Annotated in this window: 35 protein-coding genes and 2 pseudogenes; 18 read left to right on the top strand and 19 right to left on the bottom strand. The window is 40.9% G+C overall.

Annotated features, from left to right (window positions below; genetic code table 11):
* The first annotated feature begins 397 nt into the window (after positions 1 to 397).
* From psbD to LC586_RS27230, 6 genes are all read left to right on the top strand, one after another.
* Complete coding sequence (gene psbD / locus LC586_RS27255; protein ID WP_100900373.1) at positions 398 to 1,453, top strand: photosystem II D2 protein (photosystem q(a) protein); 1,056 nt, start codon at positions 398 to 400, stop codon at positions 1,451 to 1,453.
* Between the two features lie 785 nt (positions 1,454 to 2,238).
* Positions 2,239 to 2,520, top strand: coding sequence for a 4a-hydroxytetrahydrobiopterin dehydratase (locus tag LC586_RS27250; RefSeq protein WP_229488354.1), 282 nt, complete (start codon positions 2,239 to 2,241; stop codon positions 2,518 to 2,520).
* Positions 2,521 to 3,147: 627 nt separating this feature from the next.
* Positions 3,148 to 4,881 (top strand): iron uptake porin, encoded by a 1,734-nt coding sequence (locus LC586_RS27245; RefSeq protein WP_229488353.1) that lies wholly within the window; start codon positions 3,148 to 3,150, stop codon positions 4,879 to 4,881.
* A gap of 954 nt (positions 4,882 to 5,835) precedes the next feature.
* A complete protein-coding gene (gene cysK / locus LC586_RS27240) occupies positions 5,836 to 6,798 on the top strand; it encodes a cysteine synthase A (RefSeq protein WP_229488352.1) in 963 nt (320 codons plus the stop codon).
* Between the two features lie 15 nt (positions 6,799 to 6,813).
* A complete protein-coding gene (locus tag LC586_RS27235; RefSeq protein ID WP_229488351.1) occupies positions 6,814 to 7,515 on the top strand; it encodes a J domain-containing protein in 702 nt (233 codons plus the stop codon).
* Between the two features lie 219 nt (positions 7,516 to 7,734).
* Positions 7,735 to 8,607, top strand: a complete 873-nt coding sequence (locus LC586_RS27230) for a 6-carboxytetrahydropterin synthase (RefSeq protein ID WP_229488350.1) — start codon at positions 7,735 to 7,737, stop codon at positions 8,605 to 8,607.
* A 233-nt stretch (positions 8,608 to 8,840) separates the two neighbouring features.
* Here the strand turns inward: LC586_RS27230 and LC586_RS27225 are convergent, their stop codons facing one another.
* Genes LC586_RS27225 through LC586_RS27215 form a run of 3 tightly spaced genes read right to left on the bottom strand, consistent with a single transcriptional unit; the run spans position 8,841 to position 11,360 of the window.
* Entirely contained in the window at positions 8,841 to 9,398 is a 558-nt protein-coding gene (locus LC586_RS27225; protein WP_229488349.1) for a Uma2 family endonuclease, read from the bottom strand.
* 32 nt (positions 9,399 to 9,430) lie between these two features.
* Complete coding sequence (locus LC586_RS27220) at positions 9,431 to 10,447, bottom strand: PrsW family intramembrane metalloprotease (protein ID WP_229488348.1); 1,017 nt, start codon at positions 10,445 to 10,447, stop codon at positions 9,431 to 9,433.
* Positions 10,440 to 11,360: a class I SAM-dependent methyltransferase gene (locus LC586_RS27215; protein ID WP_229488347.1), complete on the bottom strand. Its 921-nt coding sequence runs from the start codon at positions 11,358 to 11,360 to the stop codon at positions 10,440 to 10,442. Before LC586_RS27215 ends, LC586_RS27220 begins: the two co-directional genes overlap by 8 nt.
* Positions 11,361 to 11,462: 102 nt before the next feature.
* On the opposite strand from LC586_RS27215, the gene LC586_RS27210 reads away from it, so the two are divergent.
* Entirely contained in the window at positions 11,463 to 11,606 is a 144-nt protein-coding gene (locus LC586_RS27210) for a histidine kinase (protein ID WP_229488346.1), read from the top strand.
* On the opposite strand, the gene LC586_RS27205 is transcribed toward LC586_RS27210, so the two are convergent.
* Positions 11,577 to 13,256: a DUF3352 domain-containing protein gene (locus LC586_RS27205; protein WP_229488345.1), complete on the bottom strand. Its 1,680-nt coding sequence runs from the start codon at positions 13,254 to 13,256 to the stop codon at positions 11,577 to 11,579. The genes LC586_RS27210 and LC586_RS27205 overlap by 30 nt on opposite strands.
* A gap of 655 nt (positions 13,257 to 13,911) precedes the next feature.
* On the opposite strand from LC586_RS27205, the gene LC586_RS27200 reads away from it, so the two are divergent.
* From LC586_RS27200 to LC586_RS27185, 4 genes are all read left to right on the top strand, one after another.
* A complete protein-coding gene (locus LC586_RS27200) occupies positions 13,912 to 16,593 on the top strand; it encodes a M1 family metallopeptidase (RefSeq protein ID WP_229488344.1) in 2,682 nt (893 codons plus the stop codon).
* Between the two features lie 882 nt (positions 16,594 to 17,475).
* Positions 17,476 to 19,200, top strand: coding sequence for an ABC1 kinase family protein (locus tag LC586_RS27195; protein ID WP_229488343.1), 1,725 nt, complete (start codon positions 17,476 to 17,478; stop codon positions 19,198 to 19,200).
* A 33-nt stretch (positions 19,201 to 19,233) separates the two neighbouring features.
* Positions 19,234 to 19,608 carry a hypothetical protein gene (locus LC586_RS27190; RefSeq protein WP_229488342.1) on the top strand — a complete coding sequence of 125 codons (375 nt, stop codon included), beginning with the start codon at positions 19,234 to 19,236 and terminating at the stop codon, positions 19,606 to 19,608.
* Between the two features lie 433 nt (positions 19,609 to 20,041).
* The gene (locus LC586_RS27185) at positions 20,042 to 20,935 is read left to right on the top strand and encodes a hypothetical protein (protein ID WP_229488341.1); all 894 of its coding nucleotides are present in this window, start codon (positions 20,042 to 20,044) and stop codon (positions 20,933 to 20,935) included.
* 77 nt (positions 20,936 to 21,012) lie between these two features.
* Here the strand turns inward: LC586_RS27185 and LC586_RS27180 are convergent, their stop codons facing one another.
* The 8 genes from LC586_RS27180 to LC586_RS27145 form a co-directional block, all read right to left on the bottom strand.
* Positions 21,013 to 22,050: an Npun_R2821/Npun_R2822 family protein gene (locus LC586_RS27180; RefSeq protein ID WP_229488340.1), complete on the bottom strand. Its 1,038-nt coding sequence runs from the start codon at positions 22,048 to 22,050 to the stop codon at positions 21,013 to 21,015.
* 16 nt (positions 22,051 to 22,066) lie between these two features.
* Positions 22,067 to 22,957, bottom strand: coding sequence for an Npun_R2821/Npun_R2822 family protein (locus LC586_RS27175; protein ID WP_229488339.1), 891 nt, complete (start codon positions 22,955 to 22,957; stop codon positions 22,067 to 22,069).
* Positions 22,958 to 22,960: 3 nt separating this feature from the next.
* Positions 22,961 to 23,938, bottom strand: a complete 978-nt coding sequence (locus LC586_RS27170) for an Npun_R2821/Npun_R2822 family protein (RefSeq protein ID WP_229488338.1) — start codon at positions 23,936 to 23,938, stop codon at positions 22,961 to 22,963.
* Between the two features lie 3 nt (positions 23,939 to 23,941).
* Positions 23,942 to 24,895: a glycosyltransferase family 10 domain-containing protein gene (locus LC586_RS27165; protein WP_438822936.1), complete on the bottom strand. Its 954-nt coding sequence runs from the start codon at positions 24,893 to 24,895 to the stop codon at positions 23,942 to 23,944.
* A 58-nt stretch (positions 24,896 to 24,953) separates the two neighbouring features.
* Entirely contained in the window at positions 24,954 to 26,177 is a 1,224-nt protein-coding gene (locus LC586_RS27160) for a glycosyltransferase family 4 protein (RefSeq protein ID WP_438822935.1), read from the bottom strand.
* Positions 26,170 to 28,491 (bottom strand): ABC transporter ATP-binding protein, encoded by a 2,322-nt coding sequence (locus LC586_RS27155; protein ID WP_229488336.1) that lies wholly within the window; start codon positions 28,489 to 28,491, stop codon positions 26,170 to 26,172. The genes LC586_RS27160 and LC586_RS27155 overlap by 8 nt, the downstream gene beginning before the upstream one ends.
* 229 nt (positions 28,492 to 28,720) lie before the next feature.
* A complete protein-coding gene (locus LC586_RS27150; RefSeq protein WP_229488335.1) occupies positions 28,721 to 29,887 on the bottom strand; it encodes a glycosyltransferase family 4 protein in 1,167 nt (388 codons plus the stop codon).
* 29 nt (positions 29,888 to 29,916) lie between these two features.
* Complete coding sequence (locus LC586_RS27145) at positions 29,917 to 30,759, bottom strand: putative nucleotide-diphospho-sugar transferase (protein WP_229488334.1); 843 nt, start codon at positions 30,757 to 30,759, stop codon at positions 29,917 to 29,919.
* Positions 30,760 to 31,163: 404 nt separating this feature from the next.
* Between LC586_RS27145 and gloB the strand changes: the two genes are divergently transcribed.
* From gloB to LC586_RS27130, 3 genes are all read left to right on the top strand, one after another.
* Positions 31,164 to 31,937 carry a hydroxyacylglutathione hydrolase gene (gloB, locus tag LC586_RS27140; RefSeq protein ID WP_229488333.1) on the top strand — a complete coding sequence of 258 codons (774 nt, stop codon included), beginning with the start codon at positions 31,164 to 31,166 and terminating at the stop codon, positions 31,935 to 31,937.
* Between the two features lie 289 nt (positions 31,938 to 32,226).
* The gene (gene rplI, locus LC586_RS27135) at positions 32,227 to 32,685 is read left to right on the top strand and encodes a 50S ribosomal protein L9 (protein ID WP_229488332.1); all 459 of its coding nucleotides are present in this window, start codon (positions 32,227 to 32,229) and stop codon (positions 32,683 to 32,685) included.
* A gap of 159 nt (positions 32,686 to 32,844) precedes the next feature.
* Positions 32,845 to 35,508 carry a replicative DNA helicase gene (locus LC586_RS27130; protein WP_229488331.1) on the top strand — a complete coding sequence of 888 codons (2,664 nt, stop codon included), beginning with the start codon at positions 32,845 to 32,847 and terminating at the stop codon, positions 35,506 to 35,508.
* Positions 35,509 to 35,575: 67 nt separating this feature from the next.
* On the opposite strand, the gene LC586_RS27125 is transcribed toward LC586_RS27130, so the two are convergent.
* Complete coding sequence (locus tag LC586_RS27125; protein ID WP_229488330.1) at positions 35,576 to 36,097, bottom strand: FKBP-type peptidyl-prolyl cis-trans isomerase; 522 nt, start codon at positions 36,095 to 36,097, stop codon at positions 35,576 to 35,578.
* Between the two features lie 78 nt (positions 36,098 to 36,175).
* A complete protein-coding gene (locus LC586_RS27120) occupies positions 36,176 to 36,499 on the bottom strand; it encodes a phasin family protein (protein WP_109011445.1) in 324 nt (107 codons plus the stop codon).
* Between the two features lie 135 nt (positions 36,500 to 36,634).
* On the opposite strand from LC586_RS27120, the gene LC586_RS41215 reads away from it, so the two are divergent.
* Complete coding sequence (locus LC586_RS41215) at positions 36,635 to 36,823, top strand: TIGR03792 family protein (protein WP_309143405.1); 189 nt, start codon at positions 36,635 to 36,637, stop codon at positions 36,821 to 36,823.
* 487 nt (positions 36,824 to 37,310) lie between these two features.
* Here LC586_RS41215 and LC586_RS27110 read toward each other — a convergent pair whose 3' ends face one another.
* The gene (locus LC586_RS27110; protein ID WP_229488329.1) at positions 37,311 to 37,721 is read right to left on the bottom strand and encodes a 2TM domain-containing protein; all 411 of its coding nucleotides are present in this window, start codon (positions 37,719 to 37,721) and stop codon (positions 37,311 to 37,313) included.
* A gap of 540 nt (positions 37,722 to 38,261) precedes the next feature.
* On the opposite strand from LC586_RS27110, the gene LC586_RS27105 reads away from it, so the two are divergent.
* Entirely contained in the window at positions 38,262 to 38,663 is a 402-nt protein-coding gene (locus LC586_RS27105; protein ID WP_229488328.1) for a fasciclin domain-containing protein, read from the top strand.
* A gap of 170 nt (positions 38,664 to 38,833) precedes the next feature.
* Here LC586_RS27105 and sfsA read toward each other — a convergent pair whose 3' ends face one another.
* Positions 38,834 to 39,559 carry a DNA/RNA nuclease SfsA gene (gene sfsA, locus LC586_RS27100; protein WP_229488327.1) on the bottom strand — a complete coding sequence of 242 codons (726 nt, stop codon included), beginning with the start codon at positions 39,557 to 39,559 and terminating at the stop codon, positions 38,834 to 38,836.
* A gap of 243 nt (positions 39,560 to 39,802) precedes the next feature.
* Between sfsA and LC586_RS27095 the strand changes: the two genes are divergently transcribed.
* The gene (locus tag LC586_RS27095) at positions 39,803 to 40,471 is read left to right on the top strand and encodes a 2OG-Fe dioxygenase family protein (protein WP_229488326.1); all 669 of its coding nucleotides are present in this window, start codon (positions 39,803 to 39,805) and stop codon (positions 40,469 to 40,471) included.
* Between the two features lie 2 nt (positions 40,472 to 40,473).
* Here LC586_RS27095 and LC586_RS27090 read toward each other — a convergent pair.
* Both LC586_RS27090 and LC586_RS27085 read right to left on the bottom strand, forming a co-directional pair.
* Positions 40,474 to 40,729: pseudogene (locus LC586_RS27090) on the bottom strand (DUF711 family protein); the annotation flags it as partial.
* 195 nt (positions 40,730 to 40,924) lie between these two features.
* A pseudogene (locus LC586_RS27085) lies at positions 40,925 to 41,017 on the bottom strand (DUF711 family protein); the annotation flags it as partial.
* Positions 41,018 to 41,122: 105 nt separating this feature from the next.
* Here LC586_RS27085 and LC586_RS27080 point away from each other — a divergent pair.
* Positions 41,123 to 42,391, top strand: coding sequence for a tetratricopeptide repeat protein (locus LC586_RS27080; RefSeq protein ID WP_229488325.1), 1,269 nt, complete (start codon positions 41,123 to 41,125; stop codon positions 42,389 to 42,391).
* Positions 42,392 to 42,515: 124 nt separating this feature from the next.
* Here the strand turns inward: LC586_RS27080 and LC586_RS27075 are convergent, their stop codons facing one another.
* Complete coding sequence (locus LC586_RS27075; RefSeq protein WP_229488324.1) at positions 42,516 to 42,740, bottom strand: PEP-CTERM sorting domain-containing protein; 225 nt, start codon at positions 42,738 to 42,740, stop codon at positions 42,516 to 42,518.
* Positions 42,741 to 42,954 lie beyond the last annotated feature (214 nt).

Below are 42,954 nucleotides of genomic sequence, written 5' to 3'. Positions count from 1 at the left end.
GGGCATTGGGCATTGGGCATTGGGCATTGGGCATTGGGCATTGGGCATTGGGCATTGGGCATTGGGCATTGGGCATTGGGCATTGGGCATTGGGCATTGGGCATTGGGCATTGGGCATTGGGCATTGGTTATTTCTCTTCATCTCCCTTATCTCCCTTATCTCCCTCATCTCCCCACTCCCCATTCCCCACTCCCCACCTCATCTGAATCAAAAATAAATTTTTATTACAAAACCCCTAGAAAAATTAGCGATTAACACCTAATATGATTAAAGGTGTGTAAAAAATTGTAAACTAGGTTAACAACCCGGTTAACTTTCTGCTTATGGAAGGCTTTTATATAGCCATCTATAATACAGATACAACCTGTACTTATAAACATTTGGAGATTTGCTCTAATGACCATCGCAGTTGGACGCGCCCCTAGTAGAGGGTGGTTTGACGTTTTAGACGACTGGCTCAAGCGCGATCGCTTCGTATTCGTAGGTTGGTCAGGGATATTATTGTTCCCCTGCGCCTTCCTAGCACTAGGCGGTTGGCTGACCGGTACCACCTTCGTCACCTCTTGGTATACCCACGGGTTAGCCTCCTCCTACCTAGAAGGCTGTAACTTCCTAACAGTGGCAGTATCCACCCCCGCCGACAGCATGGGACATTCCCTATTGCTGTTGTGGGGGCCAGAAGCCCAAGGCAACCTCACCCGTTGGTTCCAATTGGGTGGCTTGTGGCCATTCGTGGCCCTGCACGGAGCCTTCGGTTTAATTGGCTTCATGTTGCGGCAATTTGAAATTGCCCGTCTAGTAGGTATCCGTCCTTACAACGCCCTCGCCTTCTCAGCTCCGATTGCGGTATTCGTCAGTGTATTCCTGATGTACCCCTTGGGACAATCGTCGTGGTTCTTTGCACCCAGCTTTGGTGTGGCTGCTATTTTCCGGTTTCTACTATTCCTGCAAGGGTTCCACAACTGGACACTCAACCCCTTCCACATGATGGGTGTTGCGGGTGTATTGGGTGGCGCTCTATTGTGCGCCATTCACGGAGCCACAGTCGAAAATACCTTGTTTGAAGACGGTGATGGTGCTAACACCTTCCGCGCCTTCAATCCAACCCAGTCGGAAGAAACCTACTCAATGGTGACGGCAAACCGTTTCTGGTCACAGATTTTCGGTATTGCCTTCTCAAACAAACGCTGGTTGCACTTCTTCATGTTGTTCGTGCCAGTTACAGGCTTGTGGATGAGTGCCGTCGGCATCGTCGGTTTAGCACTCAACCTGCGGGCTTATGATTTCGTCTCCCAAGAATTACGGGCGGCGGAAGACCCGGAGTTTGAAACCTTCTATACCAAAAACATTTTGCTGAATGAGGGTATCCGCGCTTGGATGGCTCCTCAAGATCAACCCCACGAACAATTTGTATTCCCTGAGGAAGTTCTACCTCGCGGTAACGCTCTCTAATATTGAAAGCCGACCATGACTTAAATCAGGGTTGTAGTTGCCAAAAATTGACACCAACCAGATTAAATAATCTCTTTGGCATAAGCTAATAAAGTGTCAATATTCCCCATTCTCCAGTCATCTCCCGCCTTTCGGTGGGGGATTTTTTTATTTTTTATATATCGTTAATATCTCTAAATTTATGTGTTATCTTAGATGAAGGTTATAAACCCGGAGCAAATGCTCTGCCCTTTTGAGACTAAGACCGCTTAGGCAACAAGGAGGTGATGCCCATGATAGAAAGTAGTAAATGCATGGGTCATCAGGTTGCAGTTAGCCGGCTGTGTGCCGGGGCTGTTCTCTAAAAGTTAGCCTTAGTTATCTTTGAGATACTAAGTTAGCTCAACTAGCTAGGCAAGCTCGGAGTTCCTTCCGGCAGTCTGGTTGCAACCTGAAGACCCGCTAGACCGCTCTGAGATAGATTATCTGATCTAACTCAGAGCGGATAGTTTTTTGTAGGTAACTTTGGTTTTATTAATGGTTGCTTTTGAAAACTTAGATGGCGATGCGTGCGGCGGCAAAGGCAACGTATTTAACTTTGATTAAAAATAAAAATATCTTGCATCAAACCTTGGGTTCTGACCAGATGTGAGCAATAGCGTCTATTTATTAAGTCTGATTTAAATATACACACATGCATTATGCTCTAGTTGATCCTCCCATTCTTTCTCTATGGAGAATAAAGGGGATTTTATCTAATGAAATATATAATGTGGCCCAAATAATGCAACTAGGAATTTTTTGAGATGGCACAACTACTCACTGAGGCGCAAATTCAAGAAAGTGCAAAGGTTCTGTCAGGTTGGACTGTTGAAGGCTCCAAGTTGCAAATTACCCGCACATTCAAGGATTTTATCCAAGCAATTGAGTTTGTCAATAAGCTGGTGGAGCCTGCTGAGTCGGCAGGACATCATCCAGATATAGAGATTTCCTACAACAAAGTGACGATTACACTCACAACACATGATGCAGGTGGGCTGACGCAGGCTGACTTTGATTTAGCGCAGGCAATTTCCCAAATTAACTAAGTGATTTCTTCTGACATCTTGCACTAGGGAACTGGAAGTCACCGTAAGGGGAGACGCAGCGCGTAGCAAGCTTTAAGACTACAACTAGGGGTTTCGCTTTGGAGTGCGCGGTTTTTGAAACCCTTGATTCATAAGCTGGTGTTTGCGATCGCAATAGCAGATAAACTACTCTGCATGAAAGCTTTGCCTACATTTGTGTAGCTGAGTCAATGTGGTTTAATTGGTGTGCGAATTTTAGTAGGGCTAAGTGCAATAAGGGATTTTTACTGACAATTTGCTAGGTGTCTAAGCTTTGAGCAATTTAGCCTGCGTAGGGAGCGAATGCCCTAAAGCCTACTCCTTACTTAAATATTTAGATAATTACGTGTGACAGTTATTAAGGCGATCGCTCCAATATTGCCATCTAGATCAGATGTTTTATAATGTTATGATATAAAGATATGTTTTTGCATAAGTTAATCACATAAGTTTTTAACCCTAAGTTAATCGTTTATTAGCTTTGCAAAAACTAAAATTGTAGTAGTGGCAACTATGCCTCATGCACAGGTTTCAATGAGATGTCGCATTTTTGAGAATTAGGTGCAACGAAACCAATTATCTAAACAAGGTGTGAGGAGTAAAGAGAAGATGTCTAGTATATTGTGGAAATCCTTAGTGGTTAGCCCAGCAGTTTTGGGAGCAACATTGTTAGTTTCGGCAACAGCGATTGCGGCTCCAAACACAACCACTGAAGTATCACCAGCCCCACAACCAGGTGTAACTGAAGTTGCCCAACAGCCAGAAATGTTGGCTCAAACAACCATTGATCAAGTTAATCGCTACAGCAACGAAGGCAACCAAAATAACTCTCAGTCTCAAGTAACATCGGTTTCTCAGTTTTCCGACGTACAACCCACTGACTGGGCATTCCAAGCATTGCAATCCTTGGTTGAGCGCTATGGTTGTATTGCAGGTTACCCAAATGCTACTTATCGCGGTAACCGTGCTTTAACCCGTTACGAATTTGCTGCTGGTTTGAACGCCTGTTTGGATCGAGTTAACGAATTGATTGCCACAGCAACAGCTGACTTGGTGACCAAACAAGATTTAGCTACCTTACAACGGTTACAAGAAGAATTTTCCGCAGAATTGGCAACCCTACGCGGTCGCGTAGATTCCTTAGAAGCGCGGACTGCTGAATTGGAAGCTAATCAGTTTTCCACTACTACCAAACTAGTCGGTGAAGCTATTTTTGCTGTTAGTGATGCCTTTGGCGATAACACTGGTGATGCTAATAATACTGTCTTCCAAAACAGAGTCCGTTTAGACTTACAAACCAGCTTCACTGGTAGAGACGTTTTGCACACCCGTCTCGCAGCCGGGAATGCACAAGCCTTTTCACTAATAGATAATGGTGGTGGTGTTATCGACACTGCTGAAGGCACACAAACATTTCAAGTCGGTAATGGCGAAGGTGGCAACAGTGTCAGCATAGATCGTTTGACCTATGAAGCTCCCATAGGCCCAGCCCAAGTTTACCTTGCGGCAAGTGGGGGACGACACAGCCATTATGCTGCTGTTAACAACCCTTACTTTTTCGACCAAACTGACGGTGGTAATGGTGCTTTGTCTGCCTTTGCTTCTGAAAGTCCCATCTATCGTATTGGTGGTGGCGCAGGTATAGCGCTTAATCTACCCCTTGGCAGAGGTGGCGGTATCCTGGGAAATAGTTCAATAACTGCGGGTTACTTGGCGTCCCAAGCTAATAATCCTGGTCTGAGTCAAGGTCTGACCAACGGCGACTATGCAGCTCTTGGACAGTTGAATTTTAGTGTTGGCGATCGCTTGGCCTTAGCTGCTACTTACGTTCACGGATACAGTGCAGGCGGTGCTTTATTCGACTCGGGTGAGGCATCAGACGTCAACACTGCTTTGGGAACAACAAGACCTTTTGCAGTAGGTACTGAACAATCTAACGCTTTACTAGGTGCAGCTTCCAGCAACTCCTACGGTGTGTCGGCTGCCTTTAGACCGAGCGACAAGCTATCAGTTAGTGGCTTCGTCTCTTACCACGATGTCACAGGCTTTGGTATAGGTGATGATTATGAAGCTTGGTCATACGGTGCTGGAGTTGCTTTAGCTGATTTTGGTAAACAGGGTAACGTTTTAGGTATTTTTGCTGGTGCACAGCCCTATTCCTTTAACCGGACAGGTGTTACTGCTGGTAATGATATACCCTATCACTTTGAAGGCTTCTACAAGTATCGCGTGTCAGATAACATCTCTGTAACCCCTGGTGTAATCTGGTTGACCTCTCCTGGTCAAAGCAACGATAACGACGATGCAATTATCGGTACGCTCAGAACAACTTTCACCTTCTAGAGTATTGACTCTTCACCGACAATTTTGAACTCTATTGTTCCCCGCCATCAGGTGGGGCTTTTTGTTTTCGGTAGCAACAACAAATAAACACCAGTAGTTAACCGAAGTATACTAGAAAAGTTAGGAGTTGTGACAATACGGTTCGGTTAGCTTGTTTACCCTGCGAAGATCCCCCCAACCCCCCGATAAATTGGGGGGCTAGTTTCCTCCTTTACCCCCAATTTATCGGGGGTCGCCACAGGCGGGGGGATCTTATCCGAATCGTATTGGGAGTTGTGAGTTATAAGTTATGACGGTTTTTATACAGCACTTTGCAAGTAAATGAAGTACACCCGTCTCCAACTCTCCTCAATATATCGCGGAGGGTGTGCGAGTGCTTGGGTGGGGTATTTTTGTACCTCACAAACTTGAAATATGCTGTATGAATAGACCACAGTAAGGTGGGCATTATATGCATACCCTACCAGCGACGAACTTCTAATCATTACGAAAGTTAAGGATAATTGTAGGTTGGGTTGAACTTTAGTGTTACCCAACAAATGCCCGAAAATGTTGGGTTTCGTTCCTCAAACGCCACATGCTTCAAGTCGGGAAACCCGCCCAACGCAGTGGCTCCCCAACCTACGCAAATTTATTTTTCTGGCTTAACCCAAGCGTATTGGTTTGGAAACCCGCTTATCCTACGGGAACAGCAAAGCTGAACAGGATTGGACTCAATATGGTTCAGTTAAGGCTAAAACTCTTAATTTTTTAACAAACCGCAAAGGCACGCATACTCCTACAAAGAAGCAAGCAAGCTACGCATAGCGTCTGTCTGCGACACGCTGTTCGCGTTCGTAGAGAAGGACGCAAAGAGAAGGAATAAATGCTTAACTGAACTGTATTGGGACTGGACTTACCGATGACTATTGACTAATGACAAATGACTTTTGACTAATAACTAAGGGCTAAATTATGCAAATTGCTCGTAACATTACAGAACTGGTTGGTCGTACACCCCTAGTGCAGTTGAACCGCATTCCCCAAACAGAAGGATGTGTTGCAAAAATTGTGGTGAAACTGGAAAGTATGAACCCATCGGCATCAGTCAAAGATCGAATTGGGGTGAGTATGATTAACGCCGCCGAAGAAGAGGGGCTGATTACTCCTGGGAAGACAGTATTGGTAGAACCCACCTCTGGAAACACAGGAATTGCCTTAGCAATGGCAGCAGCGGCTAAGGGTTATCGGTTAATTTTGACAATGCCAGAGACAATGAGTGCGGAGCGACGGGCAATGTTGCGGGCCTATGGAGCAGAACTGGAACTAACGCCAGGGATGGAAGGCATGAGTGGGGCAATTGGGCGGGCGCAACAAATGGTTAATACTACGCCAAATACTTATATGTTGCAGCAGTTCCGCAATCCAGCCAATGCAAAAGTGCATCGGGAAACTACAGCTCTTGAAATCTGGGAAGATACCGATGGACAAGTAGATATGATCGTAGCAGGGGTGGGCACAGGTGGTACGATCACTGGTGTAGCAGAAGTGATTAAAGCACGCAAGCCTAGTTTTAAGGCGATCGCTGTTGAACCATCCAATAGCCCAGTTTTATCTGGGGGACACCCCGGGCCACACAAAATCCAAGGAATTGGGGCTGGGTTCATTCCCCAAGTTCTCAAGATAAAATTAATTGATGAAGTGATTACCGTCACCGATGAAGAAGCGATCGCTTATAGTCGGCGTTTGGCAAAAGAAGAAGGGCTACTATCTGGCATTTCCAGTGGAGCAGCTTTATGTGCAGCAATTCGCGTTGCCCAACGTCAAGAAAATGAGGGACGTTTAATTGTGATGATTCAGCCCAGTTTTGGTGAGAGATATTTGAGTACACCGTTGTTCCAAGACCTGGAAACAAGGTTAGCCGCTAGCATCAGCTAACGATAAATTGAATTAATGGTCAATTCTAAGCACGTTTCTAACCATTACGAAACTCTCAAAGTTAGTCCAAGTGCAAGCCTTGCGGAGATTAAGCAAGCTTATCGCCGCTTGGTTAAGTTATTTCATCCTGACAGCAATCAGGAAACAGCCGATCAAGAGCAGATAATCCGCATCAATGCAGCTTATGAAGTCTTAGGCGACAACCAAAATCGCCGCGATTATGACCAACAACTGCAAGATGACTCTCAAAAATTAAATAGCGATCGCCAACAGCGTACAGCATCAGCACAAAAGCATTACCAGACAACACGAAAAACTGGACGCGATGTTGACGAGCAAGTTGAGGAATGGCTACGCAAAGTTTACCAACCAGTAAATCGCTTGCTTTGTACCATTCTTTATTCGTTAGAAGAACAAATGGAGCAATTAGCTGCTGATCCCTTTGATGATGAGTTGTTAGATGAATTTCAAGAATATTTAAAAGCCTGTCGAGATGACCTCAAGCAGGCACAAATTACTTTTCGCTCTCTACCGAATCCGCCTAGTTTAGCAAGAACAGCCGCTCACCTTTACTACAGCCTCGATCAAGTAGCAGATGGACTCGATGAATTAGGTTATTTTCCTTTGAACTACGATGAGCGTTATTTACACACAGGTCATGAACTATTCCGCATAGCTACGAGGTTACACTGTGAGGCACAAGCATCTGTTACATAGTCATTGGAAATTGGGCATTGGGCATGGGGCATGGGGCATGGGGCATGGGTCAATTTCGCTGCATGTCAAAGGACTAATGACTAATGACTAATGACTAATGACTAATGACTAATGACTAATGACTAATGACTAATGACTAATGACACATAACTTAAGAATTAGTTTATGCTGGAAGCAGAGAAAGATTAAGAAATTTTAAATTCTGCTCATAGTGTACTCATGCAATGTATTGTTAATCGCCGCGCCCAGTTTTCGGCAAGTCATCGTTATTGGTTGCCAGAACTGAGTGAAGCTGAGAATATTGAGAAATTTGCTGCTTGCTCTAGATTTCCGGGACACGGACATAACTATGTCTTATTTATCTCCCTAGCCGGGGAATTGGATGAATATGGCATGGTGCTGAACTTGTCTGATGTGAAACACGTAATTAAACGGGAAGTTACTAGTCAATTGGACTTCTCTTATCTCAACGATGTGTGGGCAGAATTTCAACAAACTCTACCCACAACTGAGAATATTGCACGGATTATCTGGCAGAGGCTAGCACCTCATTTGCCTCTAGTGCGTGTGCAGTTATTTGAACATCCTGAACTTTGGGCAGATTATATGGGAAACGCAATGGAAGCCTACCTCACGATTAGTACTCACTTTAGCGCCGCCCATCGGCTAGCTCATCCTAACCTCAGTAACGAAGAAAACACTGAGATTTATGGTAAGTGCGCTCGTCCCCACGGTCACGGACACAACTATCATTTAGAAGTCACTGTGAAAGGGGAAATTGACCCACGCACTGGGATGATTGTTGATTTAGGTGCTTTGAATCAAGTGGTAGAAGATTATGTGGTTGAGCCATTCGATCACACCTTTTTAAACAAAGACATTTCTTACTTTGCTGAAGTTGTGCCCACTGCTGAGAATATCGCACTTTACATTAGTAATTTACTGCGATCGCCTATTCAGGAATTGGGAGCTAAACTTTACAAAGTGAAACTTATTGAAAGTCCCAATAACTCCTGCGAAATCTACTGTACTGAGTCTGAATCAAATTCAGTCAGCGCAGCCGTGAATCAGCCAGTGTTGGCAGGCGTTTAGGTAATTGAAAATTGAGGCATAGGGCATTTTTAATAATTCGTAATTCGTAATGACGCTCGCGGACTCGCTAACGCTGCGCTAACGTAATTCATAATTATTAAAATTAGTCCTTTCAAAGTGACTCGTAAAATCTATTTTATTCTGTCTGTCTCTCTGCGGTTTAAAAGTAATTTATTTAACCGCAGAGGCGCATAGAACACAGAGTAAAAAAGATGGTAGGAAAGAATCCAAGGCTAAACAAGTTTACTAACTAAGCAGTTGAAACCAGGTAGCAAAGGACTTGTTAACTCATCTTGACTAAATAAAGTAGCTGCTAACTTTAATGCAGCCTGTTCACGTCGATAAATCTCAACTTTCTTTTGTATAGAATCGCAAATCCAATATTCTTGAACCCCTTGTACCGAGTACAGCTTTAGCTTTGTTTCCTTGTCGCGTTTCTCGTTTTTTTCGCCGGGTGATAAAACCTCTACTACTAACTCCGGTGCGCCTGTGAGGTGTCCAGCTTCATCTAGCAAGTTTTTTAAGCGTTCATGACTTGCCCATACCACATCAGGGATCACATTGTCAGAATCTGAGAAAATAATTCCAGGTGCGATCGCAGTCTGACCTAAACCAGTTTCATCTGACCAAATCTTAAGAACTGTAACAATATTGCCACAACTTGATTGATGATCCCAACTAGGTGATTTGGTCACAAATAGTTCTCCATCAATAATCTCATAGCGATTTCTGCGATCGCCAGCAAATAGTTCTAAGTCAGCAGTCGTCCAACGCACTGGAGTTGTTTGCATAGAAACCCCCTAGCATTTTTCTAAATCATATTTTAAAAATACCGACGACGAGCAGAATGTCGCAAATAGCGATAAATGCCCCAGGCTAAAACTCCGAAAAAGAGATTTAGGAAAAAGCGACTAATTATAAACCACAAAATATCAGGATCAAAAAGCTTCGACGGACTCAAGGGACTAAGAATCCTGGCTAAGAGAAACAGCCCAAAAATAGCATTTCCACCCAGCACGAGGGCAAACAGCACTAAACTCCTCTGCCAGTAACGGTGTTGGGGTGTATGGCCTGAGATTAGGGTAATGGCGGGTTTGCCTTGCACTTTTCGCAGTAATTGTTCTAGTCGCCAAAACATCCACAAGAGAAACGGGAATAAACCATAACTCAGGAAACTTAAAGGTAGTGAGTAACGCCAAGCACTAGATAAAACATTAACTAAGGCATGACAAATTACAGAATTTAGCCAAGCCCTAAAAATGAACTTTTTGTCTCGATTTAACCGAGTGTTGGAGGAAATATAGATTCCTAAGGCATATCCCCAAGGTGCAGAGAACATGGCGTGGACTGGCATACCGATAGTACGGTCTAGAATTGATGCTGTATCGTGGAAAAGGTAAATCCAATTCTCTTCGGCAGTGAATCCAAGGGCAACGGCTATGGTGAAGAGGAAAACGGTAGATGCAAATAATCGATACTTGCGTTGCAAATAGTAGGTTGGGACAACAACCGCTACAAACTTGCAGCCTTCTTCAATTGGGCCTACTTCCACAAGCTGCCGCAACGCTATACCAGGAAGCGTAGACGCGTTGGCAAAGCCTCTTGTAGAGAAGCAGGTTGTCGGCAGACATCGCTTGATCTGCTGCCAGTCTACAATCCAATTAGCTACAGTTTCAAAAACCCATTCGAGGCTAAGGGCTAAGATACCAGATATTGCGCCGATGATAAAGAACATCAGCAACTTTAACAGAGGTGGGGCAAATGGCACCCGACAGTAGTAGTAGCCTAGCAGCAGCAAAGGTGGTATTGCTGCCCAGAGTAGTAGAGAGAAATCAACCACTCACCTGAGCGATCGCTGTGCGGTGACGGTGGGTATTGTTAGTGATTGTGGGAGTTTGGAAACCCGCCTCAACAATAGCTTGCTCAATGTTCAAAGCGAAATATTCATCTAAATACGGTTCAGTACTTTTGAGCAACGTCAAAATGTAAGCTGGCATTTTCTGGTAAACTTCAGATTTTGGATTCATGTCCATGATTGCCAAGTAGCCACCTGGACGCAGCAAGCGCCGCATTTGGGCTAAAATCTGTCGGGTTGCTGACTGGGGTAATTCGTGGCACATCAGGAAAATGGAAACTAAATCAAATGAGGCATCAGGTAGCCCGGTAGATTCCGCTTGGGCATGAAGCCAGTTAATTTTAGCTTGACGTTGCCCAGCGCGGTAATTGGCAACTGCTAAAAAGTAAGGAGATAAGTCTAAGCCTGTAATTTGAGCATGGGGATAAATTTCTTGTAGGGCAAAGGTACTCAAACCCACACCACAGGCCAAATCTAGGATGTCTTGGGGTTGATTGGGGATTTGCACTTTGAGGATATCGTGGTAACTTTGGCGCAGTTTAGCATCTCCTTCTGCTCCAGCATCTTGCCAAATTCCGGCATGGACAGTACGGGCAGCAACTTCTAGCTCACAAGCTGCTTTCCAACTTAGGTTTCCACCTTCATAGGCATGGAATGACCGCAAATAGTATTCTGGGTAGGAAAGCTGAGGATTTTCTACTTGAGCTAGATCAGCCTTCCAATCACGCGCCTGTAGTGTTTCGACTTCTTGCGTCCAAGGCACGCCAATTCTTTCGGCACGTTTAATCATCATTTGTCTAGCTTGATGCTTGGCTAAGTTGGCTAACGGCTGGATTGCCAGTATGCCATTCACCAAGCGGGAAGCTAAACCAGGATTAGTGTTTACAGCAGCAGTCATAAATCAGTTTGCATTTAAAAGCCTTTTCTACTTATGACATACTTGTTGGACACCAGTCTAGAAGCAATTTGAATTGTGGGAGTGGGGAGTGGGGAGTAGGGAGTGGAGGGAGATGAGGGAGATGAGAGAGATGAGGGAGAAATAACTCATGCCCAATGCCCAATGCCCAATACCCAATGCCCAATACCCAATGCCCAATGCCCAATGCCCAATGCCCTATTTTGCAGTATTTGGCTTGAGAGCTAACAACATCTCCAATTCACTGGTAGATTTATCAGGGCTAGTAGCGGTAAAAGCTAGACCGCGAATGGAACCCAGCATGGTGATAGTGTTGGCGTCAGATGAGATTAAACTCTTGATTAAGGGCACAGTTTGAGTTTTGTCCATATCTAAATAGAAATAGCCGCCGTTGGGCTTTTGCAAAGAACCAGTGACGGCTTTGAAGGTATCGCTATTGTCGAGAGATGGATTATTGCGATCGCCGATCGCTTCAGCAACTGGGCCACCAAGAGCCACAAATACAGTGTCTTGATCGAGCCAACCATGTGACAATAAAGCTCCCTGTCTGGGGATTTGCCATTCCGTTACGTCTTTCCCACCGATATTTGTATTGGCGACGTTGATTTGTTGTGTTTTGGCAAGGGTATCCAATTTTGTCAAGGTGGCTTCGGCAGTTTTGCGATCGCTAGTATCAAATACTAAAGCACCTCCAAAACCAACATTTGTTAACACCCCTTGATTAGATGGAATCGCACCAAAGGCAAATTCCCCATTCATCCAGCCAAAAATATCTTTATCCAGGTCAATATTGACAAATTTCAGTTGTCCTCGCACCTGTTCAAGACCTTGCTTCATTTCTGGATAATTTTTTGACTCTTCTACTAGTGTTTCCCAGCCACGGCTGATACCATTTCCGCTAATCAGGGCAAAAGTACCAGTGGGAAATTGCCCAACTATATTTCCCGGACTTGATTGATACTGAAATTTATTTAGTTGCGGATCTAAATTGGCGATCGCTTTTACCCGCACTCCCCCATTATCAACACCAACGCCCGCCATCACTGATTTTATCTGCTTGAGTTGCGCCAGAGCTTGTGGAGGTAACTGCTTTACCTGCGGGTTTCCGGCTGCTAATTGCTGTACCATCCCTGCATAGTCTGGTATATAAATTTGGGCGAGGCTGTTTTTGACATCCACTCCTTTAAGAATGCTGCTAGCACCTTCTTTACTGGCAAAAGAAGACTGTCCCTTAAACGTGTCTATTGCTTTTTCTACAGCTTGCTTTTTCGGGGCTAATACCAAGTGATTATTATTTAAAACTACGCTATACGTCGGCTTGCCATTTTCTGTAGTTTCAATAATTTTTTGACCTTGATAGTCAGATTCCTGGAATTTAACTCCTTTTTGTGACTTCAATTTGTTAGCAAAATTCAACGCACTGAGTTTGTCCTTGATTCCTACCACTATCAGGATATTCGGTTCCTGCTGTAAATTTGTTGTTATATTAGGTGTCCCAGAGGGCACGTTTAATTGCGCTGGTTTCACAGGATTTGGTGGTAGTACAGCAATCATGACACCACCAGCCCAAGGCTTTATGTCTTTTTCATAAGAAACGTTACCGTCACTGAACATTTGCTTATTGAAATCTTCCAGATTTTTTGCCACTAATTTTTGTGCTTCTGGAGTGCCAAATTGTTGTAGCTTTGCCCAGGCTTGAGGGTCAGTAGTAATATAAGTTGCCATCAATGCTGTTGAAGGTACTACTTTAGCGCTGCCTATAGCGTCTGAGCTACCTCCTGATGGGGCTTTAAAATACGTATAAGCCGCTATACTTCCTGCAATAACTACAGCAGCACCAACAGCAGGAATGAGAAACTTGGATTTACTTTCAGGCATTTTGTTATCCTCTTTTGCTCAGATTGTCACCGAGATTTATACAAGTGTCACTGTAGAGTTTTCGGATTTATTAATAATTTCCGCTCATTGATCGGTATTTACTGATAAAATTAGTAGTCCTATAAGCTAGCAGTGTAAAATAAATACTCTAAAAAATACTTCCACGAGATGAGGAGCGAATCGGCAAATGATATGCTGTTCATTTCAAACAAAATAGCCTCCTCAACAGAGGCAAGCTATCCTAAGTTATAGGACTCCTGTCTGATTTGTCAGCAAAATTTCAGATAAAACCCTGATTAACGGGCTTTTCAGTCTCAGTATGTTTTCAAAAATCAAATCGGAGTCCTATATAAGAATAATTAGGAGTGTTTGTACTTAATAAAAATTTATCGAGGTGCAAGAGACTCTTGACTCGATGACAAAAAAGTGCAAAACATCAGTAAAAGTAAATGCGGGAGGGATATGGAAAAAAGTCCAAGGATCGGCAGCCGACCTTCGGAAATTCGGGTGAGATTAATAATCCCCCAATCCCAAAAGGGAATTCTCACCTCCATAATGCCCTGTTCATTTGGGAAATATATTTAGACACCGCTATTTTGCTTAACTACGTCCAGCCAAGCCAGACTTTTCAGGATTACAAGGTCAGTAAGGATCAATGTCGAAGTCTTATTTTGATACAGATAATAACGTACACAAACCTTTTGAGTTACCGGGAGCAAGACCACACTACAACCCCGATCGCCCCGGACAGGTAGAGCATATTTTTCTCGATCTCAGCTTGGATATCCCAAAGCTTTGCTATCAGGGCAGTTGTAGCATTCGCCTCTTACCAATCCGTAATGGCATTGACCGTTTGACTTTGGATGCTGTCAACCTGAATATCGAGTCTGTGCAGGTGGACGAGGTGCCACAAAATTTTGACTACGATGGGGAACAGCTTTCCATCCAACTTGCTGAGGTGACCCAAATTGGTAAACGCTTGCTGATTGCGATCGCCTACTCGGTGGCAAAACCGCAGCGTGGTCTTTACTTTATTCAACCAGACAAGCACTACCCAAACAAGCCAACTCAAGTTTGGACTCAAGGAGAAGACGAAGACTCTCGCTTTTGGTTCCCCTGCTTTGACTATCCAGGACAATTGTCTACCTCAGAAATTCGCGTTCGTGTCCCCAACCCTCTCGTGGCGATTTCCAACGGCGAATTGATTAACACCACAGAAGATGGTGATTACAAAATCTACCATTGGTCACAGCAACAAGTTCATCCTACCTACTTGATGACTTTGGCAATAGGTGACTTTGCCGAAATTCAGGATGAGTGGAACGGTAAACCAGTTACCTACTACGTAGAAAAGGGACGGGAGGAAGATGCTAAACGCAGCATGGGCAAAACTCCCCGCATGATCGAATTTTTGAGCCAAAAGTATGGCTATCCATATCCTTTCCCGAAATACGCTCAGGTTTGCGTCGATGACTTCATCTTTGGCGGGATGGAAAACACCTCCACAACACTGTTAACAGATAGATGCTTGCTAGATGAACGTGCCGCTTTAGATAACCGCAATACCGAAAGTTTAGTCGTCCACGAACTCGCGCACCAGTGGTTTGGTGATTTGGTGGTGATTAAGCATTGGTCTCATGCTTGGATTAAGGAAGGGATGGCTTCTTATTCTGAGGTGATGTGGACAGAACAGGAATATAGTCTAGAAGAAGCAGCTTACTATCGTTTATTAGAAGCTCGTCGTTACTTAAGTGAAGATAGCAGCCGTTATCGTCGCCCGATGGTAACACATGTTTACCGAGAAGCTATTGAGCTTTACGATCGCCACATTTACGAAAAAGGGTCTTGTGTTTATCACATGATTCGGGCCCAATTAGGAGATGAATTGTTTTGGGAGGCTATCCAAACATTTGTTCAAGATAATGCCCACAAAACCGTAGAAACAGTAGACTTACTCAGGGCGATTGAAAAGGCTACCGGACATAATCTTTTATTCCTCTTTGACCAATATGTTTTTCGTGGTGGTCATCCCGATTTTAAAGTAGCTTACTCTTGGGATGGGGATGCTAATTTGGCAAAAATCACGGTAACTCAAACCCAAGCTGCTGAAGGTAAAAATGGCAGTAAGGATTTGTTTGATTTAAAAATACCTATTGGTTTTGGCTATACCCAACAGGAAGAAGGGAGGAATGAGGAGTTAGGAGTAGAGACGCGATTAATCGCGTCTGTACAGGAGTTAGGAGTTAAAAAGAATTCCAAACTCATAATTAATAACTCACAACTCAAAACTTTTGTAGTGCGGGTAAATGAGCGTGAACAAAGCTTCTACTTCCCCCTAGAAAATAAGCCCCAATTTATCAGCTTTGATGTTGGGAATAATTATCTGAAAACAGTAACTTTGGAGTATCCAATATCAGAGTTAAAAGCACAGTTAGAATTTGATCCCGATCCGATTTCACGTATTTACGCAGCAGCAGCTTTGGCGAAAAAAGGTGGATTAGAAGCAACAAAAGCATTATCTACATCGCTAAAAAATGACCCATTGTGGGGTGTGCGTGTGGAAGCGGCGAAACAACTAGCGCAAATCAATTTAGACCAAGCCTTTGATGGCTTAGTTATTGGGTTAAAAGATAAAAATGCTTACGTGCGACGAGCTGTAGTGGAAGCACTTGCTGAAATTAAAACTGCTGAAAGCTATAAAGCTGTCAGAGGGGTAGTGCAAAAGGGCGATCCTAGCTACTACGTGGAAGCAGCAGCTTCTCGTGTGATCGGGGCGATTGCATCTGCAAACTTGGAAGAAAAACCCAAGGAAGACAAGATATTAAAGCTGCTGAAATCCGTTTTAGAAGAGAAGGCGGGTTGGAATGAAGTAGTACGGAGTGGTGCAGTTGCCGGTTTAGCTGAATTCAAAACCTCGGAAGCAGCTTTAAATTTGCTAATCGAATACACCAAACTCGGTGTACCACAACCCCTACGTTTAGCCACAATTCGCGCTTTAGGAAAGATTTCTGTAGGTCAAAGTCCGGTTAATTTGGAACGAATTTTAGAAAAATTAACAGAACTAGCCAAAGAAACCTTCTTTTTAACGCAAGTGTCGGTAGCAGCAGCATTAGGACAAATGGAAACACCCAAAGCAGTGGGGATTTTGCGATCGCTAGTTGAACAAACAGCCGATGGGCGTGTACGTCGCTATGCTGAAGAAGAAATTTCTAAGGTGCAAAAGAATATTGGTTCAGAAAAAACCTTACGTCAATTGCGTGAGGATTTTGACCAACTCAAACAACAAAATCAGGAATTGAGAAGCCGTCTAGAAAACTTGGAGGCAAAATCTAAATAGCAGTACACAATCATTAGAAGTAGCTAATTGGTAATTGGTAAGTGTGGCAAAATCACTACCAATTACCAAATTTATAGCACTTATAAATAATAATTCTGTTATGAGTCGCGGGTTGATTCTTCCACCTAACTATACAATTCTAGGACTAGTACAGCACGGCGGAAATAAACCATTGTCGTTACCCACATTTTTGTAACAGTCAAAGTGTCGCGCTCATCCGATATCCCACCCAGAACTTAAGTTCTGGGCTGATAGCTAAAGTCCACTCAAGTGGACTGAAATTTTCCCTTTTATATATAGCTTTTCCTAATCAAATGAGGTATATCAGAGCAAGCTCCTCACTTGCTCTTAGAAGGTGGGGTTCTATACCTACTCAACTGAGAACCGCTATAAGATAGCCTTCTACATGGCTGAAAATTTTGTATTTAGTCCTCTTGAGAGTCCTCTTGAGAGGACTTTAGCTATTAGCCTTGGAATTTATTCCGAGGCGGGAATCGTAACGAAGATTAAATCCAAGACAGTAATAGTACTACTACTATATATAAATGTTAGTAAATAAAGTTACTTACTATTGCAGTCTATTTAAATTTGCATAATCAGACACAGGTAGATATTTATATTTTTATAAATAATAGTTAAGAAAAGATAAAATCATCTGAAATGTGGATAATTAGTTGTAGTTTTATAAAGTATAATTAAGAAAAAGATAAACAAATCTTAGGCAGTAACATAGGCTAAAATCACCACGAACAGTATCCCAAAAGGGTAGAGTTCTAGTTGTTTTAGACAAAAGACTACCGCTATCCTGAACTTGCAACTAACTTGTGGGTTAGGAGAAAAACAATCATTGTAAATTTTTCAGTTGAAGAGGCAAATAAAGGCGTGGGTCAGTATCAACCTGCTCTGCTAAAACTCTATAATCCAGAGGCGATCGCTCGCTACTATAGTTACCGTCCCTGGCTAGCGTGGGGGCGACTCCTGAGAATTATCTTCTCTTTTGCGGGATTTATACTCAGTCTCAAGTGGGACGAATGGCAAGATAAAGTTGAGCAGAACAAGGGTAAACGAGCAATCCAGTTGCGAGAACTGCTCACCCGCCTCGGCCCGACTTTTATCAAAGTTGGTCAGGCCCTCTCTACTAGACCTGACCTAATACGTAAGGATTTTCTAGAAGAACTGATCAAGTTACAAGATCAGTTACCACCTTTCGATAATGCGATCGCTTACAAAATTATCGAAACTGAACTAGACCGTTCCATTCACGAAAGTTTTAGCGAACTGTCACCTAACCCAGTAGCTGCTGCTAGCTTGGGTCAAGTATATCGTGGTCGTCTAATCAGTGGCGAAGAAGTCGCAGTGAAGGTGCAACGCCCCAACTTACGCCCGACTCTCACCCGCGACCTCTATTTATTGCGGTGGGGGGCGAGTTGGGTAGCTCCCTGGTTACCTCTCAATCTCGGTCACGACCTAACTTTAATCGTGGATGAGTTTGGCACGAAGTTATTTGAAGAAATCGACTATATAAATGAAGGTCGCAACGCCGAAAAATTTGCTAGCAACTTCCGCAACGACCCCCAAGTTAAAGTTCCAGGAATTTACTGGCGTTATACTAATACCCACGTTTTAACCCTGGAATGGATTGACGGCTTCAAGTTGACAGATACTAAACGCATTCAAGAAGCAGGTTTAGATCCAGAAGCGATTATCCAAATTGGCGTTACATCAGGATTGCAACAGCTTTTAGAACACGGCTTCTTTCATGCTGACCCTCATCCCGGCAATTTGTTTGCTGTCCCCGATGGTCGGATGGCTTATATTGACTTCGGCATGATGGATCAGTTGGAGGAAACCACCAAAGAAACACTGGTGGATGCACTAGTGCATTTGGTGAATAAAGACTACACCGACCTAGCCGAAGATTTTGTAAAATTAGGATTTCTGACTCCAGATACGAATATTTGCCCAATTGTGCCAGCATTAGAAGCGGTGTTGGGAAACGCCATTGGCAAAAATGTCAAGGATTTTAACTTCAAAACTATTACCGATGAATTCTCGGAACTGATGTATGAATATCCTTTCCGAGTCCCGGCGAAGTTTGCTTTGATTATTCGTTCCTTGGTGACTCAAGAAGGTATTGCCCTGAGCCTCAACCCGAATTTCAAAATTGTTGAAGTGGGTTATCCCTATATAGCACGGCGGTTGCTGACAGGGGAATCGCCGGAATTACGGCGACGATTATTGAATGTCTTATTCAAAGATGGTAAATTTCAGTGGCAGCGATTAGAGAATTTAATTGCGATCGCTCGGACTGATAACAACTTTGATGTATTGCCCACAGCCCAGATGGGGTTCCAATATTTAATTTCGGAAGAAGGCAAATTTTTGCGGCGGCAGCTGGTGCTTGCTCTCACCGAAGATGACCGCCTCCACACCGAAGATGTCCAACGCCTGTGGAACCTGGTTAAAGATGACATAAAACCAGATCGTTTATTAAATGTAGCGATCGGCATTTTAACAAACTTATCCAGGGAAGGCGCAGCTGCTATCCTGCCAAAAGCTACATTCCTTGGGCCTTTTGCTGGGAACCAGTCAACAAACAAAAAGTAAAAAATCTTTATTTAATATAAATCAGGAGTTTTCATGTACTATTTTCCTCTGCAACCGCCTTATTTTCTGTTACTTGTTGGATTTCTGACAGCATTAACATCTGGTTTGGCATTATCTGGTACTTTGAAAGTAATTGTGCAGAAATGGCCAACCGAACGTACAGAAGATACTAAACCGCGTTCCTCACTAAAACAATTACTGGTGCCATTTATCGGTATAACTGGCGGTACTTGTCTATTTCTGTCTTCAGGCTTAGAAATATTTGGTTTTCCCACCTCTTTAGCTTTAGGAGTCGGTTTACCAATTAGTCTGTTTACTTGTTTATTAGTTTGGTTGCAGTTGGGAAGTATGATGACCTTTATAGAACGCGAAGGTATGCAATCTTTAGATTTAGATTCTATGCAATAATTTAAAACAATATGGTTACAACGCTTTTCAAGTAATTGAACTACACTACTCCCGACTCTCCTTCTTAATCATGGTCTAAATACCTGAAAATAGCTGTAAGTTCTTATTAACTGAACTGTATTGAGATATAGGACAATTCACTAATACACAAATCAACCTAAATGCTCACCATCGCTGGTGAGCATTTATATTGTTAGGATGATGATTTGTCAAGGCTTTGTCGAGATGCAATTAATCACGTCTTCACATCTGTTAGGGCTTGAATGGAATTTAGTAATTGGATAAAAATAAGTACTATTACAGTAGTCAGTATCCACATTATATATGTAAATATAGTATTTGATTTAAATCGGAACAAGCTGTAAATTCTGCTGTCTCTAAACGTATTTTTGATATCAGTTGTCAGTCAAACTTTATTTAAAAATAAAACCTTATGCAACAGGAAAAACCAGACGTTTGTTTTTGTAGTTTAGCTTTGGGTAAAAGATATCGCTCTCATGCTTTCCTATTAGCTCAAGATATTGAAAAACATTCGCCAGGAATATACTTAATTGTCTTAACAGATAAACCACAAGAATTTAAAAAATATCCTAATGTTTTAGCATTTAAACATGAACAACAGAGCATTGGTTGTTACCACGATAAAAGGTTTGTAATTGCCAAAGCAATATCACTGTTTAATACTTGCATATTTGTCGATGCAGATATCAGAATATTAGAGAAGTTACAACCAGACATGAAATGGCTTCCTGGCATAACAGCAAGAAGTTGTACCAGTATTGTCAAACATAATCACGCATATATTAATTCTGTAAATGATGCTTACAAGGCAAATAGAACTAGAGATTTGACCATTCTTAGCAAGCTAGCACAAAAGCTAGACCTGGATTTAGAAGATACTAATATCCAGTTTGTGATGGAAATGTTATTTGTAGTGACAAGGCAAGATGGACGGGAAATCGAATTTCTCAAGCACTGGGAAACCATTGCACTTTACTGTGAGTTAAATGGTTTTTATGGTGCTGAGGGTTATGCAATAGGATTAGCTGCTGCTAAGGCTGGATTACCAGTTCGATGGGATGCTATGGATGGTATTGTCTATTTCAAAGATTGGGTAGAACGACAGAAAATCAAAAAAGGACAAGCAAATCCAGATACAACGCTAATATATTTTCAACAGCATGAAGCCATTGAATACCGCCAAAATTCAATTTCCCAAAAGCTGGCACGTAAACTAAATAAATTTATCGGCTATTACTATCGTTCTTTGTGTTTAAGACTTGCGACGTTGAATAATTTTAATTTTTATTACGATAGAATATTGTAAAAATAATCTGTTCGAGCTTACTAAAAAGTTCAATATGACAAACTTCGTAGAAAGTTTTAAGAATCTTTGCTATGTTATTAGTACCCATTAATTCTATCCTTTAAATTGCGGTAATTTAGCTTAATATTATTGACTCTTTGCTGAATAAAACTCCTAGTAGACTTTTGCAGAAGCATTAGCTGGCTTGGGCGGGTAAAGCTTTGAGGACGTTCTTCAGGTGATTTTAAATATCTATAATGCAAAAACACATCTCGATATGGAATATTAACATCTTCACCAGCGCAAAGTTGAGTAAAGTTTGATGAATTTATACTCATATAGTGCAGATATGTCAGCCGCCGTCCTTGGTCATAAAGGATGTTATCTACTACATCAAATTGAGAACTCCAGTGATTACCAGTTGACTGTTTGCAGTCATGAAAAGCAAAATTATAATATGAAATTCCACTTCTCAATACCATATAGTTAAATAAAGATTGGTCAGGGCCTAAACAACACATCACTTCAGCTTCACCCGCTATTAATTTGTCGATAAAGTCGGCTCTTATAGCTGGGGAAAAAATATTCTTTTTAGTGGCAAACCAACCAGCACAAAATACTTTAGATTGCAAGTTATCTGAGTTGAAAACTTGCTGCATCTGTTCTGAGGAACCATCAAAAACAAACTTTAAATCAGATTTATACTGAAAATCATTGACTACCCAATCATAGGCATCTAATTTTTCATATACATAATCTACGGGCCCCATTAACAAGGTATCTGCATCAAAATAAATAAATCTATCAAAGGGGCCATCCACACCACATAATTTGCGGTGCATTGGTAGCCGATAGAGTTCTGGAAAGCCCCACCCTCGCCAAGTTTTTTGTGCTCTAGGATAATTTTTCCATATCTGAGTAGCAAAGTCATCCCAGTAAGCTATGGAATCAGAATCTTCAAATAAGGTGACATTATCTCTAGATGCAATCTCTGCCTTTACTTTGTCTAACTGCTCATTATATGGAATTATACAAACAGGAATTTTTCTACCAGCATTAGCTTCTATACTGTTGAGCAACGCAACTAATTGGTCATAGACGACATCATTGGCTAGGATGTAAATGCCATCAATCATTGGGATACTCCTAATATTAAGTACGGGCAGAAACAAAGGGAAATAAACGGCGAGTCAGTTTGGGGATAAAGGCGAATTTACCCTCATGGAGATAACGATAGTGTTCCCACAATTGCCAATAGGGACTACCAGTTTTCATCCGTGTACCAGCCCAATGCAGATATTTTAGTCTTTGTCCTCGGTCATAGAGGGCGTAGTCTTGCTGTTGGAAATTTTGCGAACCTGCCCAACTACCAGGCCCTCCTCCAGGAATTTTGACAAGATTACCACGCTTGGAAATTAGTTTGAGAACAAGATAATTTAAAATGGGTTGGTCTGTAACTCCTTCAGAAAAATCAAAATATTCGCGATGTGCAGCACATTCGCGCAAAGCTTCATCCATCTGTTGTTCGGTAATAGTTCCTTTTCTCGAAGCCCAAAAACCGCTATTGAAAACGTCTTCAAGTTGAGCATCTGAAAAAATTTGCTGCTCTTTCACAAATGTAGAAAAGATATTTCGCAGCTTGTCATTGGCATGATGGTAATCACAACAGAAGAAATCAACTTCTGAAAGCTTGTCTAAATTGTCGGCAATTTTTTCAAAAACAACAATATCCGTATCAATATAAATAAACTCATCTAAAGGGCCAAACCACGCCACCAGTTTACGCATTTTGTTGGGTAAGGCAAGGAAATCTCGATCAAAAATTTCACCGATGCGTTTGGTAAATTTATCAATAAGTTCTAAATCTGGAAAAATTTTTACTTTATGCAAAGTAGCAAGCTGTTCTGCTACCTTATGATAATTTTCATTAAAAGGTATGAGATAAACGGTAACTTCTGGGTCATAGTAACGAATGCTATTGAGTAAAGCGATCGCATTATCGATAACCCGGTCATTGGCAACAATATAAATGCCCCTAATCATAAATTATCCTTGGTTAATTAACTTAAGTTTTCGCAAAGCTCTTGTAAGTAAATTTGGTACTGGAGCGTCATTATAACTTTTGGAAGGATTCTTAAAAACTGGACGCTTTTCTGGTTCGTGTAAGTAACGATAATAGAGAAATAAATCTCGATAGGGAAACTCAATATTTTCTCCAGCACAGACTGCTTGATTGATATTAGGAGGAATACCAATGTAATGGAGATAAGTCAGGCGATTACCTTTGTCATAAAGAATTTTATCTTTTTCTTCAAAATGATCAGAAGTAACAGAATTACCTGTAGTTTGATAATTGGGTAAGTTATGGGCAAAGTTATAAACTGGTATGCCAGACCTCATAAACATATAGTTTAGAACTGGTTGGTCTCCTGTTGGATAGAGTATTTCTCTCTCCCCTGCTCTCAAATTAGCTAATAACTTATTTAATTTATCTGGTTCAAACAAGCCTTTTTTAGAAGCGTAAAATCCTGAACAAAATATTTCTGTTCTGATCCGATTTTCATCAAAAACTTGTAGTAGTTTAACTGAACTAATGTTATAAACTTTATCTGGATGTTTAAACTGGAAATCGTAGACAACACAGTTATATTCATCTAATTTCTGAAAAATCAAATCTAGTGAATTCATCACTAGAGTATCAGCATCCAAATAAACAAACCGCTCAAAGGGCCCATCAAACGCACAAAATCGCCGATGACCACCATAAATTCTGTATTTATTTTTGTTCATACTAGCAGGACTGGCCTCTAGCATAAATTGATCCCAACGGTTGATTGATTCTTGATTATCGTAAAGGAATACATTAGGGCGTTTAGCTATTTCGTCAGCAATTCGCTGTGTCTGATCATCAAAAGGATAGATACAAACAGGAGTTTCCGGCCCCAAGATAACATCAATACTGTTGAGCAAAGCTACCAGTTGATCGAAAACATAATCATTGCCAAGGGTACAAATACCATTCATAATTTATGAGTGTTGTTCAACAAAGTTTGACAACCAGTTAAGCAGGTTTAATTTGTGTAAGATGATTTGACGTGCTTCTGCGATCGCATCCTTAGCCTCATACCAAGCATCAGGCGTAGCTGTCACTTCTTGAATGTAGGCAATGCCTTTTTCATCTAAACTGGGCAACCGCAAAAAACTACCCGGTGGCAATAATTTATTAGCAGCCGGGCCGCCATAGTATATTGGCAGACACCAGGCAAGTAAACTATCCCAAAGTTTCTCACTTACATACCAATTATTATCAACATAATTTTCAATTGCCAGATTGTAATAGTATGGTGCCATGCCATACCACTTATTACCCAGTTCTCCCGACTTTTTCGCCCATTGGGGTAAGTTACGCCCATACAAATCAAATTTCATACCACTAGATTGTAGGGACTGTAAAAAATTTAAACGTTGGCGATGATTAACTGTACGGCTAATTCCTGATGTAATCCAACTACATGAGGCAACCTTTTGGGGAGGTGGCATTTCATTTAAATCTTGAAATGAATTTGAATGATACCAAATAGCAGGCATATAGTCGGGAGTGGGAGCAAAATCATCAGGGCCAGAAACATAGCCGCAATACTGCTGGGCTTGTTGATAATTATGATTATTTATTTCTACAATTTCATCTAAAGGCGGTTCTCTTAGTAAATAAATAATTTGCTCTTTACTCACATCACGCAGTAAAGAATCAATATTTACTACTGATTTTTGCTGCCGTTTGCGAAAACTATCTAACCAGGATTTTTGTGGCGATGCTTGGGGAAAATCAAATTGATACATCAGCAGAAAATCTGGTTTGGCTGCCAGTGCTTGCATTTGCATATTGCCCCAAACTCCAAATTGATTCGGAGTTTGTTGCCACAGCCAATCGGCTCTAGTTTCTAAACCTCGATAGCTGCTAATCATACCTACAGTTTTCATAGTCATTTTAGTTATTAATCAGTTATTATTTGTCATTAGTTATTTTGCCCATTTTCCCTTATACAACAAGTTGGGGTAACAGAGATTCATCAACATAACTAAGAATTTTTGCCGCTCGATTTTCCCAGGAAAACTGCTTGACAAAATTGATACTATCTGTATAACCTTCTATTTTTCTGGGATGAGTTTCTAAAACCCGCTTTAGACATTCGGCAAATTTGCTGGGGTTATCTGGCTCACACCAAGCAGTAATCGACTGAGTATCTTGAAATTCAACTAATGATGGAATTTCTGTTGCTACAATGGGAGTCCCAGAAGCAAAGTAGTCAAACAGCTTTAAGGGAGATGTGAAAGTTGCCGCTTTTCCCGAACAATGAGGGTGAGCTAAAACATCGGCTGCTTGTAGCAAAGATGCTAAATCATTATGTAATATATAACCCAAAAATTTAATATTAGAAACTTGTTTTTCTTTTACCAATTGCTGATAATATTCAACTTGTGTTGGCTTACCACCTGCACAAACAAATTGCACATTAGGCATTTCGTTAGCCACATCAATTAGTACATCAATACCTTTAAATTGCTGTAACGCTCCCGCATAAAGTACCAATTTTTGGCTTTCGTCTGGCAATAGTTTTTGACGCCATTCTGCTGCTTTTTCTGGTTGTCTCTCCATAAATAAGCGATTAAAACCATTGTGCAGTTTAATCACTTTTTCTGGTGGCATCCCATTTTTAATCATGCTTTCGCGGATAGTATCTACAACTGTGACAGCAATTTGTAACAACGGATTTGTAACAATTTCTGGCTCAAATGGTTTATCTTCGTGGTGGTGGTGTTCATAAATTGCCGGAATGCCATTTTTGATGGCAGCTTTGATAAAATTCCAGTTGCGACTGTGGACAATTTTAGTAGTTGGAAGTATGTGAAATGGTAAATAATACTTGCTGGCAATGGTATTAGAGTCAGTAAATTTGCTCCGAAAATGGTCAATCGGCCAAGGCATTGGTAAGGGAGCAACTTTTAACTTGTCATGAAGGTTGTAATATTTAATAAGTTCTGTTGGTGTTTGTCTCGGTTGAAAAGGACGAGCTAAATTAGCTGGATTAATAGCTTTTGCTCCTTTTTCAGGATATACCAAAACTGTTGAGTATCCCAAGTTGGCAGCGCCGTTAGCTGCATTTGTAGACTGCACTAGGTGAGCCTCTGGCTGCGGCAACTCTTCACCAATGAAAAAAATATAGTGTTTTTTTAAAGCATAATTTCTCATAATTTTAAACATTAATACTATTCTCAAAATTTTCTAAATGGTCGAGCAGATATATAGCATATTTATAACTTTCAGTAATTAATCCCTTTTGTTCTTCTGTGGTGTATGTCAAATTATCAGCTAGAGAGCGGAGAGAGCTAAGTATGAGATTGAGAGAAATCCGAAACTCAATGGATAGATGATTAAAGGTCTGATAATAGGTACTTATAATATCTTGATTTTGTTCAGAAATTGAGATAATTTCCCCCTTTGTTTGCAAGTTAATAACATCCTCAAAAACATCTATGGTGTTGAGAATCCTCCATGCTGATTTGTAAGAGTCTTCAATTAATTTCTGCTGTTCTTGGGAATCGTCTACCAAATCATCAAGTAATAAGCGCAGGAACCCAATCATCGAGTTCAACTGTGTCCGAATTTCGTGAGAGATGCGGAACAAGCTTTGCTTGTGTTTAGTAGCGGCTTCAGGATGTTCAACAAATTTATTTGAGTTTAGGCGCATTGCCTTAAGAATTTTTGTCTGAATCAAGTTTTTGTTAGGGCGATCGCTAAATTGCATTGAGTACAAACGCGAGTAGTAACCACCTTTTTGTAAAAGTTCTTCATGGGTTCCCACTTCTACCACCTGTCCTTGATCTAATACGGCAATTTGATTGGCTTTTTGGACTGTGGAAAGGCGGTGAGCAATTATAAGGGTTGTGCGATCGCGACTCAAATCATCAAGCGCAGATTGTACTAAGCGTTCGGAAACGGTATCTAAGGCGCTGGTGGCTTCATCTAAAATCAGAATTTCGGGATTTTGAAGCAGGGCGCGGGCGATCGCTAATCTTTGCCTTTGTCCACCAGATAACATGACGCCGCGATCGCCAATCAAGGTATCAAATCCTTGAGGCAATTTGCTAATAAACTCATAGGCATTTGCCCGCTTGGCTGCTGCAAGAATTTCATCCTCAGTAGCCTCTGCTCGTCCGTATGCGATGTTATTCTTTACCGAGTCATTAAAAAGAAAGGTATCTTGACTAACAATCCCCATTCGCTTTCGCAGGGATACAACATCGAACTCCCGCAAATCAGTACCGTCAATAGTAATACTGCCAGCTATTGGATCATAGAATCTGGGCAAAAGGTCTGCTAAAGTTGATTTACCAGCACCAGAACTGCCTACTAATGCTAAGGTCGTGCCATGCGGTAAAAATAAATTCACATCTTTGAGTACCAACTTTTCATGACCAGGGTAGGCAAAGCAAAGAGAATTAAAAGACACGCCCTCAAGTAATTTTGTATAGGGACGCTTACCCTTATCCATGAACGGCTTATCGTGCAGGCTTAAAAACTCATTCGTCACATCTACACTGGCGGCGGTACTGGCAAAGTTGCTGCGAATAGTATTTAGCTGAGAAATTAATGGCAGCACTCGCAGCAGCACTAATAAATATGTTAGGAGTACAGTGGAAAGAGAAGAAACTTGGGAAGCAAAGAAGGTTTTGCTCAAAAGTACAATCAGCAGTAAAGCTGTAATACCCATCACCTCACTCAGAGGTGTAATCGCTTCTGAATTAACCTGAGATTGGAAATCTGCTAATTCGCGATCGCGAATTAATTTTTTAATCCGTTGATATTCTTTTTCTTCATTTCCCGTCGCCTTTACCAGTCGGATTCCGTTCAAAGTCTCCAGCACAGAGATTGAATATGCTCTAGACATCTCACTAAGCTGTTTCCCAAAATTTCTAGATCGGGAAATTGCATACTGATTTATTAACGTCACCAACGACAGCAAAAGCGTAGCAGCAATTGTCAGCTGCCAAGATATAGACAGCAATAAACTGACAAAAACTAAAATTGTGATTCCCAGGATAACCATCCTGACTGTACTACCTATAGCAGTTGCAGCCCGACCAATTTCTCCACCAAGACAGTTGATTAAATCACCAACCTTTGTCTTGGCATAATAATCTATATCAATTTCTAGTAATAGCCTTAACCCGGTTTCGCGCATATCCGATGTCAGCTTTCGGGTTAAAGAACTCGATGCTAAGGCGCTGGCATAAGTAGCTAAGTTTTTTAAAAAAATTGTGAATATAATCGCCCCAGCCATTACTACTATCCGGTAAGATTCTGGAGTATTATCAAAGGGAGATACCAAATTTTTTAGGATGGGAGGGGCAGTACTTAAATCTACTTCTTGTCCCACAATTTTTAAAATCACTGGCACAATTAAAGCTGTGCTAATTCCATTAAATAAGGCTCCAGAAAATCCTAACAATATTGTCAGCAGAATCAAACCTGGATAGGGTTTAGCGAATCTTAGTAGTAGTTTTCTGGTAGACATTGGGTATTTTTATGCCACTTTCACTTATTAATATAATTCACAAATTACTTGTTAGATTGGCTAATTATCAGATAAATAAAACTAAATAATCTTCATTTCTAAACTCCGTTAAAACACACTTAAACCTACAACACCAGCTTCCAGATATTTTGCCAGATAGTATCTAGAATCGATTTGGCACATAAGGCAATGAAAATCTCTTTTTTAATGCCCAATGCCCTATTAATATTCACAACCGAGCAATTACCGACTTCAGTACAGAAGCCATAGCCTCTATGCTATAGTGTTCCACACATCTTTCTCTTGCCTTGATACCTCGCCGGTTTGCTGACTCTAAATTTTGAAAAATCAATTGAATTTGTTCAGCAATCTGTTCAGGGCAAGCAGGCTCGACTAAATAACCAGTATCACCTAAAATTTTGGGAATATCTCCAACTCGTGTTGATAATATAGGTTTAGCCATTGCCATTCCATCTGTCAACTTTAGGGGAAATTGAGCACGAGTTTCTGGGGTATCTCGCTGGGGGACGACTACAATGTGAGCCGCCGCTACCAAATCAGGCATAACATCAGCTGGATACTTTGGTAATTTGATAATCCAGCGTCCCCACTTTTGTTGAAGTTGCTGATCATAATCATCATAAGGACTGCCACCTACAATGACTAGTCTTAAGTCTGGCTGATTAATTTTATCGAGTGCTATGAGAACATCTTCTAGACCTTTATAGGGTCTTGGCGCACCAGGAAACATTAAAATACGATATTGAGATAAACCATAACGGCTTCTACTAGACTCAGCATCATATTGAGTGGGATCAAATAAAGAGGTATCCTTGCCATTGGGAACAAATGTCCCACCAAAACGTTGGTGCAAAAATTCGGTATGTACTGTCACTGCATTAGCTTGATTCACCAAAGCTTCCATCCATTTCAAGTACAAAGGATGATTAGGTAATCTCAAAACACCGTCTTTTTTAAATAAGTCTTTTGCTAGCTGTTTGAGTGTGGGACGATATTGCCATTCATCGCCGCCATACCAGCTAAGTTCCCAATCATCGATGTCTAAAATTACTGCTCGGCGAGTGTATAGTTTCTTTAATAGTGCGACTCCAAAACTAGCTGGTTGAGGCTTAATTGCATAAATAATATCTCCATCAATATGTTTTAAAATTTTACCTACGGATTTAAAAAAACTTGGATAATTAATCCCTTCTACAGCATATACTTCAGATTCTAAGGGAATTGCTCCGTACAACTCATTACCAAATAAGAAGCCCAGGATTTCTACTTCGTATCCCAGCCTAATCAAGGCTGCTTTTAATAACGAAGCACGAATAAAACCATCATTAGTAGATAAATTCCAGACAAGCAACGATACCTTTAATCTATCTTTCATAGATGCTAAATTTCCTACTTATGAATGCATCATTTCTTACGCCAGGGATTTGTAACTTGATTTGGTAAAAAAACTTGAGCGAATCTGTCGAAAACCCTTGTATATAAGGAACGAGTAATGTTTTTAGCATATTGAGGTCTATAAGGATAGGTACAGTGAAGAACTTTAATTGTATCCTGAATATTGTAAGCATCCTGCCACTTACTGAGATAATTATAGGTTGGTGGCAGTATTTTCATGTGAGGGCGTACAGATGCGATCGCAGAAGCAAAAGCTCCTTGATCTTTTAGGAGTAATTTATCTTGGTTATTTTTGACAATCTCAAAATAACGTTGAAATTCTTCAAAAAATACCTTGGTTACTTCTGTTTTCCGAAAAGCCATAAAACCGCCATTATATTGCACACTATCTGCTTGTAATGGTAAACCTATAGATTGCAGAATTGGCAAAACATTTGGCAAAAGGTCTTCTTGTTTACCACGTAATAAATTTGTAGCCTTAAGAATAGAAGGTTGCACATCTTCAGTTAGTAAAAAGTCATATTCATCTAAATACTCAAATACATCATTGATATCCGAAAGTAAACAAATATCAGAATCTAGGTAAATCGTTTTATCAAACTCAGAAGCCGCATATAGAGCCAATTTTGCTTGGCGTGATGCTAAAACAGTATTTTCATTTGCAGGCGCTGGCTTTAAAATTACATTTTTGAACGCCTTTAGCAAGGGATAAAGAACTATTGGAACTTGGTCAATTAAAATAATGATCGGTTCTTGATGAAACTTTCTAACCGCCGCTAAAAAATGAATACAATCTTGAAAAGAGTATAATCCAGTTAAAATTGTAATAAATCCTTTAGTTGGTGTTGACATAAATAAAATGATAATTGTTGTTTAATTAGGAAATTAATATGGATTTTTCCGAAACTTTACTCTATTTTTAGTTATATTCAAATTAAATAGAGTAGAGATCAACAAAATATTAACTTGAAAAATTATTATTTTTACGTAAAAAAATAATAGAATAAATCTAACTTTTTATTTGTTGGTATTCCCAGCGAAATTTTACTGATAAATTCATCTGAAGTTGATTTAGTTTAAGTATAATTACCTTGTAAGCACGGTTGTATAATATCATCATGGTTAATATTGCACTATAGCTATAATAAACAAAGTATAAATACTTAATATAGCTTGTGCAGGTAGCCCTATTATTCACTGGAATGTAGGATTGCTACTCAATACCAAACATTTATGTTGTAAGGGAGGCAGAGGTAATGCAGGTAATCCGTCTGGAAGCACTCTCAGACAACTACATATTCTTGTTGCATGACGAGAAACAAAATATCGCTGCTGTTGTCGATCCAGCCGAGTCTCAACCAGTATTAAAGAAACTGGCAGAATTACAAGCTGAGTTAGTAGCAATTTTCAACACGCACCACCATAACGATCATGTGGGTGGTAATAAGCAATTAATAGAACAATTCCCCCAACTGATAGTTTATGGAGGAGCGGAGGATCGTGGTAGAATTCCCGAACAGCAGGTCTTTTTGCAACAAGGCGATCGCGTCGGGTTTGCAGATCGCATAGCTGAAGTTATCTTCGTTCCCGGACATACCCGCGCTCACATCGTTTACTACTTTCCCCCAGAAAAAGCTGGTGAGACAGGCGACTTATTTTGCGGCGATACCTTATTTTCTGGCGGTTGCGGTCGCTTGTTTGAAGGAACACCGAGCCAAATGGTAGATTCTTTAAGCAAGTTGCGCTCTCTACCTGATGATACACGCATCTGGTGTGCCCACGAATACACCTTGAAAAATCTGCAATTTGCCCTAACTGTGGATGGCAACAATACCGACTTACAAAGACGCTTCAATGAAGTAAAAGCTTACCGTAGCCGAGGAGAAGCTACCATTCCCTCGCTGCTGGGAGTGGAGAAGCGAACAAATCCCTTTTTACGTTGGGATCAGGAATCATTACAATTAACTGTTAAGAGTAGCGATGCAGTCCAAACCTTTGCGCGGATACGAGAAATGAGAAATAACTTTTAGTCATTTGTCATTAGTCATTAGTCATTTGTCATTAATTATTCTTCCCCTGCTTCCCCTGCTTCCCCTGCTTCCCCTGCTTCCCCTGCTTCCCCTGCTTCCCCTGCTTCCCCTGCTCACTCATCTCCCCATTCCCCAATTCATTCAATTTTCTCTAATAGTTGCGATCGCACCCTTCCTTTCGCTACGATCTGTAAGCTTTAGGGTATAGGCAAAGAAGCTTGGAATACAGCACTGACATTGTGAGCTATCTTACCCAAACCCAAATTAATCAGATTTTACAGGAAAAACGATGGCGAAACGCGTACAGTTAGTTTTAAATCAGGATATCAGTAAGCTGGGAAAATCTGGCGACTTAGTGGAAGTAGCTCCTGGCTACGCTCGTAATTATCTGATTCCCCAGAAATTGGCAACCAATGCCACTCCTGGTATTCTCAAGCAAGTAGAACGCCGTCGTGAGCAAGAGCGTCAACGGCAATTAGAACTCAGACAACAAGCTCTTGAGCAAAAAGAATCTTTAGAAAAAGTTGGCAGCTTGACAATTGCCAAGCAAGTTGGTGAAAACGAAGCAATTTTCGGTACTATCACCACCCAAGATGTTGCAGATGCGATTAAGGCAGCCACCGGTCAAGAAATCGATCGGCGTGGAATTACCATCCCCGATATTAACCACCTTGGTACTTATCAAGCCGAAATCAAGCTGTATTCGGAAGTAGCGGCACAAGTCGATATTCAAGTCGTCGCTAGCTAGGAGACAGCAGAGGGAGCAGAGGGAGCAGGGGAAGCACGCTAACTCTTGTACAGACGCGATTAATCGCGTCTCCCTTGTACAGACGCGATTAATCGCGTCTCCCTTGTACAGACGCGATTAATCGCGTCTCTAGCTTTCATCTCAAAACTAAAATCGTTTATGGCTGAAGAACTGAGTTTTCACTTGTCTGGTAGCGATCGCCTCCCACCACAAAATATTGAGGCGGAAGAAGCGATTTTGGGAGGTATTTTACTAGATCCAGAAGCGATTAGTCGAGTTAGCGATCGCCTCCTTCCAGAAGCTTTTTACATTAGCGCTCACAAAGATATTTATCAAGCAGCTGTCAGGCTCCACGCCCAAGGTAAAGCCACAGATTTGCTCTCAGTCACAAGTTGGCTGACTGACCATGAAATGCTAGCCCGCATTGGTGGTAGAAATAAATTAGCAACTCTGGTAGACCGCACAGTGTCAGCCGTCAACATCGACGCTTTAGCAGGGTTAGTGATGGACAAATACCTGCGGCGGCGCTTAATTAAAGCTGGCAATGAAATTGTACATCTTGGTTACGAGACAGAAACAGAATTACCAACTGTTTTAGATCAGGCAGAACAGAAAGTTTTTGGCGTTACTCAAGAGCGTCCCCAATCGGGTTTAGTTCACATTTCTGATACTCTAATTAATAATTTTCAGGATATTGAAGATCGAAATCAAGGCATCGCCTTACCTGGTATTCCCTGCGGATTTTACGATTTAGATGCCATGACCGGCGGCTTTCAGCGTTCTGATTTGATTATTGTCGCTGCTAGGCCTGCAATGGGAAAGACAAGCTTTTCGATGAATATTGCACAATATATTGCCAATTACGAAATTATTATCAAGCGTGATAACATTGACGAGCGGAAGAAACTACCAGTTTCTATTTTCAGTTTGGAAATGTCCAAAGAGCAACTGACGCAACGGTTATTAGCTAGCGAAGCGCAAATTGAAAGTAGTTATCTGCGGACTGGACGCCTGAGCCAAACACAGTGGGAACCTTTAAGCCGTGCTATTGGTATCCTTTCGGAGATGCCGATTTATATTGATGACACACCGAATATTACAGTTACACAAATGCGTAGTCAGGCAAGAAGACTGCAAGCAGAGCAAGGAACACTGGGTTTGATTGTAATAGATTACTTGCAATTGATGGAAGGAGCAGGCGATAATCGCGTTCAAGAATTATCAAAAATTACGCGTCAACTCAAAGGTTTAGCGCGTGAACTATCTGTACCAATTATTGCCCTATCTCAGTTAAGTCGAGGGGTGGAAGCACGCACTAACAAACGCCCGATGTTATCTGATTTGAGAGAATCTGGTTGTTTAGCAGGCGATAGTCTCGTGACATTAGCAGATAGCGGATTGCAAGTACCAATTAGGGAATTAGTAGGTAAATCTGGTTTTGCAGTTTGGGCATTGAATGAAGCTACAATGCAGCTAGAAAAGGCAATTGTTAGCAATGCTTTTTCCACAGGTATAAAGCCTCTGTTTACTTTAACAACTCGATTGGGCCGAAAAATCCGTGCCACAGGTAATCACAAATTTTTAACAATTAATGGCTGGAAAAGACTTGATGAATTAACTCCTAAACAACATCTATGTTTACCAAGACATCTCCCAAGTCCTGGTAAACAAACCATGACTTATGCGGAAGTTGCATTATTAGGGCATTTAATTGGTGACGGTTGTACATTGCATAGTCTTGCCATACAGTACACTACCAGAGAGATAGATTTAGCTCAGAATGTTGCTTTCTTGGCAACAGAAGTTTTTGGAGATTCAATTGTTCCTAGAATTTCACCTGAACGTGGGTGGTATCAAGTTTACTTATCCGCAGCACAGAATCTAACTCATCGTGTGAGAAATCCAATAGCCAAATGGCTAGACTCTCTCGGTATTTTTGGTTTAAGGTCTTATGAAAAATTTGTACCTCAAGAATTGTTCTCACAACCCCAAGAGTCAATAGGTTGCTTTCTAAGACACCTTTGGAGTACAGATGGCTGTATAAAATTGGTTGCAGGAAAAAACTTAAGACCTATTGCATATTATGCAACGAGTAGCCAGAGACTAGCTTTTGATATACAGACACTTTTGTTAAGACTTGGTATTAACGCAACACTCAGGACAGTTCCTCAAGTTGGGAAAGGCAGAAATCAATATCATGTAATAATCACTGGTAAGCCTGATCTCCAGTTGTTTATTATTCATGTTGGAGCAGTTGGAGAATATAAGCTACGTTCACTCCAAGATATTTTCCAACACCTTGAAAACAGTATTCACAACCCTAATAGAGATGTAATTCCGAAGGATGTTTGGAAAATAGAGGTTGTACCTGCGATGCGAGCTATTGGCTTCACCACACGGATATTACAAGCCTCCATTGGAGTTTCGTTTTGTGGCTCTACTCTTTACAAAGTAAATTTAAGTCGAGAAAGAGCTTTAAAAGTAGGCAACATTGTTCAATCATCTAAACTGGTTACTCTTGCCAAAAGTGATGTTTATTGGGACGAGATACTTTCAATTGAATATAGCGGCGAGGAAGAAGTCTTTGATCTTACAGTTCCTGGTTTGCATAATTTTGTTGCGAATAATATCATTGTCCACAACTCAATAGAACAAGATGCCGATTTAGTAATAATGTTGTACCGCGACGAGTACTACTCTCCCGATACTCCTGATCGCGGGATTGCAGAAGTGATTATAGCTAAACATCGCAACGGGCCTACTGGTACTGCGAAACTTTTATTTAATCCTCAGTTTACAAAGTTTCAAAATTTAAAAATTTAGCCATTGAATTGGGGACTGGGACTGGGAGAAACCAATTCCCAATGCCCAATTCCCAATGCCCTAGTTTCTACTTAACTCCAAGCAATTCCACATCAAACAGCAGAGTTGCGTTGGGTGGAATCACGCCACCAGCACCACGAGCGCCATAGCCTAATTCAGATGGGATGATTAACTTACGAAGACCACCTACTTTCATGGTGCTAAGTCCTTCATCCCAACCTTTGATTACCTGTCCAGCACCGATTTTAAAGCTGAAGGGTTGGCCGCGATCGCGTGAACTATCAAACTTAGTACCATCTTCTAAAGTGCCGACATAGTGAACTTCAACCGTTTGTCCAGGTTGAGGAGTCGCCCCAGTCCCCTCTTTTAACTCGACATACTTTAATCCAGAGGGGGTGGTTACGGCATTAGCATCAGACATAGTATTGCTCGCAATTAGAGTATTATTTTCAGTTACAGTTGGGGGCGCTGGCGGCGTTTGGGTTATCTGGGCAGCAATGGCAGTATTCTGTTTACTGCCTACTTGCCCTACAATCAATAGCACAACACACACCAGCATGAACGCCACGCTGAGGAAAATTGGTTTCAAAATCAGTTCTCCTTACTTAGGTATCCTGGCAAAAACATTACCAACAGGACACAATTAGTTTAAATCAGAAAGGACATCCTAACGCCAAAGCTTATTTTCTAAATCGCGTAATTGACGCTCTAAACGATCAATTCTACCGCGCAGTTCGTCCACTTCCGACTGGCGAGCTACCCCCAAATCTTGCATCATATTTCGCATTTGCCGTTGCATTTGGACATCGAAGTTTCCCTGCTCCGACTTTAACTGCTGGGCAATATCATCTATAACTGCCTTGGCTTGCTCTGGATTGAGCTTACCGTCTTTAACTAAATCATCGCTGACTTGGCGCAGTTTTTCTGCTACTAAAGATGTTGTGCCAAGACCCACCATCATTAGCTGTTGCAACCAGTTGTTGCTCTCCATACTCCCTTCCTCTTACTTATTTCAAACCAGCCGATCCTTGCTCCTGAGTGTAGGCAATCAAGCTATGCTAAAAGCGTGGTTATTCTAGCCTACATCTCTATTTTGGCAAATTAGCAAACACAGAGATCACAGGGTGTGCTTATAGAACGACTCAAGTTTAAGGTTGCCCCGAATTTAAGGGAAAATTTTATTCAGAAGGACGCACAAATTTGGACAATAGGGCTGGCTGAATATCCTAGATTTCTCGCTCAAGACGTTTGGATGAGTCTCAATGACCACACAGAAGTTACCCTCATCATTTTTGGGGCAACACTGGAGCAGTAGAAAGCCTTACCCCAAGCAGATTTGCAGACTATTAAAGATAAATTCATCAAAGCACTGAGAGAATCTTATCCAGTAGTGGAGTCAGCAAAGTATCAAGTACGGAAATTTCCCCATTTCTAGGTGAAAGATTACTCTCGACTCCAAGAGTTGGGGCTTAACAACAGGCAAGCTTCCGCCACAGTTACTAGTGAAGCGATCGCCCCAAAAAATTATAGGAATCCAACTTAATTATTTCACGGCAATTCAAGTCATTGGTCATGAGTCATTAGTACCAATGACTAAATCGGCGGAAATACCGCCGATTCTATTTGAGTTTTGCGGAGTATAGTGAGAACCAAAACTTGAAAAGCCAAGCTTTCAGTCAACTTGGCTTTTCAAAAATCAAATCGGATTCCCATCATAAAATGAGTTAAAGGTTAGATAAACCCATTGCTTTTAAAACTTAAAGCATCTTATTGGCATCTCCATTCTTAAAAGTAGGGAGGAGTTAAATTTTTGCACGCCAATTCTGAAAGGCTATCTCGTAATCCTCTGATTTACTCTGAAAAACACTCCACCAATGAAAAAATAGTCCTAACCCCCATCCTAATGCTGGGAAGATAGCCCAAAAATAACTAGGACTAGTTATTAAATTCAAAAGAATAAGGAATAAATTCACCGCTACGAAGCTAACCAAATGTGTCCTAAAAGCTCTGCGTCGGAAAGTATTAAATGTGCGTCGCAAACGTTCCTCTTCTTCTTGAGCTAACCACTTATTTTCAGTTGCTTCCAAAATATCAGAAGAGATACCTAAGTCAGATGCCATTTCTATAAGCTGTTCTCGTGAAAATCCACCTTCTTGTTTACGAGCGAGTGCTATTTGAAGGATTTTTTGCACATCTTCTGAATCGTAAGTCATTTTAATTACCTTATAAGTTTGTGTGTAAATGCGCCTTTGATTTCACGAGGTTTTCGATAGGTTTCGTTCAATTTAGTTAGCGAAAGCCTCTACATTTTGCACCCAATACTTAGTTCAATTTACACGCTTATTATTTTCTCACAATCGATTTAGAGCTACTGTATTTGTCAATACCTCTATATCGCTTTTCTGACATTAAGCAAACATTATCTGAAAGTTGAATGCTAGTACTGTCAGAAAAGACTGATTTAAATTATGAATTACTAATTATTAATTATGTTGACGTACTTTTTCTATTTAGATTGTATAGCGATCGCTCCTACGATTGTATAGAAAAAGGAGCGATGCATCCAGGAGTGCCCATAACTCATCCGCCCAGACAATGTACATATAATTCTCTACTTGTATAAAAAAATATATATATACAAACTTTTATGATATCAATAAGAAATTTGATTTTACATACGTCTAACGATAGATAGATTTTATTAAATAAATAGTTTAGATTTGTAACAGATTACACAGAACTAGGTAAAGCACATGGCCAATATAGTTGATACCGCCGCTAATAATGGTTCTTTCAACACACTAGTTGCAGCAATCCAAGCAGCTGGTCTAGTAGATACACTGAAAGGCCCCGGGCCATTTACCGTCTTCGCACCCACTGATGAAGCGTTTAATAAGCTTCCAGCAGGTACAGTAGACGCATTACTGAAAGATATTCCCAAGCTCACAAAAATCTTGACCTATCATGTAGTCTCAGGAAAAGTACTAGCTGCTGATGTAGTTAAGCTGAAGACAGCTACAACAGTTGAAGGTTCAGATGTAAAAATTGACGCTTCTAATGGCGTTAAGATCAATGATGCAACTGTTGCAGCAGCAGATGTTGATGCTGATAACGGTGTCATCCATGTGATTGACACAGTTTTGATTCCTGCATAAGCAAACATCAGAATAGCGAATGCTATTTGTGGCGCGGCGACTAACTATAGTCGTTTCTCCATTACAGTCTGGTTGAATGTTTTTTAGTAAACACCAACTACCAACAAATCCATCTAGATAGTGTCTAGATGGATTTATTGTTTCATGCGTTTAGATTTAATTAGGTATAATCAAATTTTTAGTTTAGCCAAACCCAAATAACGGATACCTTCGGGGGAAATATCAAAACGGCAAGGTAAGACCTCTAAACCAAGAGCGATCGCATCCCGTAATAATTTACCATATATAGGATCTGTGCGATCGCCAGGGGAAAACTCAGTACAATCACCGCGATTGATAAAGTAAAGCATCACCGCACGAGTTAGAGGTAGCAGCGCCATTAGTTCTCGCAAATGCTTTTGTCCTCTTGTAGTTTCCGTGTCGGGAAATAAGGCTAGTCTTCCTTCAGACAAAGTTGTATTTTTCACTTCTAAATAAATCAGGCGTTCCTCATCACTCCCCGTTAAGAAAAAATCCACTCGACTTTTTTTATCTAGCCCATAAACCACCTCACCCTTGATTTGGCTATAGTCGCCCAATTCTGGGAAAAGATATTTCGCCAAAGCTACCTTTACCACCCGATTGGGCAAAAAAGTATTTATGCCTACCCAAGTCGGCTCGTTGTCATGTACCTGAATTAGTTCTAAAGTGTAAGCCAATTTGCGGTTAAGATTATCACTTTTGGAAAGCTGTACCGCACTTTGGGGAGTAGATACTCCAGTCATTGGCCCTGTATTTGGACAATGTGCTGTCACTATTTCGCCAGAAGTAAGTTGAACATCAGCAAAAAACCGCTTGTAACGCTTGAGTAAAATACCGGGATACAAAGGTGGGTAACGGTAAAGCCAATCTATCATTATAAAACCTTGTTGCTGCTAGTAAATATACGTCGATTCCTTACCCACCTACCTCTCAACAGCAAATCTTTTCAGCAGCTACTCTGCCCCATAACAGAAATTGAGTAACTGCATATATCATAAAATGCGAATTTTTGTAGTTAAATTGACAACATAGTAATATAAAGTAGCATATACTAGGTATTATAATCCTCCCATAAAAAAAAATTTGGGAGAATTCCAACATGCAAGGAGGTAAATCCTATGCAAAAAGTGTGGACAGCAACGGAATTAGAATATGCTTTTCTGTTTACTCTAAGAAAGGTAAATTCGATCAATTTAGAAGGTTTCAAGCCATTTTTTAGTAATATGCCTATTGACCCTTATATCAAAGGCAACTATCGTTTAAGAAGATTATCTCGGTTCACAGTTTCTGGAAATGAGTTAATCAAATTACCTCATGGCTACTTCTTTCAAAGTAAAGAGTATAATCCATTATTGGGCGACTTAAAAAGAGAGTTTGCAGAATTAGATGATGCACTCATAGAACTCGATATTTTTAGAAATCTTGTCTTAGCATTTAGTGATTCTTGTAAACTTCATCCTGAAGCTGAAATCGGAGTTCATCAAATTAGAATTATTTGTTCGCCAGATAATTTTGGTAATCCAGCGCCTGAAGGTATCCATCAAGATGGGACTGATTTTATTGGCGTTTTTTCAGTAGATAGAGATAATATTCAAGGTGGAGAAACACATCTATATACTGCCAAAAGAGAAAAACCTGTGTTTAGCAAAGTTCTAAATCCGGGGGAACTATTATTGGTCAATGACCATGAGTTTTTCCATTTCGCCAATCCCATAAAACCACAAACTGACGCTCAAGGAAGTTGGGATATTTTTGTACTGACTTCTCCTAGCTTACTTTCAGGATAATTTTAGTTAACTGTAAATATTTTACAATTTACGAGATATGGGGAATTGAATGTAGTCATTTCCCCAGCTTTTTTATTTTGAATTGTAAATAATCGTACTGATAATGGTTTGTCTAACTTGATGGCTAAACTTCGCCATATGAATTAATAAAGCTGCAATTTTTTCTATCTTGATATCACCTGGTATCGGAACTGTATCCAGTCCACAGCCACAAACTGCTGAATATAATAAATTTGTAATATTATATGTTTGCTTGTTATACCAATTCTGTATGAAGATGCGCTAAAAAGTATTTAAATATAATAAATAATAAATAAAAACGAACCGCATAGACGCGGAGCGGCTTCCCGCAGGGTAGGACGCAAAGGACACAAAGAAAGAAAGAAAGAAAGAAAGAAAGAAAGAAAGAAAGAAGTTAAAAGGGTTTGGCGCAGCCTCACAAAAAATGGTATTAGTCCTGTTAGCTAGTCCGACATCTTCACAAACTGGAATCATAAATCCAGAGTAACCACAGATTTTTATTGATACATTTTTTAATATACGAGAAGTAAAGGCACGCTGAATACTTAAAATATTAAAGGTGAGTGTATAGGTGAGGCTACGAAACAAGCGTGCTGGAATTCAACTAACTGAATCAACCAAACAAATGCCATGAATGACGAATTCTACAATAGAGGATTGGAAAAGGCTAGGCGAAAAGACTACGCTGGAGCAATTGAGGAATTTAACCATGCTTTACAACTGACACCTTACTTTACCGAAGCTTACTTGCAACGGGGTTTGGCATATTATGACTCAGGAGCAATCCTTAAGGCTGTTTCAGATTATACCGAAGCCCTGAAGCTGAATCCTGAAAGTGTAGAGGCATATTATTGTCGTGGATTGGCTAGGATGGCGCTGAAAAATTTGCCAGGGGCGCTAGACGATGTTGAACGCGCTATTCGTCTCAATCTCAATTATGCTTCTGCTTATTATCTGCGGGGGATAGTGCGACGCAAACAGGGTTATATTCAAGACGCGATCGCTAATTTTAAAAAAGCTGCTGGGTTATATCTAGAACAACAGGATAAAGACAATTGTCGTCTGTGTCTGGAACAAATTAAACAGCTACAACCCCAAGAATTACCTACTGTACAGCAATCACGTTCTCCAAATGCGCCCATATTATCCACAAATGAATATTTCACGCAATTATTAGAAAAGGCTGAAAAGGGAGATACGCAAGAGGCACTCGCCGATTTAAACTGGGTATTAAAAGCCGATCCACAAGATGCCCAAGCTTACTGCTGTCGTGGGGTTGTGCGTTGCAAAATGGGTAATTATCGAGAAGCGATCGCAGATTTTAATCAAGCATTGCGATTAGATTTTCAAGATGCCATCGTCTATCGCAACCGAGGTAAAGCGCGTTCTATATTGGGCGATCATCAAGGTGCGATCGCGGATCTTAATCAAGCACTTGAGATGCAACCCGAAGATCCCTTAGTCTATATTGCCAGAGGCAATGCTTATCGAGCAATGGGTAACTATCTCGGTGCAATTCAAGATTACAGCTACGCGCTACAAATAAACCCTGATGATGCTCAAGCTTATTACAATCGCGGCATTGCCTATACTTGCATGGAAGAAATGCAAAATGCCCTGGAAGATTATCAACGGGCGGCGAGTATTTTTTGTGAACAAGAAGACTGGGGAAATTATCAACAAGTCTTAAGTAGCCTAGAAAAAATCCAAAAATTTAGTCCAGAGTCAAAAAAGCAAAAATATAACCTACTACGTCAGCGACTTTTGCGAATGGTTGGCGGATATTGGGAAATTGCCGAAAGATTAATTCAGCAGAAGCAGGATTACCATCCTGGGATGTCAGACGAGTGGTATTTGCAAAAAGTGATTGATGATTTAGAACGCGATCGCGGTAGATAAAATATAAATGTCACTATATACGTAAATTCACCCGTATAAGTGTACGGGTGAAAATGCAGTCAATCACTTTTTATTTTCTAATGAAAGTAAAAGCACTTTATATTAACAACGTTTCAAAGTTTAATTAGAAGTGCGAGTTTTGACGGCGACGACGCAATCCAAACATACTAACTGCTCCCACTGCGAACATTGACAGAGTAACAGATGGTTCAGGAACGCTAGCGCCAATTAGCTCTTTAACATTCTTCTCACCGATATCAAGAACGACGACAACATCATTAAAGTCACGATCAGAACCTTCGTTCCACTTACCAGTTGCGGAATCTATACCCGAAGAACCCCACCTCATATCTTGCACCTACCGAAAAAACTCGGAAAAAGCAGATAAAGATTACAAAAATGTAACATTATAAGCAGTGTCATGGTTGCTCACTACTTAGATATTTAAAGAACTATAAAACTAGTGATGTTACTTAATTTTTCCAGAAAGACGATGGCAGGTTTTGTCAGGATATGATGTTCCAACTAGTGATTCGTTGATCAGGCGATCGTTAATTATGAGA

The sequence above is a fragment of the Nostoc favosum CHAB5714 genome, assembly GCF_020829495.1.
Lineage (GTDB): Bacteria > Cyanobacteriota > Cyanobacteriia > Cyanobacteriales > Nostocaceae > Nostoc > Nostoc favosum.
Note: the sequence above shows the minus strand (reverse complement) of the source record. Positions and strands in the feature narration are given on the sequence as shown.

Excerpts from the sequence above, each read along its gene's own strand:
- psbD (WP_100900373.1), top strand. The coding sequence starts at position 398 with ATGACCATCGCAGTTGGACGCGCCCCTAGTAGAGGGTGGTTTGACGTT.
- LC586_RS27250 (WP_229488354.1), top strand. The coding sequence starts at position 2,239 with ATGGCACAACTACTCACTGAGGCGCAAATTCAAGAAAGTGCAAAGGTT.
- LC586_RS27245 (WP_229488353.1), top strand. The coding sequence starts at position 3,148 with ATGTCTAGTATATTGTGGAAATCCTTAGTGGTTAGCCCAGCAGTTTTG.
- cysK (WP_229488352.1), top strand. The coding sequence starts at position 5,836 with ATGCAAATTGCTCGTAACATTACAGAACTGGTTGGTCGTACACCCCTA.
- LC586_RS27235 (WP_229488351.1), top strand. The coding sequence starts at position 6,814 with ATGGTCAATTCTAAGCACGTTTCTAACCATTACGAAACTCTCAAAGTT.
- LC586_RS27230 (WP_229488350.1), top strand. The coding sequence starts at position 7,735 with ATGCAATGTATTGTTAATCGCCGCGCCCAGTTTTCGGCAAGTCATCGT.
- LC586_RS27225 (WP_229488349.1), bottom strand. The coding sequence starts at position 9,398 with ATGCAAACAACTCCAGTGCGTTGGACGACTGCTGACTTAGAACTATTT.
- LC586_RS27215 (WP_229488347.1), bottom strand. The coding sequence starts at position 11,360 with ATGACTGCTGCTGTAAACACTAATCCTGGTTTAGCTTCCCGCTTGGTG.
- LC586_RS27205 (WP_229488345.1), bottom strand. The coding sequence starts at position 13,256 with ATGCCTGAAAGTAAATCCAAGTTTCTCATTCCTGCTGTTGGTGCTGCT.
- LC586_RS27200 (WP_229488344.1), top strand. The coding sequence starts at position 13,912 with ATGTCGAAGTCTTATTTTGATACAGATAATAACGTACACAAACCTTTT.
- LC586_RS27190 (WP_229488342.1), top strand. The coding sequence starts at position 19,234 with ATGTACTATTTTCCTCTGCAACCGCCTTATTTTCTGTTACTTGTTGGA.
- LC586_RS27185 (WP_229488341.1), top strand. The coding sequence starts at position 20,042 with ATGCAACAGGAAAAACCAGACGTTTGTTTTTGTAGTTTAGCTTTGGGT.
- LC586_RS27180 (WP_229488340.1), bottom strand. The coding sequence starts at position 22,050 with ATGATTGATGGCATTTACATCCTAGCCAATGATGTCGTCTATGACCAA.
- LC586_RS27175 (WP_229488339.1), bottom strand. The coding sequence starts at position 22,957 with ATGATTAGGGGCATTTATATTGTTGCCAATGACCGGGTTATCGATAAT.
- LC586_RS27170 (WP_229488338.1), bottom strand. The coding sequence starts at position 23,938 with ATGAATGGTATTTGTACCCTTGGCAATGATTATGTTTTCGATCAACTG.
- LC586_RS27165 (WP_438822936.1), bottom strand. The coding sequence starts at position 24,895 with ATGAAAACTGTAGGTATGATTAGCAGCTATCGAGGTTTAGAAACTAGA.
- LC586_RS27160 (WP_438822935.1), bottom strand. The coding sequence starts at position 26,177 with ATGTTTAAAATTATGAGAAATTATGCTTTAAAAAAACACTATATTTTT.
- LC586_RS27155 (WP_229488336.1), bottom strand. The coding sequence starts at position 28,491 with ATGTCTACCAGAAAACTACTACTAAGATTCGCTAAACCCTATCCAGGT.
- LC586_RS27150 (WP_229488335.1), bottom strand. The coding sequence starts at position 29,887 with ATGAAAGATAGATTAAAGGTATCGTTGCTTGTCTGGAATTTATCTACT.
- LC586_RS27145 (WP_229488334.1), bottom strand. The coding sequence starts at position 30,759 with ATGTCAACACCAACTAAAGGATTTATTACAATTTTAACTGGATTATAC.
- gloB (WP_229488333.1), top strand. The coding sequence starts at position 31,164 with ATGCAGGTAATCCGTCTGGAAGCACTCTCAGACAACTACATATTCTTG.
- rplI (WP_229488332.1), top strand. The coding sequence starts at position 32,227 with ATGGCGAAACGCGTACAGTTAGTTTTAAATCAGGATATCAGTAAGCTG.
- LC586_RS27130 (WP_229488331.1), top strand. The coding sequence starts at position 32,845 with ATGGCTGAAGAACTGAGTTTTCACTTGTCTGGTAGCGATCGCCTCCCA.
- LC586_RS27120 (WP_109011445.1), bottom strand. The coding sequence starts at position 36,499 with ATGGAGAGCAACAACTGGTTGCAACAGCTAATGATGGTGGGTCTTGGC.
- LC586_RS27110 (WP_229488329.1), bottom strand. The coding sequence starts at position 37,721 with ATGACTTACGATTCAGAAGATGTGCAAAAAATCCTTCAAATAGCACTC.
- LC586_RS27105 (WP_229488328.1), top strand. The coding sequence starts at position 38,262 with ATGGCCAATATAGTTGATACCGCCGCTAATAATGGTTCTTTCAACACA.
- sfsA (WP_229488327.1), bottom strand. The coding sequence starts at position 39,559 with ATGATAGATTGGCTTTACCGTTACCCACCTTTGTATCCCGGTATTTTA.
- LC586_RS27095 (WP_229488326.1), top strand. The coding sequence starts at position 39,803 with ATGCAAAAAGTGTGGACAGCAACGGAATTAGAATATGCTTTTCTGTTT.
- LC586_RS27080 (WP_229488325.1), top strand. The coding sequence starts at position 41,123 with ATGAATGACGAATTCTACAATAGAGGATTGGAAAAGGCTAGGCGAAAA.
- LC586_RS27075 (WP_229488324.1), bottom strand. The coding sequence starts at position 42,740 with ATGAGGTGGGGTTCTTCGGGTATAGATTCCGCAACTGGTAAGTGGAAC.